A 57671-nucleotide genomic window follows, 5' to 3' on the forward strand; every position below is an offset into this window, starting at 1 on the left:
CCTGCTTTTTACTAAAATATCAAAAAAATTCCTGAAAAAACAAATAACGGAAATCTAAACCTGAAAAATTGTAGATCGCAAACTTTGAGACACAAAAAAAGACTGCCCCTTTTGAGACAGCCTCTTTTTTTTATTTATTTTTCCCGGATGGCTTAGATGAAATCAATATATTAACAAATCATAAAAACTTTCTCAACACAAGAAATATTACTACTTTTACTTAGTTTTTACATGAAAAGGGTTTTAGCTTTATTGTTTTTAATGATCTCTTTCTTTGGTTTTACCCAATCAAGGATTAAGGTCATTGACGAAACCGACCAGAAGCCGATATCCAACGCCAAAATTTCGTGTGAGGGAAAGGTTTTAGGCTTTACGGATACGCAGGGCACCCTGGAATTTAAATCCTCATGCAGTACTCTGGAGATCCAGGCGGAAAAATACCAGAAAGAAATAGTATCTGTTGAAGCAGATATGCAAGTTTCTTTGCTGAAAAAAACCTCAAAAACAACTGATATTGAAGAGGTGGTCATCGAAGACCGAAGTGATCCCCGGGCTATTGAGATCTTAAAGAAAGTAAACAGGCTCTTCAAAGACAATTCACCTAAAAGTTTAGATTCCTATACTTTTAAATCCTACGAAAAAATATCCCTGGACATTGATCAGGACAGTATTAATCAGTTTAATCAGTTCTTTAATGACACTCAGTTTTTCAAGAAAAAGAGGGAAAAAGATTCATTAAATAACATCTCCGCCAAACAGATTTTTTCAAAAAGCAAACTCTTTCTGTGGGAAAGGGCCCAGGAGTTTTTATATTCCAAACAATATGGCGAAAAGATCAATATTCTGGACAACAGGATTTCCGGCCTTAAGCAGCCTATCTACGAAATGATCGCTATCCAGCAGAGCAACCGGGATAAAATTCCCAACCAGATCAAGCAGGAAAACAGAGGACTTTACCGTTTTTTTCTTTCGGATACCATTGAAGTGAACGGAAGAAAAACTTTCGTGATCCGTTTCCGTGAGGTAAATTATAAAAAACCCGATAAAAGGAGAAAATACAATGGCGCGATCTATATAGACACCGAGACCTACGGTATCCAGAAGATCGAGAACTTCAGCAAGAACAAGAATGACGGTATCATTACGAGTACCTGGATTTTCTATAATAACAAATGGTTCCTGGCACAGGAAAAGGTAAAACTCAGAATGAGCAGGGTGGCCATGGAAGAGGAAAACAAAGAAAAAACGGAAGAACATCCTGAAAAGAAAGACAGGACCAGCTTCGGAACGTACGCTTTTCTCACTTCCACTTATTTTGACTTCAGATCGCCTATTGAAGAAAACCGGAATGATTTTAAGGGTTATACATTTTCGGTGAAAAATGCAGACGGACACCTTCTGGATCAGTACAGAACCGATCCTCTCACAGAAAGGGAAAGCAATACATATACTACTATAGACAGCTTGGGCAAAAAGTATAATATCGACAGCAAAGCAAAAATCCTGACGGGACTTATCAATGGGCAGATCCGGATGGGAATTGTAGATTTTGCAGTAGATGAAATTGTGAATTATAACTTATATGAAGGTTTCAGATTAGGCTTAAAAGCAAAGCTTAACGAAACTTTTAATCCTTATTTTTCACCGGACTATTATTTCGCCTATGGTTTTAAAGATGATAAATGGAAATATGGGATTGGTCTTGATATTAAGACCTCTCTGGATAAAAATTCATTTTTCAGAGCTGAATATTATAATGACGTAACGGCATCGGGAGAATTCTACAGACGACTGTGGAATTTCAAGATGAGAACAATGAATTACGGAAATAACATCAACAATGATAAATACTATCATTACAGAGGTGCTTCCCTATCCTATCTGAACGATGTTACAAACGGACTGACTTTGGTCTTTGCAGCCAAAAGAAATATTGAAGAAGCTAAATTTGATTATGAGTTTAGGGGAAAAGGCGGCGAATTTGATAATTTCAATACGCTATTTACCTTAAAATATTCCCCAAATTCTACGAATATCATGACCCCCCAGGGAAAATCCATCATCGATCAGAAATATCCCGAGCTGTATTTCAACTATGAGCAGAGTTACAAAGTTTTGGGCGGGGATTTCAATTATACCCGTTTTGATGCCCTTTTTGTACACAATTTCAAGACGATGCTCGGAACCACCGGATTCAGGCTGTATGGAGGAATTGTACTGGGAGAAGCACCTATCTGGAAGCATTTTACCATGAACGGACTGGCTTCACCGAGAAAAGATTTTAATTTTAACTTTACATCTTACCTTGGTTTTGCAACGCTGGAGGGCGGAAAGTATTACAATGATAAATTCGTTGCCTATTATTTCACCCACAAGCTTCCTTTGTATTTCAAAAGTTTCGGACAGAATATTTCGAGCTTTGATTTTGTATTAAGAGGAACAATCGGAGATATGAAGCATCCGGAATATCATGAGTTTAAATTCAGGAAACTGGATCACCTTTACCAGGAAGTGGGCCTTGAATGGAATAATTTCCTGTCAAGTTATTTTAATTTAGGACTGTTCTACAGAGTTGGCTACTACACCACTCCCAATTTCAAACAGAATTTTGCCATTCAGTTCAAGCTGAAACTATTAGAATTTTAAACCATATTTATAAATACATAAAAACGAAACATGCAGCGAATAGAAATAAAAGCGGAACAGTTTTTTGAATTATTAAAAATAAAAGGTACTTCAATGTGGGAGATTTTCTCACAGATGATCGATGGCAATGAAAAGGAAATTATATTTCTTGACCATGAAGATAAAGTCCTTTTTAATTATATCCTTCCTGTTGAACAGGAAAAACTGGAGGAAGACAGAAAAGAATTTTCAAAACAATTCTCAGATAAATTGGCTAACTTCAATTAAAAATTTTAGATGAATAAAAACTACGTATTCTCTATATTGAGTATGCTCCTGTTCAGTTTTGCGGATGCTCAGAATTATAAGAAACCATTGGTCTCTGCCCTCAAAGAAACCGATTTAAGGAAAGATATGTATGAACTGGCTGCAGATCAGTTCTGGGGACGTGAAGCTGGAACTTTAGATGAATTAAAAGTTTCGATGTGGCTTGCCGACAAAGCAAAAGAAGCGGGAATGAAACCCGCCGGTGACAATGGTACATTCTTCCAGTTTTTTGACATGTACAGACATCAGGTGACCCCTCAAAGCAGTTTAAGAATCGGAGAAAACAACCTTAAACTGTGGAAAGATTTCCTTGTTGCAGAACCTGTAAATACAGTGATTGATGCTGATATCGTGTATGTCGGAAGTGCAGAACCTGAGGAACTTTCCAAACTGAATATCAAAGGAAAGGTTCTTGCCGTTAATGCTTCCGACAAAAACATTGACAAGGAAATGACTCTTTTCGTAAGAAGATATCCAGGATTTGTAAGGGCTAAATATTATAAGAACGCCTATGAACTGGGAGCAAAAGCAGTTATCTTCATTACCGATGATATTTCTGAAAAAAGCTGGGTGGAAGTTCTTCCTCAAATGACAAGAGGAACCTATGGTGTGGAAGGCCTGAGAGAGAAAATAACAGATAATATTCCTGTTTTATGGCTCAAAAGAGAAAATGCAGGCTGGGTAAAAAACAATCCTAAAGTAGCTCTGAATCTCATCACAGAAACCTACAAATATCCGTCAGTAAATATCATCGGAAAAATTGAAGGAACAGATCCTAAGCTTAAGGAAGAATATGTTTTGCTGAGTGGCCATCAGGATCATGACGGAATCAGACATCCTGTAAAAAATGACACGATCTATAATGGTGCCGACGATAATGCCAGTACTTGCGTCGCAATGCTTGCCATGGCCAGAGCTTATAGAAAACAACCCGCGAAAAGAAGTATACTGTTTGTTTTTCATGGAGCTGAAGAAAGAGGATTATTAGGTTCAAGATGGCACGCCGCCCATCCAGTCGTTCCAAAAGAAAAGATCGCAGCTGTTCTGAACGGCGATATGATCGGCAGAAATGACAATAACGAAGCCGCTCTTCTGGGTGGAAATGACCCGCATAAAAATTCTGAAGAATTGGTGAAAATGGCTGGGGATGCCAATAATGAAAGTACAAAATTCAAATACCTGAAAGACTGGGATTCTCCGAATCACGCAGAGTATTTTTACTTCAGAAGTGATCATTTACCGTATGCAAAAATCGGGATTCCGGCGATATTTTTCACCAGTGTACTGCATGATCAGTACCACACCCCTCAGGATGAATCTGAAAATATCAATTACAAAAAGCTTTATAAAATGACGGAATGGATGTACAGAACATCCTGGAAAGTAGCCAATGAGGCTGAACGCCCGAAAGTTATTTCTAATTTTACGCTTGAGAGATAATAAAAGTATCGGCGGCCCGAATGGGCCGCCGATACTTTTATTTTTGCGGTCATTGCGAGGAGCGCAGCGACGAAGCAATCTCTTTACTCTTTATTTTATCTATCAATGAGATTGCTTCACCTACGGTTCGCAATGACAGACATCATTTTAAATAACCTGAGTTCGGGATAAGAAATACCTTAAAACAATTGTATTTTTATCGTAAAGGCAAACAAAGTAGATTTTTTGACATGTTAATAAGAAAAACAAGGGCATTTCATTTAGCAAAGTAAGACCAATATATTTCCCTGTATTGCTTACCAATAAGTGAAACGGCTCTGTCTATCTTAAAAAATCAAATGAATGCTTTTTAAAGCTTTGTTTATCCTTGCGTTTAATTTTATCCTTATCCCGAATTCAGGTTAAATAAGCAAATTCATTAAAGACGGATCATTATTCAGATAATTGACAAAAAAGTCATACTTCTTCATGTTATTGAGCAGCGGAGTAAAATCTTCACTATTCTTCAATCCAATTCCTAAAACAGCAATGCCTTTCTCCTTTGAATTTTTTTGTGTGTATTCAAAAAAAGTGATATCATCATTCGGTCCTAAAACATTCATCACAAAGGTTTTCAGGGCTCCCGGACGCTGTGCAAATCTTACCAGGAAATAATGCTTTAATCCTGCATGAAGAAGAGCTTTTTCTTTAATCTCTTCCATGCGGGTAATATCATTATTGCTTCCACTAATGATACAGATTACATTCTTTCCTCTGATCTGATCTTTATATTTTTCGAGTGCCGCCACAGAAAGAGCCCCGGCAGGTTCCACTACTACGGCATCTTTATTGTAGAGGGAAAGAATGGTTTCGCAAACCATACCTTCATCCACTAAAGCCATATCGTGCAGCACATCTTTACAAAGTTCGAAATTAAGGTTACCCACTCTCTGTACGGCAGCTCCATCCACAAAACGGCTGATCTTTTCAAGAAGTACAGGTTCTCCTTTTTCCAGTGCTTTTTTCATACTGGCCGCTGCAGAAGGTTCTACCCCAATAATTTTCGTATGTGGTGACAGTTCCCTGAATACAGAACACACACCTGCAGCCAGGCCACCACCTCCAACCGGAAGAAAAAGATAATCAACAGGATCATCTGACTGCTCAAGAATCTCCAGCGCTGCCGTAGCCTGGCCATCAATAATATCCTGATCATCAAAAGGATGGATAAATATTCCCTGATTCTCTTTACAGAACTTCACTGCGGCATCTTTAGCTTCATCGAAAGTATCCCCGTAAAGCACAATATCTATATCATTCCCTCCAAACATCCTCACTTGTTCCAGCTTCTGTCCCGGTGTGGGCAAAGGCATGAAAATAGTTCCTTTCACCTTCATCGTACTGCACGCAAAAGCGACTCCCTGAGCATGGTTTCCGGCACTCGCACAAACCACACCTCGGGCAAGATTTTCAGCAGACATCACGGCCATTTTATTGTAAGCTCCCCTGATTTTATAAGATCTCACACGCTGCAGATCTTCTCTTTTAAAGCTTATCTTCGCCTCATAAATGTTAGAGAGGTTATTATTAATCGCCAAAGGTGTTCTTACCACTACATTTCTGAGTCTTTTTGCTGCTTTATAGACATTGTCCAAAACAGAAGGATAGGTTTCTTCCATTGTTTTTTATGATTAATTGTTCTCTGGTCTGAGACTTCGGACGGTCTTGCCTGCTCTCCACATTTCGCTTTCTCTAAGCTCAGTCAGTTCTACTTCCAGTTTTTCCCTGTAATCGTGTTTGCTGTTGCTGTCGATGGAACGCTGGGCTTCATCTCCTTTGGCAACACTTTCATACAATTCTTCAAATAAAGGAGAAGTGGCATCTCTGAAACGTTTCCACCAGTCCAGTGCTCCTCTTTGTGCTGTGGTACTGCAGTTCGCATACATCCAGTCCATACCGTTTTCTGCAACCAACGGCATTAATGACTGGGTCAGTTCTTCCACTGTTTCATTAAATGCTTCGGAAGGGCTGTGCCCGTTTTTCCTCAATACATCATATTGTGCAGCAAATATTCCCTGTACGGCACCCATCAATGTTCCCCTTTCTCCTGCAAGGTCACTGAATACTTCTTTTTTAAAATCTGTTTCAAATAAATAACCGCTTCCGATGGCTATTCCCAACGCAGTCACTCTTTCTCTTGCTTTTCCGGTGGCATCCTGATATACGGCAAAACTGCTGTTCAGTCCGCGATCCTGGAGAAACATTCTCCTCAATGATGTTCCGGATCCTTTGGGTGCAACAAGAAATACATCAACCTCAGCAGGCGGAATAATTCCTGTTCTTTCATTAAAAGTGATTCCGAAACCATGTGAAAAATACAGTGCTTTTCCAGGGGTAAGATGTTGTTTAACTTTCGGCCAGTATTCGATCTGGGCTGCATCACTTAAGAGATAGCAAATAATCGTTCCTTTCTGCAGAGCTTCTTCTATTTCAAATAATGTTTCCCCGGGTACAAAACCGTCTGCCACTGCCTTATCCCAGGATTTTGAGTTTTTCCTCTGACCGACAATCACATTGATTCCGTTGTCTTTCTGGTTAAGTGCCTGTCCGGGTCCCTGTACGCCATAGCCAATTACAGCTACAATTTCATCTTTCAGTACTTCCTGGGCTTTCTGTAATGGGAACTCTTCTCTTGTTACTACATTTTCTTCTACTCCGCCAAAATTCAATTTTGCCATTTTTAAAATTTTATTTATTATTAATTATAATTTTTGATTGTATTAATCTTCAGCTCGCATGTAATACCGCTGTCAGATATGGGTTTTTGTGATAATGCACTTCCAGTACATCTACCTGTTTTTCCATTTGTTGGGTGATCTTCTGTACCGCTTCTTCCGTTTCTCTAATAACGATCACAAACTTTTTCACTTTTTTGATTTCACAAGGTCCTGCATTAAAATTCACAATAGAAATTCTTCTCCTTGAAAAAATAGCATTGATCCTGCCTATCAGCCCCAGATAATCTTCCGTATAGGCTGTTATGGTATATTCTCTGTTTTCTGATTTCATCTTTTTCTATTTTATATTGTTATGTCTTATTGTTGGTCAGTACAATCTCTGAAACGCTTTTCCCCTGAGGGATCATCGGGAAAACATTGTGCTCTTTCCCCGTCATTACTTCCAACAGGAAAGCTCCTTTATGATGAAGCATTTCACTTAACCCCGCTTCCAGTTCTTCCCTCTGAATTACTTTTCTTCCCGATATATGATATCCTTTAGCCACCTGCACAAAATCCGGGCTCTGAATATCTACCGAGGAATATCTTTCTTCGTGGAACAGTTCCTGCCACTGCCTTACCATTCCGAGATAGCAGTTATTAAGAATCAGAATCTTGATGTCGGGCTGATACTGCATCAGTGTTCCCAATTCCTGAATATTCATTTGCGCGCCTCCATCACCCATCACCGCAATAACGGGACGGTTCGTTCCTCCATAAGCCGCACCAATTGCAGCAGGAAGGCAGAATCCCATGGTTCCCAATCCTCCGCTGGTAATATTACTTCTGGAATGCTTAAAAGCTGAATATCTGCAGGTAGCCATCTGGTGCTGTCCTACATCGGTTACAATTACAGCTCCACCTTGAGTCATTTCGTTCAGTTGACGGATCACTTCTCCCATCGTAATTTCTCCTTCTGAAGGATAAAGTTCATGGCTTATCAGCTTACGATGTTCAATTTCATAGCAATCTTTAAATTTTTGGTGCCATTCTGTATGCTCCCCTGATTCTATCAACTGTGTGAGAAGCGGTAGGGTTTCTTTGCAGTTTCCAAGAACAGGAATCTCAACTTTTACATTTTTATTGATCTCTGCTTTGTCAATGTCCAAATGGATGATTTTAGCCTGCTTCGCATACTGGTCCAGTCTTCCGGTCACGCGGTCATCAAAGCGCATTCCCACGGCAATCAGGACATCACATTCGTTGGTAAGGATATTGGGACCGTAGTTTCCATGCATTCCTACCATGCCTACCGCCTGTGGATGATCCGTTGGAATTGCACTCATTCCTAAAACTGTCCATGCCACCGGAATCCCTGATTTCTCAGCAAACTGTAAAAACTCCTCCTCTGCTTTTCCCAGCATAATTCCCTGTCCGGCAATAATGAATGGTTTTTCTGCATGATTAATCAGAAAGACAGCTTTTTCAATATTATCCCTATTGGGAACAGGGTTCGGTCTGTAGCTTCTCAAAGAATCACAAGGTGTATAGCCTCTATTGAAAACCTTTTGCAGCTGGGCATTTTTCGTGACATCAATTAATACAGGGCCGGGCCTTCCCGATCTTGCGATGTAGAATGCTTTGGCCAATACTTCAGAAAGTTCATCGGCATCGGTTACCTGGTAATTCCACTTGGTAACGGGGCTGGTGACGTTCATGACATCTATTTCCTGAAAAGCATCGGTTCCCAAAAGGTGTTCAAAAACCTGTCCCGTGATGCATACAATAGGCGTATTATCCAGGAGTGCATCGGCCAATCCTGTTACAAGATTGGTTGCTCCCGGGCCACTTGTTGCTAATACCACTCCCACTTCTCCTGATACTCTGGCAAGACCCTGCGCTGCATGGACTGCTCCCTGTTCGTGACGGACCAAGATATGTTCCAGCTGATCTTTATAGTCGTAAAGGGCATCATAGATAGGAATAATGGCACCACCCGGATATCCGAATATGGTTTTTACTCCTTCCTGAAGAAATGCTTCAAGGATGATCCGGCTGCCGCTGATTTCTGTTTCTGTGGATACATTTAGGTTCTTCATTGTATTTTTATTGAGTGATTTCATCTGTTACACAGCCTTCTGCGGCTGATGACACGGTGAGTGCATATTTGTACAGCAATCCTTTTTTTACTTTAAGTTCAGGTTTTTGCCATCCTTTCTTTCGCTGCTCGATTTCCTGTTCGGAAACTTTGAGCTGTATGGTATTGTTGACTGCGTCAATTTCAATAAGGTCATTGTCCTCTACAAAAGCAATGAGACCGCCTTCATAGGCTTCTGGTGTGATGTGCCCTACTACAAAGCCATGGGTTCCGCCACTGAATCTTCCATCAGTAATTAAAGCTACACTTCCCCCAAGACCTGCACCGATCAGAGCGCTGGTAGGTTTCAGCATTTCCGGCATTCCCGGTGCTCCTTTGGGCCCTTCATGGCGGATTACAATGACGTCTCCGTGCTGAACTCTTCCGTTTTCAATTCCTTTAATCAGATCTTTTTCGCCATCGAATACTCTTGCTTTTCCTGAAAATTTTTCACCTTCTTTTCCGGTGATCTTGGCCACACTCCCTTTTTCAGCGAGGTTTCCATACAGTATTCTCAGGTGTCCTGTTTCTTTGATCGGGTTTGATAAGGGTCTGATGATTTTCTGTTTTGAAAAATCAAGGCTCGGGACATTCTCAAGATTTTCAGCAATGGTTTTTCCGGTAACCGTTAAACAGTCACCATGCAGTAAACCTTCTTCCAGTAAATATTTCATGACGGCAGGTGTTCCGCCATGGTTATGAAGATCCTGCATCAGATATTTTCCGCTGGGCTTAAGATCTGCCAATACCGGTGTGATGTCACTCATTTTCTGGAAATCATCCTGAGTTACGGAAACACCAACACTTTTTGCCATTGCTATAAAATGCAGAACGGCATTGGTACTGCCTCCAAGAATGATGATCAGACGAAGTGCATTTTCAAAAGCCTTACGGGTCATAATATCTGAAGGTTTGATATCTTTTTCCAGTAATATTTTAATATATTTTCCTGCTTCAAGGCATTCCTTCTGTTTTTCGGGGCTCAGTGCAGGATTGGAAGATGAATACGGAAGACTCATCCCTAATGCTTCTATGGCTGAAGACATGGTATTGGCCGTATACATTCCGCCACATGCTCCTGCTCCGGGGCAGGAATTTTTAATCACTCCGTTGAAATCTTCTTCTGAAATTTCCCCGGCAATTTTTTTACCCAAAGCTTCAAAGGCCGAAACGATATTAAGCGGTTCCTCCTTATAGCACCCCGGAGCTATTGTTCCTCCGTACACCATGATGGATGGTCTGTCCAGTCTTCCCATGGCGATAATAGTTCCCGGCATATTCTTGTCACATCCCGGTAATGCAATGATTCCGTCATAATACTGTGCCCCGCAGATGGCTTCGATACTGTCTGCTATCACGTCACGGCTTACCAGTGAATACCGCATCCCGTCTGTGCCGTTACTCATCCCGTCGCTTACCCCTATGGTATTGAATATCAATCCTGCAAGACCATGATTCCAGGTTCCTTTTTTTACTACTTTCGCAAGATCATTGAGATGCATATTGCAGGTATTTCCGTCATATCCCATACTGGCAATACCAATCTGAGCCTTGTACATATCTTCTTCTGTAAAGCCTATTCCATAAAGCATTGCTTTTGCGGCGGGCTGTTCGCTGTTTTGTGTGAATGTTTTTGAATATTTATTTAACATATTTTTCTGCATTTGCTGTTTTTATCATTTCTCAGCGTGATATCAAAAATTTTGATTTTTTCGGAATTTAAATGGAGCTTTAACTTAATTTTGACCCAAAACTACAGCTTGTAATATCTTTTTCATTTTCACTTTTATAAAAATTACAATATTCAACTGTTTAAAAAGCAGAAATAAGTAACTGGTTATCAAATATTTAAATTCTTAAAATTTACAATGACAGAAGTCTTACCAGTTTCAGATAGGCCTGCTGTATCTTCGCACTTGCTGTATCTCCCCAGTTTTTGGTGAAGGGGACGTCATCCAAAGAATCCAACGCTACAATTTCAGCTGCCGTACCACAAAAGAAAGCGGCATCCGCACCTTTCATATCTTCAGGTTTGAAAAAAGTTTCTCTAACGGGAATATTCAATTCACTGCATATTTCAAACACCGTCTGTCTTGTGATACCCGGCAAGATGCTTCCTTTTGCGGGCGTAAATAATGTTCCATCTTTTTCGTAGAATATATTAGCGCCTGAACTTTCAGCGACATTTCCGTGTTCATCGAGTAACAGGGCTTCGTCATAACCTTTGTCTTTGGCGTCCTGGCAGGCAAGAATAGAATTGACGTAATGCCCACCCACTTTGGCTTCCACTTTAAAAGCATTAGGATTCGGGCGTTGAAATCCTGAGGTCATGATTTTCATTTTGTCTGCGAGATAGCCGTTACTCCATTCCCAGGCAAGCAGAGAGAGGTAGGATTTTTTACCTTTTGAAAGAGACATATTGGGCGAACAGGTTACCAATGGACGGATATAAGCATCTTTAAATCCGTTGCGTTCTAAAAGCTCATAGGTGAGATCTGTCAACTGACTGACTGAATAGTTAAACGGGATATACATCAGCTCTGCTGATCTTTTCAATCTTTCGTAATGCTCTTCTGCTTTAAAGATTCTGGTTCCGTGATCGGTATTGTAAGATTTTATCCCTTCAAAAACGGAGTAACCGTAATGAAGTGACTGTCCGTAGAGATCCATTCCAGCCTCTCCGGCCTTAAGGAAGTTTCCATCAAAATACACGATCGTTTTGTCGTTGTAATACATTGTATAAGATTTAAAAATTAACAAATGGGTATAAAAAAAGCCCTCTCACGATGTGAGAGGGCTTAAATATGTACGGTCATACTCTATCCTTCTCACCAATGCAAGGGAATAATAATGACGATAATAATTACTGTTAATAACTGATACATAATTCGTGAAATAAAAAAAGCCGCTTCAATATGAAACGGCTTATATATAATTTAAATTAAAATATTTTTACAATGCCGCTTCTTTACTGTTGTTAATGACAACAATAATGTTAGAAATGACAATAATATTTTTCTGATTCGTAAAATTCATACTGCAAATGTAATAATTTTTAAATACTGAGCAAGCTTTTTTAACATTTTTTATTTTTTTTACAAAATTGTCTGATCGTTATTGCGGTTTCCGCTACATCATGTACTCTGAGAATTTTAGCTCCCTGCCCCAACATCTTCATATGAAGTTTCTGTGTTTCTTCATTGATATCCAAGGGAGATTTCCCAAGTGGTTTATAGATAAAAGATTTTCTGGAAACACCTATCAGTAAAGGGAATCTTCCGAAACCTAAATACTCCGTTTCGCTGATCATTTTCATCTGATCCTCTACTGTTTTCCCAAAACCAAAACCGGGGTCGAGGATGATATCTTTTACTCCTTTTTCAAGAAGTTCATTGGTCTTTTCAGCAAAATAACGGTTGACACCCAGTGTAATATCTTCAAATTTAACTTTGTCATGCATCGTCTCATAAGATGGATTCACATGCATCAGAATGTAAGGAAGCTTCGTTTCACCGGCAATATCAAACATTTTATCATCATATTGTCCGCCGGAAATATCGTTGATCATGTCAATTCCTTCATTAAATCCGAACTTTACGGTTTCAGCATAGAACGTATCCAGTGATATCAGTACTTCGGGAAATTCTTTTTTGATCATGGAAATCATACTTCCAATTCTGGTTATTTCCTCTTTACTGCTCAAAAATTCAGCATTCGGGCGTGTGGACTGCGGCCCGATGTCAATGATCTCCGCTCCGTCTTTCAAAAGGTTTTCTGCATGCCCCAGCGCTGATTTCTCAGTGTTAAATTTCCCGCCGTCTGAAAATGAATCCGGTGTAAGGTTAAGGATGCCCATTATTTTTGGGACACTTAGCTCTACCAATCTTCCATTGCAATTGATGGAATGGAAAGGTTTGAGGGCGGGAGGGTTTGAGAGTTTGGGAGTTTGGGAGAACATGCTTTTGTTTATGATTGATAAATGATGATTGATAGATAATGATATTCTGCAAAATTAAGACTTATTGTGGAATGTTGCTAGGTATCATTTGTCAGTTGTTGGTTTGGTATTCGTTAATAAAGCTTGGTAGAAACAGGTATTTTTCAGACAGATATTAAACTTAGAATCTCTTCCTTTTAAAATTTTCCAAACAAAAACCAGCAACTAAAAACCCTTCCACACTAAAACGCTCAAACATTTTCACTTTGAAACCTGCATCCCACAACTCTAAAAACCCTCCCGCCCTCAAACTCTCCAACTCAGAATTCCAAACTCTGACAAAAATCAATTCCCGATTCCCGCTACCTAAAACCGAATTCGTATATTTGGGAGATTAAGAGAATTTATGTCAAAAACATCAGTACAGTTCGGGAAAGTTATCAGTCAGTGCCGTGACCTTTTCAGTAAAAAATTACAGGATTACGGAGCCGCGTGGAGGGTTTTGAGACCCAGCTCCATTACGGATCAGATTTACATCAAGGTAAACAGAATCCGTACGCTTCAGATGACGGATAAAAAAATGGTGGATGAAAGCGAGGAGGATGAATTCGTGGCAATTGTGAACTATTCTATCATCGGACTTATTCAGCTTGAAAAAGGGTTTTCGAATGATTTTAATGAAAATAAGGAGGAAATCTTGAATCTTTACGACAAATATGCGAATGATGCCCAGGCTTTAATGGAAAAAAAGAACCATGACTACGGTGAAGCATGGAGAGATATGAGAATTTCTTCTATCACTGACCTTATTTATCAGAAAGTACTGAGAACGAAACAGATTGAGGATAACCAGGGGAAAACCATTGTTTCTGAAGGGCTGGATGCGAATTATTTCGATATGCTCAATTATGCTGTTTTCTGCCTGATCAAGTTCTCTGAAAAAGAAAATATTTCCGAAACCCCAAAATAAAATACTATGATCAAAGGTTTATTACGCTTTATTATTGCTGTTATCTTCATTCTTTCAGGCTTTGTAAAGGCTGTGGATCTGGTGGGATTTTCTTTCAAAATGGAAGAATATTTTGCACCACCGGTTTTCAATATGCCGTTTCTGGAAAAATTTGCGCTTCTGTTCTCGATCATTGTGGTTGTCCTGGAGCTTTTCCTAGGATTTATGCTGCTGCTGAAACTGAAGCTTAAATTTACTCTTTCAGCGTTAATTGCCCTTTGTATCTTTTTTGGGTTCCTTACTTTTTATTCCGCCTATTTCAATGTGGTGACAGACTGCGGATGTTTTGGAGATGCAATAAAGTTTACCCCTTGGCAGAGCTTTATTAAGGATATTGTGCTTCTTGCCGGCCTTATTATCCTGTTCATACTTTACAGAAAGGAAATCAGTAAAAAAGATCCTTACGACAACAGTACGAAAGAATCTTCAGGTAAGTTCAAATATATTCTTTTAGGCCTTTTTTCTGTGATTATGATGTACATTATGGCTCAGGGAATCATACATGAGCCGCTGATCGATTTCCGGGATTATAAAACCGGTACCGACATGAAGGCCGAAAAGGAAAAGATCAATAAAAACCCTTCTGAATATAAGACTTTTTACTCTCTTAAAAACCAGAAGACAGGAGAAGTCTTAAAGGTTAATCAGGATGATTATATTAAAGAAACAAAATACTGGGCAGAAGGTTCTCCATGGAAAATTGAGGAAGGGAAAAATGAATCTGTTCTGACCAAAGAGGGTTATAAATCAGAGATCGTAAAGTTCAAAATTGAAGATCCTACAGGAGTAGACCTGACGGATGAGATCATCAATGCACCAAAAGCCGTGCTTGTTTTTTCTTATCACCCAAAAGAGGTTTCCGCTGAACTTATCCAGAAAGTTGAAGCCAAAGTAAATGCCCAAAAAGGAGCTGTAATCTACGGTATTTCTACAGAACCCAATACTTTCAAAACCATTAAAAATGCCATGATGGACGGAACTGCCATCAAAACTATTGCCAGAAGCAATCCGTTTGTATTGATACTTGAGAAAGGAAAAATTGTGGATAAGCAACCTGCAAAAGACTATACAAAATAAGTGATGGAAAAGAATTTCAGATATATTAATGAAAATTACATTACTGAAAATAATGTATGCGCTATAACCGGCATCACCAAAGATGAGCTTAATATACTTATTCAAAAACATTTAGTCCCGGACGCTTCTTATGTTATTACTCACAATATAAAAATTACTTCATCTTTGAATGATGAATTCCAAAGTGAGATCACCGAAAAATATTTCAGTAAAAATTGTATTCAACTGATTCAGGAACATCAAAATCTGGAGAATTCTCTACAATATAAAGCTGAATTTAAAGAGAAATTCATTCGTGACTTAATGGAACATCCCGATAGAAATTTTGCTTATTATCATGTTTCGGAAAATGATATTGAAGATCAGCAAAAGATAAATGAAATTTTTGAGGAGGAATGGGATGCTTACTGTAAAGGTATTTATGGAATCTGTACCCATCATTCAACTGAAGAAGAAATTGTAAAAAAGGAAATTATTGTAAAGAAATTAATACAATTCAATTCCCTATTTTCTCAAAAGACACTTAGTAATAATGAAAAAGAGGAGCTCATGAAATTAAATGAAGAATTTAATGAAGTAGCTTCAAAATTTGCGCCCTATCAAAGGGAAACAAGCAGCAGAGGAAAATATCTCGATAAAATTTTAGAAAAAAATAATTTAAATCATTTAATAAAGAATTACTAAATATGCAAAAATCAAATAAATCCATCGCCGGTTATCATCTTTTAATGATTCTTTCTTCTGTGGACGGAGAATTTGCTCCTGAGGAAGGAATGCTTGTTCAGCAGTATATGGCAGACGAATTTCCGTTCAGAATGAATCTTGACAATGAACTGGAAACCCTGGCTCTTCTAAAACCTGAAGAATGGAAAGATCATTTTGAATTTCATGCAAGATGCTTCCATGATGATTCTACAGAGGAAGAGCGTGTAAAATTTGCAAAATTTGCTAAAACACTGATCAAAGCAGACAATAAAGTAACAGACGAAGAACATACTTTCTATAAGCTTTTGAAAAACCTCTGGAATTTAGCATAGAAACACACCAATAAGCAAAATATACTATGAAAAAATTCTATCTGGGAATATTAATTATGAGCGCATCTACGATACAATCTCAAAAGTTTCCTGCCCTTAAAGCTCCTATGGCAGAAAAGCAGGAACATATCCGGGAAATCCACGGTGATAAAGTGAATGATCCTTATTACTGGATGATCGACTATTTCAAAAAAGGAAAAGATTCTACAAAAGTCGTTGATTATCTGAAGGCCGAAAACACCTATTGGGAAGGCATGATGAAAGATACGGAACCTTTCAGGGAAAATCTGTTCCAGGAGATGAAGGCCCGTATTAAGGAGAAAGATGAATCTGTTCCTGTTTTTGAAAACGGATATTATTACTATACCCGTACGGAAGCCGGAAAACAATATTTCAAATACTGCAGGAAAAAAGGCAGCCTTACTGCTCCGGAAGAGGTTCTTCTGGATGTGGATAAACTGGCCGAAGGACATGCTTATTATGCTGCATCAGGCTTCAACATAAGCCCGGATAATACAAAGCTGGTTTATGGTGTGGATGATGTTTCCAGAAGACAATACACTTTATTTTTAAAAGATCTGAAGACCGGTAAAACAACTGATCTTGGCATTAAGAATACAGAAGGCTCCGCAGAATGGGGCAATGACAATAAAACCATTTTCTATACAGAGAAAAACCCGGTTACTCTCTTATCTGAAAAAATCAAGAGACATACGCTGGGAACAGATCCGGCTAAAGATGTAACGGTTTATGAGGAAAAAGACCACTCCAATTATATCTCGGTATACAAGTCTAAAAATCATAAATTTCTTCTGATTTATTCGGGTGCTACCACTTCTTCTGAAACAAGATATCTGGATGCTGATCAACCGAACGGAACATTCCAGGTATTCCAGCCAAGAATGAAGAACGTTTTGTATACGATCACCCCTCTGGAAGACAAATTCCTGATCAGAACGAATAAGGATGCCCTTAATTTTAAAATAGCGGAAACTCCTTTGGATAAAACGGGTGTTGAGAACTGGAAAGATTTTATTCCGCACAGAAACGATGTTCTCATGCAGTCTGTGAGTGCATTTAAAAATTATCTGATTTTCAGTGAAAGACAGAACGGACTTACGCAGCTTGTAATTTACGACAGAAAGACCGGTAAAAAGGAGGCTCTGACATTTGATGAGCCTGCTTACACCATTTCCTCACTGGAAAACCCTGAATACAATACGGACCAATTCCGTTTCGGATATACTTCCATGATTACGCCTGTTTCACAATTTGAGCAGGATTTGAAGACAGGGAAAAGAATACTGTTGAAACAGCAGGAAGTTCTTGGCGGTTATGCTAAAGATGAGTATACTACTGAAAGGCTTTTCGCAACGGCAAAAGACGGGACAAAGATCCCAATTTCTATTGTTTATAAAAAAGGATTCAAAAAGGATGGAAACAGTCCGTTACTTCTTTATGCATATGGATCTTACGGAAGCTCTATGGATGCAGCTTTCAGCAGTACGAGGCTGAGTCTTCTGAACAGAGGTTTTGCTTTTGCGATTGCACACATCCGTGGCGGCCAGGAAATGGGAAGACAATGGTATGAAGACGGAAAAATGATGAAAAAGAAAAATACTTTCACCGATTTCATTGATGCGGGAGAATATCTTGTTAAAGAAAAATACACTTCACCAAAACATCTTTATGCTCAGGGTGGCAGTGCCGGAGGCCTTTTGATGGGTGCCGTAGTGAATATGAACCCCAATTTATGGAATGGCGTAATTTCACAGGTTCCGTTCGTAGATGTTGTCAATACCATGCTTGATGAAAGTATTCCATTGACTACCAACGAATATGACGAATGGGGAAACCCGAACAATAAGGAGGCTTATTTCTATATGAAATCTTATTCACCTTATGAAAATATTGAAAAGAAAAATTATCCCAACATTTTGGTAACCACAGGACTTCATGATTCCCAGGTACAGTATTTTGAGCCTGCAAAATGGGTGTCCAAGCTTAGAGATATGAAAACTGACAAAAACGTATTATTATTAAAAACTGACATGGATTATGGCCATGGCGGTGCTTCTGGCAGATTTGACTACCTGAAGGATATCTCGCTGGTGTATGCTTTTATGTTTAAATTAGAGGGAATTACTAAATAATTAAGTATCATGCAGGTTTATGAATTCTGTTTTGTGAATTCACAGGTATCCGTTCATAAATCTGCGCGAAATAAAAATAAATAAACAATAATTACATAATTATATAGACTATGAGAAGAAAAATAGTTGCAGGAAACTGGAAAATGAACAAGAATGTCATTGACGCACAGCAGTTGATGATTCAATTACTGAGCTATAAAAACAACAATACCACCAACTGCGAAGTATGGATTGCACCGCCTTCTTTATATTTAATGATGGCCAAAGATATCTTCGAAAAAGATGAAATCGGTGTTTTCTCTCAGGATATGAGCGAGCATGAAAGCGGTGCTTATACAGGAGAACTTTCTGCAGACATGCTGGAATCTATCGATGTAACCGGTTCATTGATCGGACACTCTGAAAGAAGACAGTACCACGGTGAAACGGATTCTCACTGCAACAGAAAGATCAAATTAGCACTTGACAAAGGCCTGATTCCTGTTTACTGTAATGGTGAAACGCTTGAACAGAGAAAAGCGGGACAGCATTTCGAGGTGGTGAAAAACCAGACTGAAGTTGCTCTTTTCACGCTTTCTGCTGAAGAGATCAAAAAAGTAGTGATCGCTTACGAGCCGGTTTGGGCTATCGGAACAGGGGAAACAGCTTCTCCGGAGCAGGCTCAGGAAATCCACGCACATATCAGAAGCATCATCGCTGCAAAATACGGACAGGAGGTTGCTGACGAAGTTTCTATCCTTTACGGAGGTTCTGTGAAACCGGATAATGCCAAAGAGATTTTCTCTCAGCCTGATATCGATGGTGGATTAATAGGAGGTGCAGCTTTAAAACTGGAGGATTTCTCTAAAATTATTGAAGGGTTTAATTCATAAATTGGGCTAAAGCTATAGAATTATAATTTTGATTAAATGGGCTAAAGCCCATTCCAATTGAATACAAACCATATACAATCAAAAGCGGCGGCATCTTCGATGCCGCCGCTTTCTTAAAAAAAATCTAATTATTGAATATCGACTACATACATTGTTCCTTTGTCTACTTTCCCGGTTTTAGGAAGGATTTTGGCTTTAGGATTTCCGTTTCCGTCATCTAAGATTCCGAAATCATCATCATTGAAGACAGCCAGCTTATTATTTCCTAAATAAACGATTCCTTCAAATTTATCATGTTCATATCCTAATTTTGCCACCAGATCCACGGCCAAAACCTTAGAAACCGGTTTTAATCCGGCATTTGTAATTTCGTCCCAGGTAGACTGCTCTAAAGTTTTATTATTGATTTTCATGCCATCAACGGCTGTAATATCAGCTCCATTCACATCTGAAGCGCCTGCAATATTGATCCTGTATACTTTTTTGATGCCACCCTGCGATCCAAAATTCCCGTCTCTTTCGATTACCAGGAATTCTGTGCTGCTGATGGCTGTGATATCACATACCGAGTCCGAAGCACCGCCATTTTGTTTATACAGATACTGCTTCGTTTGTCCCGTTGCAATATCGAAGGTTACAATTCTTGTTAACGTTGTATTGGTGGCCAAAGCTTTTGTGGGTACATACATCGTAGACTGTATCGTTCCTACGAGCATTTTTCCATCCGGAGTGATGCATAAGCCTTCCATTCCTCTGTTGGCCCTTCTTTTGGCTAAAACAGCAGGAAGCTTACGTGGTCCTGTATTTACCCCTATCGGGCTTATTCTTTCCAGTTCTATCCCATCCGCATTATAGTGAACGATGTGCGGGCCGTATTCATCAGAAACCCAGAATGTTCCGTCCGCTGCTGCTACAATACTTTCACTGTCGAGACCGTAATTATCGGTTCCTAAAACGTTGCCTGATGAATCATAAGCTGTTTCTCCAGTACTTCCCATTCCTGCGGGGTTTGGTAAGCCTGTAATCGGCTGGCCGGATGGATTTTTCAGTTTAATATATTTAATGACCTCGATATTTCCTTCTGCATTAATTTTAAAATGCATGATGGTAGGCGTAAAATTCGGGGCCGGAAATTTTTTCCCGTTCAGATAATCTGTGTTAGGGCCACGGTCTGTGATCACATAAAATTCTCCTTTTCTGGTAGGATGTGCTGCTGCACCGGAACCAAATCCTCCGTTAATGACATCTACACCATTCACCGTTGCTAATTTGGAGAAAGGAAATTCCTGGGGTAGTTTAGTATAGTTGATATCCTGGTTATTCATCTTGTTGTCATCATCTTTACATGAGGCAAGCGCTGTGAATACTATCGCCGGTAACAGCAGTTTTTTCATAATTACTTTTATGCCGCGAAAGTATACATTGATTGTAAACTGATCTTGAATTTAATAATAATTGTATTTTAACAATAAGATTTTGAGGTGTGTTCATGGTTCATATTTTTAAACCACCCCGTCAAAAATTCTTTGAATTTTTGCCACCCCTCCAAGGGAGGGGAATTTTGATCCGACGAATTGTTGTCAGTATGAAAATCAAAGATTTTCAAAAAACTTAAGTGATCTTCTTTCTTCAAAGCTTCTAAACTCAAAAAAACTAAAGTGTTAAACTTTTGTCCCTTTTGTGGTCAATAAAAATAAAAAAACGCACCGACTTGGTGCGTTTTCAATATTCCTAAAAAGGAAATTATTTTTTCTCTGTAGATCTCTGTAAAACCTCGTCTACCATTCCGTAGCCTTTTGCTTCTTCAGAAGTCATCCAGTAATCTCTGTCAGAAGATTTCTCTACCCATTCGTAAGTTTGTCCTGAGTGGTGACCGATAATTTCGTAAAGCTCCTGCTTCAACTTCAACATTTCTCTTAAGTTGATTTCCATATCTGAAGCTACCCCCTGAGCACCTCCTGAAGGCTGGTGAATCATTACTCTTGAATGCTTAAGCGCAGAACGCTTTCCTTTTTCTCCTGCCACAAGTAATACCGCTCCCATTGAAGCTGCCATACCTGTACAGATTGTTGCTACATCCGGCTTGATGATCTGCATGGTGTCATAGATTCCTAAACCAGCATATACACTTCCTCCCGGAGAGTTGATGTAGATCTGGATATCTTTCGATGGATCTGCACTTTCCAGGAATAAAAGCTGCGCCGTTACGATGTTGGCAACCTGATCGTCAATTCCGGTTCCCAGGAAGATGATTCTGTCCATCATCAGACGTGAAAATACGTCCATCTGTGCAACGTTTAATCTTCTTTCTTCCATGATATACGGCGTAAGATTCGTTGGACCATACATTCCCATATACTGATCGGTAACCAGACCGTTATTTCCTAAATGTTTTACAGAGAAATCTCTGAAGTCTTTTTTAATGTCCATATTTCTATTATGTATTATTAAATATTTTTTTCAAGGTTTAAATTACAACTTTTATTCCTAAAATTTTATAGGACTTTTTGTCACAGAATACCATCTGATCATCAGTAATATGTCTGTAGATTATCGTTTCCTATCGACGTAGATCCCCTTGATCGGTGAATATTCAATAATATTGCTCAATCTTATGGAGGCCTGTTTCAGCAGGGTGATCTTTTTAATCAGCTCATAATATTTTGTCTCATCAGTGCCCCTGTATTCATCCAGCTGCTTTGCTGTTTCTTTAATCAGATAATCAATATACCTGTATTTGTGCAGCAGAACGTCACCTTGCACCTGTTCTGCTATTTTGTCGCCATAATTGGGAGGATAAATATTTCTGGAACCCCAGTTCTCCAATTCATCAGGAGGCATCAGAGCATCCACTACTTTAGTGGTGATCTCTTCATCCATGAATGTCACAAAAAAGTTTCCGCTTCTCAACTCATCTTTCTGAATACCTTCCCTTACCTGTTCAATAATGATTTCATTGCCTTTTACTAAAAAACGGTACTGCTCTTCTTCAAAATGCATCAGGATTTCTTCAATGACAGTAATTTGATATTCCTCGTTTTTTTCATTGGTCCTTTTCAAAACGATATCCCCAAACATCAGCATATGATCGACAAGTTTGCTTTCCATAAACAGAACATCGTACAGATAAGGATCTTCCTTCTCCTCATCAAGAGGTACAATCTCCAGTTTTGGCTGAACTTTCTCTTTCTGTTGCTGAACATGCTGATGCTGATTCTGTGTGATCTGTTTCTGTACATCAAGTTCATTGAAAAGACTCTGTTCCGAAAGTCCGAATTTATTGGAAACCTCTTTAAGATAAACTTCCCTTTTTAAAGCATTCTGAACGAAACCTACGGATTTTACAATATCCCGGATCGCTTCAGCTTTTTTAATAGGGTCATTTCCAACTTCCCTTAAAAGAATTTCAGCTTTAAAATCAATAAAATCCTTCGCTTCATTTTCAATGAATTTTTCAACGTATTCCTGCGGATGTTTTCTGGAAAAAGAATCCGGGTCATCGCCATCAGGAAACAGCAGGACACGGATATTCATGCCTTCGGTAAGAAGCATATCAATACTTCTGAAACTTGCTTTAATCCCGGCATTGTCTCCGTCAAAAAGAATGGTTACATTTTCTGTAAGCCTTTTGATAAGCTTAATTTGCTCCGTTGTCAGAGATGTTCCGGAACTTGCCACTACATTCTCAATTCCCGCCATATGAAGGGCTATCACGTCCATATAACCTTCCACAAGAAGACAGATATTCTTTCTGGAAATAGCCTGTTTACTCTGGTTGAGCCCATAAAGTACATTGGATTTATGGTAAATTTCCGTTTCCGGAGAATTCAGATACTTGGCTGTCTTGACATTATTTTTAAGGATTCTGGCTCCGAAACCTAAAACCCTTCCCGAAAAACTGTGAATCGGGAAAATAACTCTTTCCCGGAAGCGGTCGATCCCGGAAGGTGTATTTTCAGGAAATATGGAAAGTCCGGATTTTTCAAGGATTTCTTTTGTATAGCCTTTTTCCTCTGCATAAACTGTAAAAGCATTCTTCTTTTCCGGTGAATATCCCAGCTGGAATTTCTTTATGATATCGTCCTTCAGCTCACGTTCCCTGAAGTAAGCTAAACCAATACTTTTTCCTTCTTCTGAATCCCAAAGAATATCCTGATAATAAGAGTTGGCAACCTCATGTATTTTATACAGCTGATCTTTTTCCGTCTGTGCGTGTTTTGCTTCCTCAGAAAATTCCCGCTGATCTTCTTCAATCTCGATTCCGTATTTTTTGGCGGCATGACGAAGGGCTTCAGGATACGTAAAGTTTTCGATCTCCATCAGAAAAGAAATAGCCGTTCCTCCTTTTCCCGTGGAGAAATCTTTCCAGATCTGCTTACTTGGAGAAACAACAAAACTGGGAGACTTTTCCTCATGAAAAGGACTGAGTCCTTTGAAATTAGACCCTGCTCTTTTCAGCTGAACGTACTCTCCCACTATTTCTTCAACACGGATTGTAGAGAATATTTTATCAATGGTCTGTTTGGAAATCATAGTGCAAAAATAAGTAAATTATACAGATATCGGATATTGGAAATTAGATACAAATTGCTAATTATATCTAATTTTTAATTTATAAATCACTTTCATTGAGTATTTTTGAAAACGGTTTTAAAATCTTGAGCGATCAAAAGAAAGAACAGCCTATTTTTATGATCGATATCTAAAAACTTAAAGAAATAATGAACTATACGATACAAAACATCGAAGACTGGCAGGAAATTGTCGATAAACTTATTCCTGACTTAAAGCATAATATCCTTCTTTTAAAAGGAAACCTTGGTGCGGGTAAAACAACATTTACGCAGTTTCTTCTTAAAAAACTGGGAAGCACTGATGAAGTCAATTCTCCCACTTACTCTATTGTCAACGAATACAATACACCGGAAGGAAAGATTTATCATTTTGATCTTTACCGTTTAAAAAACATTGAAGAAGTGTACGACATCGGCATCGAAGAATATCTGGACAATGCTTTTCTATGCATCATAGAATGGCCGGAAGTATATGAAGAAGAGCTCTACGGGCTTAACTATCACACAATGAGCATCGTGAATACCGGAGATAAAAGAGAAGTTTCATTCGAGTAAATATTATGTATCTTTGCTTATAATTCATAGTAATAACAACCTGTAAGACCTAATTTATTTAAAGAATGAGTACTACAAATATTTTTACTCCTTTCACTGAAGAAGAATTGATGCCGAAGGAAGAAAAGTTGGAGGTTATTAAGAAAGGAAAACAGTTCAGTATTGGAATTCCTAAGGAAACCTGTCTTAACGAAAGGAGGGCTTGTATTACTCCGGATGCAGTACAGGTATTGGTAGAACACGGCCACGAGCTTATTATAGAAGCAGGCGCCGGAGAAGGTTCTTTTTTTACAGATCTTCAGTATTCCGAATCCGGAGCAAAGATCACCAATGATCCCAAAGAGGCTTTCGGACAGGATCTTATCTTAAAGGTTAATCCGCCTACAGAAGAAGAAATAGACTATATGAAACCTAACACCTATCTGGTTTCAGCCCTTCAGATCAATCTGAGAGACAAAGATTACTTCTTAAAACTTGCAGAAAGAAAGATTAATGCTATTGCTTTTGAATTTATCGTAGATGAATATAAGCAGCTTGCTCTGGTAAGACTGATCGGTGAAATTGCAGGGACAGTCTCTGTTTTATATGCGTCAGAACTTCTTGCTTTATCAAACGGCTTAATGCTGGGCGGCATCACAGGAGTAAGACCTGCTGAAGTTGTTATTTTAGGAGCCGGCATCGTAGGCGAATTTGCTACAAAAGCGGCCATAGGCCTTGGAGCCAGTGTGAGGGTTTTTGATAATTCACTTTCAAAATTGAGAAGACTCCACACCTTAGTAGACAGTCGTGTTCCGACTTCCATTATTGATCCGAAAGAATTAAGCAAAGCCTTAAGACGTGCAGATGTGGTGATCGGTGCCCTTCCAAGATTAAATATGACCCCGATCGTTACTGAAGAAATGGTTGCGAAAATGAAAAAAGGCAGCGTCATCATAGATATTACGATAGATAACGGCAAAGTGATTGAAACTTCAGAGCTTACGACCATGGATAATCCGTATGTGATCAAACACGGCGTGATCCACTGCGGACTTCCGAATCTGACATCCAGAATGCCCAGAACAACCACAAAAGCAATCTCCAATTTCTTCCTTTCCTATATCCTGAATTATGATGAAGAAGGCGGCTTCGAAAACATGCTGATCCGCAAGAATGAAATGAAGCAGAGCTTATATATGTACAAAGGAAGACATACCAAAAAAGTGATCTGCGACCGTTTCGGACTTACCTACCATGATATCAATCTTTTAATTTTCTAATGAAAAAAGCTAAATTCTTTTTAATAGGCCTTATCCCGGGGCTGATTCTTGTATTTTTTATTCTGAACAAAAAAGGGGCGAGCTGCAGCGGATATCTTCCCAACAGCCGCGTAATTGCAGAAACCCTTTCTAAAGAATTCAGATATTCCGAAGACGTTAAAAACGGAATGAATACTTATAAAATTAATGAAAAGTTTATAAAAGACAGTATCATTACCAAAGGAAAAGTAGATTTCGACAGAAGCCACGCACAGAAAAAACCTTGTCCTGATTATGTTCTGACCTATCCTGAGAAGAATCCTTCTTACGAAATCACATATGAAAAATGTGAAGAAACTGTAACGCTGAATTCTTTGAAGAAGTTGAGAAACTTACCCCAAAAGAATAATTAAGAATTTGACAACGTCAAATAATAAGCAGCACGCTTTATAAAACATCTTTGATATTTTTCTTAATGAACCTTAATAGCTTAAATGTTCTTAATGGTTAAATTAAACTGATTTTTAGATATTAGCGTCAAATACTATTTTTTATGGAAGGCAATTACTACATGATCCACGATTATCTGATATTCATTGGAGTTTTTGCTATTTTCTTCCTGCTTACGGTCAGTATCTACCTTTTCAGTCAAAACAGCAGGATTAAACAGAAAAATATCAGGCTTTCTGAAGCCAACAGGATTATTGAACAGAAACTGAATGAAGTTCAGCTGGAACATATCGGCACGAAGCTGAATCCTCATCTGTTTAAGAATATTCTTAATTCCGTGCAGTCGCATGCCTACCAAACTTACATGTCTCTGGATAAACTTGCGAATGTTCTGGATTATATCCTGTACGAAAGCAACAATAAATTTGTCAGCCCGAAAGAAGAATTAAATTTCGCCTTAAGCCTTATTGAGATCAATAAAATAAAGATCAACCCACTTTTTGATTTCAGGATCAAATCAAAGATCAATAAGTCTGATGCGGTATACGAAGAAATGGTATTTGCCCCGCTGATCTCCGTTGATCTTATTGAAAATGCCTTTAAACATACTGATTTTCTGGCTCAGGATTCTTTTATCTCTATCCACCTGGAGCTTGAAAACAGAATTTTCACCATGAAAGTAAGCAACAAAGCTTCCTTAAAGAATATTCTTGAAAAGGAAAACAGCGGTTTCGGAAGCCAGTCTCTGGATCAGAGGCTTAAAATGATCTACGGCAATAACTATCAGCTGGAAAAAAGTTCAAAAAACGGTATATTCACTGCAGAATTACAAATCAATTTAGGAGATTTCTATGATAAAATGCGTTATTCTCGATGATGAATTACTGGCGATCAGCTATTTAAAGCTTCTCTGCGAACAGATCGAAAATGTAGAAGTGGTAAAGGCATTTAATGATCCCAAAGTTTTCCTGAATGAAATAAACGAAATAGACTGCAATCTCTGTATCCTTGATATTGAAATGCCCGGAATGACAGGACTCCAGGTAGCAGAACGCATTTCCGGTTCCAAAAAGATCATCTTTACAACCGCCTATAAAGAATATGCAGCAGAAGCTTTTGACCTGAATGTGGTAGATTATGTCAGAAAACCCATCAAAAAAGAAAGACTGCTCCAGGCCTTCGAAAAAGCAAAAGAGCTGACCGCTATTCCTCATAAAAAACATATGATCGAATGGAACACGAATATCGGCCGTACGGTGATTTTTACCGAACAGATCGCTTATATTAAAACATCAGAAATCGACAGCCGCGACAAAGATATTATCCTGAATGACGGAACTACAATTGTTCTTAAAAACCTTAATTTTAAAAACCTTCTGGAAATGCTTCCTTCAAAAGATTTCGCACAGGTCAACAAAAAGGAGGTTATCGCCCTGTCTTCTATCAAAATACTTTCTGCCAGTGAAATAATTACCACAATCCAGCCGGAAGGAGACCATTTCCTTAAACTTCAGATTGGAGAAGCCTATAAACAGGCATTAATGGAGCTGTTTGGAAAGTAAATCTTACATTTAAGACTTCATTGCAGATGCAGCAGCTTCTTACAGCGTATCCTCTTAACTTTACACCTTTTTTTGTTGTTGATTAGTCTGGCAGCCAGAGAAAACAGTTCCGGGTCCGGCTGTTCTTTCGTAGATTTTATTACATTTTTTAGAATGTTGGTTACATTTTAAAAAGAACCGTTTTTAACATCAATATATTCTCATCAACTTTGCATTAAATATTAGGAATCATGAATTGGGGAAAATACAGAAATTTAATTTTTTACATCGCAACCATAGCTTTTTTTTCCTGCCTGATGTACTTGTTTATTATAGAAGGACAGACGCTGGAGATCAAAGAGAATATAGTCACAAAAACCAACACGGGCTCTACCTGGGAAAATTTCCAGGAATCTTTTAAAACCAATCTTCATCACCCGCTGGCTCTTCTTCTGGCGCAGATCGTCACTATTATTCTTGTCGCAAGGCTTTTCGGGTGGATCTGTATGAAAATCAGGCAGCCCACGGTAATTGGAGAAATGATTGCGGGAATTGTTTTAGGCCCCTCATTGCTGGGGATGTATTTTCCTGAGTTTTCAGCATTCCTTTTTCCAAAAGAATCTTTAGGTAATTTACAGTTTCTGAGCCAGATAGGCCTTATTCTGTTTATGTATATCGTAGGAATGGAGTTGGATCTCAGTGTGTTGAGAAAGAAAGCACATGATGCAGTGGTGATCAGCCATGCGAGTATCATTATTCCTTTTGCGCTGGGTATAGGGCTTTCTTATTTTGTGTATCAGGAGTTTGCCCCGGAAGGTATTCAGTTTACATCATTTGCGTTATTCATTGCTATTTCAATGAGTATCACTGCATTTCCTGTACTCGCCAGGATTGTTCAGGAGAGAAATCTTCAGAAAACCAAACTGGGAACGATTGTTATTACCTGTGCTGCGGCAGATGATATTACAGCATGGTGCATTCTTGCAGCCGTTATTGCCATTGTTAAGGCAGGCTCTTTCACCAGTTCCATCTATGTGATCATTATGGCAGTCGCTTATGTCTTTTTAATGATCAAGATTGTAAGGCCATTCCTGAAAAGGATCGGCGATCTTCAGGCAGGCAAAAACACCATCAGCAAACCGATGGTCGCTATTTTCTTCCTGACGCTTATTCTTTCTGCATACGCTACTGAAGTGATCGGTATCCATGCCTTATTCGGCGCTTTTATGGCTGGTGCTATTATGCCGGAAAATGCAAAATTTCGCACCCTTTTTATTGATAAGGTAGAAGATGTGGCCTTAGTCCTTCTTCTTCCTCTGTTTTTCGTATTTACAGGACTCCGTACTCAGATCGGGCTTCTGAATGACAGTCATCTATGGATAACGGCAGGATTTATCATCTTAACGGCAGTAATAGGAAAATTTGCAGGAAGCGCACTTACAGCAAGGTTCGTAGGGATCAACTGGAAAGAAAGTTTAACGATCGGTGCTCTGATGAATACCAGAGGATTAATGGAGCTTATTGTCCTGAACATCGGATATGACCTGGGAGTATTAAGTCCGGAGATCTTTGCCATGTTGGTTATCATGGCTTTATTCACCACTTTTATGACAGGACCGGCTTTAGACTTTATTAATTTTATTTTTAAATCTAAAAAAAGTTCTGATGAAGATACTTCCGGCAATAACGATTCAAAATACAGGGTACTGCTGTCTTTTGATAAGCCTGAATCCGGAAGCACACTGCTGAAGCTTGCCCACGATTTCACCAACAAAATGAACGGCAACAAAAGCATTACAGCCATGAATATTGCTCCGGTAGATGAAATGCATGCTTATGATATTAGTGAATATGAAGAGGCACAGTTTAAAAATGTTATTGAAACTTCTCACGACCTGAAGCTTGAAGTCACTACCCTTTTCAAAGCCTCTACCGATATTGAAAGCGATCTTGCAGGCATTTCAAATAAAGGAAATTACGACCTGCTTCTGATTATGCTCGGCAAATCCATGTACGAAGGAAGTTTACTGGGAAGGTTACTAGGATTCACAACGAAGATCATCAACCCTGAAAAGCTTCTGAATACAGTAAAGGGCAAAGGAAACATTTTCAATAATTCTCCTTTTGACGATTTTACCCTTCAGATCCTTGATAAGACCAATATTCCGGTAGGAGTTCTGGTTGAGAAAGAGTTCAAATCCGCAGACAAAGTATTTATCCCCATGTTTAATCTCAGCGATTTTTATCTGCTTGAATATGCCAAAAGACTGATCAACAATAACAATTCCCAGATCATCATTCTGGATGCTGCCGGACAAATCCGTAACAATATTGAGGTGAAAGAACTGATCAGAAGCATTGAACAGGTAGCCCCTAATCATATCACTTTATATAACGAGAAAAAAATAGAAAAAGAATTCCTGAGCTCCCAGGATCTGATGCTGGTCAGCAGCAAAAGCTGGAAAAACCTGATCGACACTAAGAGTCTTTGGCTGTCTGATATTCCATCGACGTTGATTATCTCTAACCCTTGAAATTAATGTAACAATGTAGCAGTCTAACAATGTAACAATAGGATTAAATGATTGATAAACTGGTACATTGTTATATTGTTATATTATTTTCTTGCATGGCTTGGAGTTATTCAATAAGTTTGTTTTTCGTTAATTCACAATCTATTTCACTTTAAGAAAAGTTCCATCTAAAGTTGCATTCAGTCCAAACTCACAATCACGCGACTGATCAGACGGAACCGGTGTAATTGATAAAAATCCATTATAAAATGTAGCGAGGAATGAACATGATTTATTGATTTCAATAGTAAACTGATTATTTTTAATCATCACTTCTCCCGACGCATCTGCAATATTTCTGCCCGGAGCCCTGGTCACAGAACCAATGTCATAGGAATACATCTGACCTTTTGTCTTTTTAATCGTAATACTTCCCTGATACCCGTCTTCTCCATATTGATAGGTATATGTTCCTTCAAAATGATCAGGTGGAACGGGTGAAAATATTGCCGGCTTCGGATTCACTTTAGTTTGGACATCAAGCACCATGGGATAAACCGCATCAGATTTTGTGGAAGACCAGGCTCCCTCTAATTTTCCATTTTTTAGTACAGCGTCAATAATTCCGCTGATATTCCCGTCGTTTTCAAATTCCTCCAGATGATAATGATTTCCGGAATCCAGCATTCCTATTATTTTAATGGGTTTCTTTTCTTTAGTTTTTACATATCTGATATTCCCTAAAACAACATTCTTTGAAACACTGACGGCCAGTTCAACAGGAATTTTTTGGTCAAGAAGACCGCTAAAACTATAATTTGCATCAGCATTTTTTTGCTGAGCGTGACAGATGCCTGCGGCAAAGCATATTGTGAATGTTATTTTTTTCAGATAGTTCATAGTATTAGATTTTAATGATAAAATGGATACGATTCGGTGAAGTCATTTTTTTACCAAAAGCTTCTTCATACAAAAGTACAAAAAGACGGCTATTACACTTCTCTTCTAACAGAAAAAGCCAGTTAAAAAAGATAAAGAAGTCAAAAAAGCAGAACAGCTGTTGCCCAATCTTCCCGATAACCACTTTAAGCCTGGAACAGCAGAATAAGAACGTCAAAGGAGTAATTATCCACAGTGCGGATTAACCATGATAAAAAACTCGAAAAATAATTAAACCAAAAATATTATGAGTTTAAAAAATATTTTATACCTTCGCTCTGTGAATTTCAATAACGGAACATATTATTATAGAATTTTTAACTCAGATCTGGGCTAGGATTCTTATGAACATAACTTAAAAACCTCGTCCTGGACGGGGTTTTTTATTTTAAAAAAATTAAAAAAGATGAAAATAAGTATTATTGGTACAGGATTAATCGGGGGCTCAATGGCTTTAAAATTAAAAGAAAGAGGCATTACAGATTTTATTTACGGAATCGACAATAATCAGCAGCATATCACAGAAGCATTGAATCTTAATATTATCGATGCCGGCACGGATCTCGAATATGGAGTTAAAAATGCAGACTTCATCATCATTGCCGTTCCTGTAGATTCAGCCAGAAAGCTGCTTCCGGACGTTCTGGACCTTATATCGGACAAACAGACTGTCATGGATGCCGGATCAACCAAAGCCGGAATTGTAAATGCCGTAAAAGACCATCCGAAACGTTCCAGATTTGTAGCATTTCACCCCATGTGGGGTACAGAAAACAGCGGTCCCGGATCTGCTGTCTCCGACAGTTTTTCAGGAAAAGCCGGAGTGATCTGCAATAAAGAGGAATCTGCTCCTGACGCACTTCAGCTGGTTGAAAAAGTGGCGGAAAACCTTGATATGCACCTGATCTATATGAATGCGGAAGCCCACGACATTCATACTGCGTATATTTCACATATTTCACATATTACTTCTTATGCGCTGGCCAATACCGTTCTGGAGAAAGAACGTGAAGAAGAGACCATCTTCCAGCTTGCCAGCTCCGGTTTTTCCAGTACGGTGCGTCTCGCAAAATCCCATCCTGAAATGTGGGTGCCTATCTTTAAGCAAAACAAGGAAAATGTTCTGGATGTGCTGAATGAACACATCACCCAGCTCCGAAAATTTAAGGCCGCCCTAGAAAAAGAAAATTATGAGTACCTTGAAGAGCTGATCAGCAATGCCAACAGGATCAGAGGTATTTTAAGATAAAAGCCGTTTTACTTATTGGCAAGTAATACAGAAAATCTACTTTGTTTGCCTTTGCAATAAAAATATAATTTAAAAAATCCTTAGATTATTTCTAAGGATTTTTATATGTATGTAAAACAGTATGATTTCTTTTTAACATTCAGGAACGTTGACCGCAATGGCAAGTCCGCCTTCTGAGGTCTCCTTAAAACGGTCACTCATCGATAAAGCAGTTTCCCACATAGTCTGAATCACCTCATCCAGTGTTACTTTGGCTTTTGCAGGGTCACTTTCCAGGGCAATATTAGCCGCTGTGATCGCTTTCATGGCACCCATTGTATTTCTTTCGATGCATGGGATCTGCACAAGTCCTTTGATCGGGTCGCAGGTCAGTCCAAGGTGATGTTCCATGGCTATTTCAGCCGCCATCAATACCTGTCCGATACTTCCGCCTAAAATCTCTGTAAGTCCGGCCGCCGCCATTGCTGATGAAACCCCGATCTCAGCCTGGCATCCGCCCATTGCAGCAGAAATTGTAGCATTTTTCTTAAACAGGGTTCCTATCTCTCCGGCTACAAGTAAAAACCTTACGATATCATCCTCACTGATAGATTCGGTGAATGCCTGTGAATACATTAAAACTGCCGGAATAACGCCACTGGCTCCATTGGTAGGTGCTGTAATGATTCTTCCGAAGCTGGCATTTTCTTCATTCACAGCCAAAGCAAAACACGCAATCCATTTATTGATATTCGTGAAGTTCTCTTCTGCGTCGACCACCATCTTAAACCATTCATCGATATTTTTATAGATCTTATCTCCTAAAAGCTTTCTGTTGATCCCCGCAGCTCTTCTGGTCACATTTAAGCCCCCGGGGAGGATACCTTCTTTATTGACTCCTTTGTAGATACATTCTTTAATATTTTTCCAGATGTTCAGGGCCTCCTGTCTGGTTTCTTCCTGAGATCTCCAGCTTTCTTCATTAATCAGGATCAGATCTGAAAACCTTTTAAATCCTAATTTTTCACAGTATTTTACAATATCCGAACCGTGATGGCAAGGATATAATGTCCGGACACAGTGTTTTTCTATGGAATTCTTTTCCTGACTTGCAATAAAGCCACCTCCTACAGAATAAAAATCCTGAACAAGCTCGGTTCCGTCTTCAAAAACAGCTTTAAAGATCATTCCGTTAGGGTGAAAATCAAGCGACTTTTCCATATTCAGGATCAGGTGATGCCCGTATACAAAAGGAATTTCTTTTTCACCGCCCAGATTCAGGATCTGTGTATTTTTTATCTGATCGACTTTCTCATCGATCTTTGTGGTGTCTATTGTTTTGAAATCTTCGCCATTCAGCCCAAGCATTCCGGCAATATCCGTTCCGTGCCCAATTCCGGTTTTAGCTAAAGAACCAAAAAATTCAAGGAAAACTTCTTTCACCTCTGCAATTGATCTTTCCCTTTTTATAATTCTGATAAATGCAGATGCTGCATTCCAGGGGCCCATCGTATGCGAACTGGATGGTCCTATTCCTACTTTAATAATCTCAAAAACCGATATTGATTCCATAGATAATTCTTCATTTTCCTCTTAAAACAAAGATACGCGATAAATCCCAATAAAAGCGTCCTTAGATCTTAGAATTAAACTGAGTTCAGATTAAGAAAATTACTATTATGCAGATGGAAGAGGAAGTTTAGAAACTACTGTTATCCTTGTCAAGGTTTAAAATCTTGGCAAGGATATTTAAAATCATGGAATGCCTTTATAATGGGTATTTTTGTAAATTAGCAGTTATAATAAGGGTATCTTCAACTCATTATATCAATTTCTCTCCTTGTAATCACTTCGAATGGAAACATTAATTAAGAACATTTTACAGCACGTCAGATTAAGTCCGGAAGAAATTGTCATTTTTAAAAATTTCTGGACGGAAAAAACGTTGAAAAAAGGCGAATTTCTTTTAAGAAACGGAGAGACCTGCCGCTATGACAGTTACATTGTTTCAGGTGTTTTAAAGGCCTTTTGTATCAATTCAGAAAATGGAAATGAAGAGATCCTTTTTTTAGCTATTGACGATTGGTGGGCAACCGATATCTCCAGCTTTTCTAAACAAAAAGCTTCCATTTACAATATACAGGCCGTAGAAAAAACAAACCTTTTACAGATCAGTCATCAGTCTTTTCAAAAAATGCTGCAGGAAATTCCATCTCTGGAAAGATACTTCAGAATTATTTTAGAAAGCTATCTGGGAACTCTTGAAAAGAGGATTGTATTTAACAACATGTACAAAGCTGAACAGAAGTATTATGATTTTCTCGACACTTATCCTGATATTGTATCCAGAGTTCCACAATATTTAATTGCATCCTATTTAGGCATATCAGCGGAATTTATAAGCAGAATCCGGAAAAAAAATAAATCCTCTTGAACTAGATCAATTTTTCAGAAATGAATAATCAGGAATTTTGCTGTTATAAAATTCATCATAATGAAAGTATTGATTATTAATGCAAGTGTAAGAAATGAAAGATCTTACAGCCGGAAATTAACCCAGCTTTTTGTTGAAAACTGGAAAACCAAATATCCCTCAGATGTATTTACGTACAGAGAAACGGGTATTGACAGTATTCCCAATATTAACGAATCCTGGATTGCGGGAGCGTTTAAAAAACCGTCAGACAGGACAGAAGAAAACCAAAAGGCATTACAGGTAAGCAATGAGCTGGTACAAGAACTCAAAGAACATGATATCTATGTTATCGGAACTCCAATGTATAACTGGGCTATTCCGAGTGGGCTAAAAGCTTATATAGATCAGGTGATGCGGATCAATGAAACCTGGAAATTCAGGTCAGGGGTACCGGACGGAGATTATGTAGGTTTGCTCGAAAACAAAAAAGCATTCCTATTATCTGCCAGGGGCGATACAGGATACGGAGAAAATGAAAAAAACGGACACATCAATTTTCAAACCACCTATCTGAAACACATTTTTGGAATCATGGGAGTGCAGGATGTTACCATTTTTTCATTAGATAATGAAGAGTTTGGGGGTGAAGTGTTTGAAGAATCAAAAAACAAAATCTTCAACGCCATCCAATCCATTGAATAAAACCGGAAAAATCCTCTGAATATTGGCAATTAGGGCACTCGGTTTTACTTCCTGTGCCCTGCTTTTCTTTAGCAATTATCACTTGAAACTTTCTTCATGCTGGGAAATATCGAGCCCAACGGATTCTGCTGCTTCGGAAACCCTGAGGGTAATTATGGAATCTGTAATTTTATACAAGAGCAGTGAGCCAAAGAATGTAAAAGCTGAAACAAGCACCAGAGCAGCCATATGATGGGCGAAAACTTTAATACCTCCATGCAGGAGGCTGGCATTTTCACCATGGGCAAAAACAGCGGTCAGGATCATTCCCATAATTCCCCCTACTCCATGACAGGCAAAGACATCGAGGGTATCATCTATTTTTTTCAAAGCTTTCCAGTTTACCATAAGGTTAGAAACAATAGCCGCTGCAAATCCTATAAAAAGACTTTCCGGAATACTGACAAAACCACAGCCCGGAGTAATGGCTACCAGCCCTACTACAGCGCCAATGCAGGCACCTAACGCAGAAACACTTCTCCCATTGATCCGGTCAAAAAATATCCAGGTCATCATAGCAGAAGCAGAAGCAATGGTGGTGGTCCCGAAAGCCATGGCGGCAGAAGCATTGGCACTCAGAGCGGATCCGGCATTAAAGCCAAACCATCCGAACCACAGCATTCCTGTTCCAAGAAGGACATAAGGAATATTGGAGGGCTCATGATGCGGATTTTTCCTGTTTCCAAGGACCATAGCTCCAGCTAAGGCTGCAAAACCGGCACTCATATGGACTACAGTTCCGCCTGCAAAGTCTTTTACTCCAAAAAATTTATTCAGAAGCCCTTCCGGATGCCATACCATATGGCAAAGCGGTGTATAGATAAAAATGCTGAAAAGCACCATAAACAAAAGATAAGAGATAAAACGTACACGCTCAGCGAAAGAACCTGTGATCAGTGCAGGGGTAATAACGGCAAATTTCATCTGAAAAAGGGCAAAAAGGACGAAAGGAATGGTGGAAGCCATCATTTTGTGAGGTAAGACTCCTACACGGCTGAAGAATGGATAACTTAAAGGGTTTCCAATGATTCCGTAATGTACACCATTGATGTTGAAGCCTAATGAATCCCCAAACGATAAGGAAAACCCGACAACCACCCATAAAATAGAAATAACACCGAGCGCAATAAAGCTCTGCAGCATGGTGGAGATCACATTTTTCCTTCCTACCATACCTCCGTAAAAAAATGAAAGTCCGGGAGTCATCAACAGTACAAGTCCCGCTGCGGCAAGAATCCATGCTACATCTGCCCCTACGATCTTATCTTCACCGAGAAATTCTCCGGTGTTGGGAAAATCAACGATCGGGCTCCAAAATAATCCTCCGAATGCCACCAAAGTAATAATCGAGAATGAAACAATCCATTTTAAACCAATTTTCATAAAATTTACATTTAACCCCATCAAAATTAAATATAAATTTTATAAAAAAACACTTTTTAAACAAATAACCCTAAAAATTAATACATCAATTTTAAAATATATACTATTTAAATAAAAACTTCCTTTAATATTTGGGACACTTCTTTATATTTTGTGGCAGGGAAAAGATGGGTTCCGCCTTTGATCACGTAATCCGGTTTTGAATATTTAATAGGAAAAACAATGTCTTTATCTCCCAATATCTGAATAACCTCCGGAGTTTCTTCAAATTTCCACTCGGAAACTTTTTCAACAGACCATTTAAGGTAATAAGGATCTCTGACTCTGAAGTATTGAAGAATTTTAGGATTCTTAGGATCAAAAAGTTTTCTGACCACAGAATATACATTGGCAGCCTTGTCATTAAACATGCCAACAGGAAGTATTCTTGGAATTTTTGTGATCTCCCCGGTTCTGATAAATTTAGATTTTTCTTTATCTGATTTAATGCTTCCCATAATGACTACTTTTTGGGCAGGCTTCAGCTTATTGATTTCCTGGACCATAATGCCGCCAAAAGAATACCCCAGCAGGCAGAAGGGTTCGGAATCATCTACTTTTTCCGCCATTCTTGCGACATAGGAATGAAAGGGCTCGTTTTTTTCAGGAATGAGCCAGTCTATAAAAATCAACTCACAGTTCTCGGGAAATTCAAGTCTTTCCAATACTTTAAAATCGGCTCCGAGACCGCTTACTACATAAATTTTCATAGTACTAATTTATGAAAAACATGGTAAAAAGCAGAGATTAAATTTTAGCTGTGCATTAATTTAGCCATTAAGATTATTGAAGGCTTTTAGAATATTAAAAAGAACTTCATTTATTGACAATACATGAAAAATCATTTCGGCCTCTTACTTGGTACACGTGAAGAAGTTGAATATTTTTTAACGCAAAGTTTCTGATTCATTGCTTTATTAGGAGAGGCAAAGGATCGGGGCTGCGCCACTGAATAAGCGGTCGGATTGCAACCGAATTAATGAATAACGAATCTTGACACCCAGCTTATGTCACAAAAAATGGACAGTTTATAAAAACCGCCCATCTTAATATTTGAAAGTATATTTTACTTATTTCTTTTTCTTTACAGGAACCCTGTTCTCGTTATCCAGTTTTTCCGTAGAAACTCGGAACTGGATATCCATTTCGTTCTTGATGAAATAATCTTTCAGTGAAGACTGGTAGAATACTTTAAAATCTCTTCTGTTCAGAGAGAACTTAGCCGATTCTACAACTACTGTAAACTGGGTTACATATACATTGGCAGGGAAAGTAATTGTTTTTCTTACCCCTTTGATGGTAACATCACCGTATACCGTTGAATTGTACTCACTGTTTGCTAAAGGAATGATTTTAGTCAAGTGAAATTTCGCGATCGGGAATTTTTTAACTTCAAAGAAATTGGTGCTTTTCAGGTCATTGGTAAGCTTGATCTGATCTTCATCGGAAACATCTCCCGCCATTATGCTTCTCATATCTATAATAAACTCTCCGTCTACAAGGACCGTTTTATCAAAATTGAATTTCCCGCTTTTCAGCTTTACCGTCCCTGAATGCGAAGAAGCTTCAGTTTTTACAACTTTATATCCCCACCACCTGATCTCTGATGAAGTCACTTTTGAAACCTTATCAAATTTCTTCTGTGCAGAAACAAATGATATGCTCACACACATCATAGCAAACAATAGTAATCTTTTCATTCTTTTTTATTTACAATTCAACAAAAATAAAAAAAAGTGTAGAACTTCTACACTTTTAATAATCTTTTTTTGATTAAATTATTTAGCAGTCACCTTTACAAGCATTTCGATGTCATCTTTCACAAAAACATCCTGCATAGTAGATTTGTAGGTCACATCAAATTTCTGTCTGTCGAAAGAGAATTTTTCAGAAACCAGGCTTACCACTCCTTTGCTGTAAGCAATTTTGGCAGGGAAAGTAATGGTGTTTGTTTTTCCTTTAACGGTAAGGTTTCCTGTTACTAATGAATTGTAGATCTTATCGCTGTTTTTCTTTACAGAAGTGATTTTAAAAGAAGCAGTAGGGAATTTTTCAACTTCAAAGAAGTCACCGTTCTTAAGGTGTCCGTTTAATTTCTGCTGATATTCGCCCGTAAGGTCAGTTGCGTTGATAGACGTCATATCTAATACAAAGCTTCCACCTACCAGATTATTTCCTTTCATGACCATGTCTCCTGATTTTACTTTTACAGTACCATCATGAGAACTCGCCTCAGATTTTGCTACTTTGTATCCCCACCAGTGAACATCAGATGCTACCACTTTTTTTGACTGTCCGAATGTAAGACCACCAGCTAAAACCGCTAATAAGAATATTTTTTTCATTTGAATAAAGTTATTTACTTGTTTAATGATGCAAATGTAGCCAACTTATCCGATAGATTTCATTGATGTATATCAATAAATTTAATTATTTTCATGAATAATATCATCCATAAAAAAACTCCGAAAATTTCGGAGTTTTGTATGTTAATTCTGATAGTAAGCGGTGTACAGTGCAGCGCCTTTTAATGCGGTGTGATTCTGTTTGATCAGATAGAGCGGGGTGCTTTTCAGCAATCCTTCCATCTTATCGCTTATCTTGAACTTGTCATAGAATTTTCCTTTGTCAATATATTCTCTGATCGCCTGCGGAATATCTCCTGAGATCAGCAGTCCTCCGGTAGCCTTAAGCTTCAGGACAAGGTTATTGGCTTCTCTTGCAAGGAATTCCAGAAAGGTATCTAAAGCAATTTTACAGATCAGCACATCATCTTCTACTGCAGCTTTGTAAATTTCCTCCACAAAGTTTCCTCCGTTAAGGCGTTCTGCAAGCCATTCCGGTTCCGGATGTCTTTTTACGTCTCTTAAGAATCTGTAAATATTGAAAAGACCGGTTTTAGAAAGTACATTTTCCCAGCTTACAATACCATAGATATTATTTAAGAACTGATAAAATTCTACCTCAACATTTGTTCTTGGTGAGAATTCCGAGTGCCCACCTTCTGTTGCAAAAGGTCTCAGGTATTTTCCGTCAAAGAAATATCCGGCCTCACCCAGTCCGTTTCCGGGAGCAAGGATCGCTACATTTCCTTTTTCAAGATGTCCGCTGGTATAAATAGGATCCAGATCGCTGTCCTCAAGAAGCCCCATTCCATAGGCTGATGCTTCAAGGTCATTCAGCATATCTGCTTTCTCAAATCCAAAGTCTCTGGTATATTCTTCAATATCCAGGTCCCAGCCCAATCGTGCAGGGCTGCTTTTGCCATCAATTACAGGTCCCGGCACAGCCATTGCCAGACGCTTCACATTGTCCAGCTGATTGTCCTGTATGAATTTTCTCAGGATGTCAGAAAATGAAGTATAGTCTTTAGTACTATATTCATTCTGAATCTTTATCTCAAGACCTCCGTTACTGGAAACAAAATAGCCTAAGATTGTTATATCTTCACGGAGACTTGCTCCAATGATAGTGACATTATCATTATTACTGTTCTCTACTCCTGGTAAATAAAGCGGAAATTTTGGATTCAAAATCATAACCTCAAATTTTATCAAATATAATAATAGTTTTCGTAAATCCTGCAGGGAAGGAAAAAACCTTTTCATTTTCATAAAAAGGTTTGGCTAATAATTGTTTATATATAAGTTTAACTACTTTCCTAATGGAATATTGTATCCGAACCCTACTCCGATATTCCCCACATTATAGTCCTGTCCTGCAATATCTCCTTTATCTCCTACAAAAACTTTCTGATACTGTACGAAGAAATTCCAGTCTCTGTTGTGGTATCCGATCTCCGGCTTGATGTAGAATCCTCCGTCCGGTCTGTCAGCAGAACTGTTGGAAGCAACTTTGTCATCTCCTACAAGGAAACCATATCCTAAGTCTGTTCCAAAATAGAAACCGGTCTGTTTAGGATAAATTCTTATTAAAGCTCCTACAGGAACTACTCCTACATCATTGTTATCATAACCGTTATTGCTTTTTCCGAAATAATGAGTATATCCTGTGGCAATACCTAATCCAAATCCGGGAGTGATCAAATTCTGATAAGATACATCTACACCTGCCGCTGCAGAAAGATTATCCGCAGGTACTGCTAAACCAACATTTGCACCTACTTTGATCATATTATTCATCTGTGAGTTCTGTGCGCTTGCGATACCTGCTGTTAAGATTCCAGCCAGTACTATTGCTTGTTTTAACATTTTCATAACTCTAATTTTTAATTTTACTATTCCAATAAGCTGTAAAAATCGTGCCAAGGAAGGTATTTTTTTTGGTTTTAACACTCATTTCCATCACAAACAAATGATTATCAATATGTTAATTTATATTAAAATTCAAATGATTGTTTAAATTAAATCTTAAAAAGAAATAATATTAAGAATTCTTAAACGTTATTATTTTAACCTTTTCTGTTCTATTTTATCAAAAAATTAAATGCTTCCACATGGCCGATTCATTATTACACAATAAACATCTTCTCTGGCGTGCCGGATTCGGAACCGGAATTAACCAGATCGGTGATCTGAAGAACAAGACTATAAAGATACTGGCTGATGATTTATTTAAAGAAGAGAACTTTACAGAAATTAATTACGATACACCCGACACTTTTATCCAGGAGGATATGATGTCCGGCAAAACCCCGGCAGAACAAAAGAAAGAAATGCAGCGCATCAGCAGGCAGCAAAATAATGAACTGAACCTGAACTTTCTGGACAGAATGGTGAACAGCAAAGAGCAGATGAGGGAAAAGATGGCTTTTTTCTGGCATGGACATTTTGCAACAAGAATCAATAATTCAAAATTTAACAAACAGCTCCTCAATACGGTCAGGGAGAATGCATTGGGCAATTTTAAAGATCTTCTCTTTGAAGTGAGCCAGTCGCCGGCCATGCTGAACTTCCTCAATAATCAGCAGAACAAAAAGGGCCATCCGAATGAAAACTTTGCCCGCGAAGTGATGGAGCTATTTACCATGGGAAGGGGAAATTATACTGAAAAAGACATCAGGGAAGCTGCAAGAGCATTTACCGGATGGGGCTATGATAAAGAAGGCTACTTTAAGGAAAGAAAAAATTTGCATGATGAAGAAACCAAAACTTTCCTTGGAAAAACCGGAAATTTCACCGGAACCGACATTTTAAATATCATCCTTGAACAAAAAGCTACAGCGAAATTTATCACCACAAAAATATATAAGTTCTTCGTTAATGAAAATGTAGACAGCTCTATTGTGGATCAGTTGAGCACTGGCTTTTACAATTCAGGGTATGATATCAAAAAACTTATGGCTGAAATCTTTTCAAGCTCATGGTTCTATGCCGAAAAGAATATCGGGAACAGAATAAAATCTCCTATTGAATTAATGGCCGGAATGATGCGGATGCTTCCTATGAATATTCAGAGCCCGGAAAATCTCATTGTTTATCAGAAATTGCTGGGGCAAATGCTGCTCTACCCACCTAATGTTGCCGGATGGCCCAGCGGAAGATCATGGATAGACAGTTCTACCCTGATGCTGAGATTGCAGATTCCACAAATATGGTCCGGATTGCGCCCTCTGGAATACAGCCCCCGACAGGATGATGACATCGACATGGGTATGAAGTCCCGTGAAACCGCCATGAACAAATCATTTAAGAATCCCAACATTACCATAGACTGGAGCAGGCTGGAAAAAGTATTTGCAGATAAGAAATGTGAAGATTATCTCATCCAGAAAGCCAAAACACTGGATATGGATTCTGTTAAGAATTTTTCGGACAAAAGTATAAAGATGAATATCATCAACCTGATGTCTACCCCGGAATACCAGTTGTGTTAGGTGGCAGATGTTAGGTTGCAGGTAACAGGTAAAAGTTGCCACTGCCTGGATCTGCAGCTTATTAACTTCAACCTGCTATCTGCCCCCTTTAACCTAAAAACAAAATTATGTTAATCAAAAGAAGAGAATTCCTCAAAATAAGTTCATTAGCAACCGCATCGCTTATGATGCCCAATTTTCTGAAAGCAATGACACTGGATGAAGCCTTGGAGCCTAATCAGAAGATTCTTGTCGTACTGCAGTTTACAGGCGGAAATGATGGACTGAATACCATTATTCCTACAAAAAACGACATTTATTTTAAAGAAAGAAACAGTATTGCCATCAAAGATTCCTTAGCGCTTAATGATGAAACGGGAATCAATCCGGCACTTTCCTACTTTAAAGAACTTTTTGATAACGGTGAACTTTCGGTGATGAATAACGTAGGATACCCGGATCCTGATAAATCGCACTTCAGAAGTATGGATATCTGGCATTCTGCCAGTCGCAGCGATGAATTCCTGGAAACAGGCTGGCTGGGCCGTTTTCTGGATGAAGAATGCTACCGCTGTGAACATCCCACACAGGCTCTGGAAGTTGATGATATGCTGAGCCTGGCACTGAAAGGGGAACATAATAAGGCATTTGCCTTTAAAGATCCTAAAAGACTTTATCAGACGAGCCAGGAGAAGTATTTCAAATCCCTGTATGACCACCATCATGATGACGAAACCGTTTCCTATCTATACCAGACTCTTGGCTCTACCATTAATAACGCTGATTATATTTTTGAAAAAAGTAAGTCAAAAAAAACAGATCAGACGTATCCGAATTCACAGCTTGGGAAGGATTTTAAAACGGTAGCTTCGCTGATCAAATCTGATATTAATACCCGGGTCTATTATCTTTCCGTGGGAAGTTTTGATACCCATGTTAATCAGAATGACAGGCAGAAAAAGCTCTTCAGTGACATCAATGAAGCTGTAAAATCATTTGTAGCCGATCTGAAAAGCAACGGAATTTTCAATGATGTTCTCCTGATGACTTTCTCGGAATTCGGACGCCGGGTGGCTCAGAATGCCAGCAACGGAACGGATCACGGAACAGCCAATCAGATGTTTTTTATCAGCGGAGGCCTTAAGAAAAAGGGACTTCTGAATGCGCTTCCTGATCTGCAAAAACTGAATGAAGGAGATCTGATCTATACGGAAGATTTCAGAAAAGTCTATGCTACAATTCTGAAAAACTGGCTTAAAGCGGATTCTTCCAAAGTATTGGGCTGGAAAAACGGAGTTTATGATTTTATTTGATTGAATTCAAAATAAAACTGCCATTCTGATTGTATACATCAAAATGGCAGTGGATAAGTCTCTCACAGATTTGCATATGCAGGAGATATGTATGTTTAATCTAGTTATTTAAAAATCTTTGTAAAGCTATCTTTTTCGAGGCTGTCCAGTGAAAAATCAAAATCAGCCTCTTCTTTTTCAGGAATCACTTCCGCTCCCAGTTCTGCAACCAGATCATTAAACGACAACGGCTCGTACCACTGCTGATATAATGCATCCGTGGCCATCACTGAGATCTTTGAGCTCCCTGAAACATGGGCATGTCCGGCTCCAAAATTCAGCAGTACAAAACACTGTTTTTCCCCTTTTGGCAGCAGCATTCCAAGGACGGTCTGCCTCTGAACGGAATTACATTTCACTTCTGCAAAAAGATGATCAGGGTTCATCATATATGCTCTCGAAATATAATCTCCTTTTCCGATCACAATCTTATATCCGCAGTCCGGGCTTCCGGAATATACATTATTCATAATCAGAGTCGGAACATTCAGACCTTTGGCAGCATACAGATATTCCACAGCACCGTTGGGTGCGGATGTCATATCTCCGGAATACATCAGGTTCCCGTTATCCTGGTTATAGGCAGCATTCCATCCTGTTTTTCCGCCAATATTCAAGGCTGAAAGATCAAGGTCATTTGCTCCCCAGTTATCTTCCCAATAGATTCCGACCGCCAGCTTTTCCCCAAGGAATCTTGTTCCGGCAGGCATATTTCCTACAAACATTTTTTCCGAGGTGGGCAGTCCAAACTCTACATCTTCAGGAAAATAGAATTTCTTTCCGGAAAGACCGAATCTTGATTTTAAATAATTCAAAATAAAATCATAGTTCTTTTCACTTACTGTTCCCTGTTTTCCGGCTTTCACCCAGGATTTTCCGTTCCTGATTCTATACACAAACGTATCCTGTCCGTACATCCTTACATAACAGGCTGACAAAGCTTTGAACAGAGCAAAAGGAGTGGCATTATCCAGCCAGTGCAGATCACTTTTTTCCAGCAGCGTATGAGTAGCTTCATTCAATGGGTTTGCAACCAATGGCTGATGATGAATTTTCGACAGTTTTGAGATCTTGTTGATTGTTTTTGAAGATCTTTTTTTATACGCTAAAAACAAGGGTTTGAATCTGTTGAAAATCTCGGCAAGCCTTTCCAGTCCATACTTTTCAAACAGATCAGACGGATCAAATTTACTTTCTTTAATAGCCTTAATTAATTCTTCGTTTTTGATCAGAAGTGTAGTATCCGTCGTTTTATAAATCACATATCTGAAAAATTCTACAGGATTAGCCGGGTAAACCTGGTACAGATCTGCTATTTTGACGATAGCTTCCTTATTTCTGATATTTTCAGTTCCTGTAAAAGTATAATTCAAGTCTTTTGTTAAAATGGAAAGAAGATCATTAATCGTTTCATCCTTCAGAGCTATTCCTGACTTCAGCAGTGACAGGCATTTTTCTGTCATTTCTTCTTCAGAATAGGCTTTAATCACTTTGAAGACCAGTTTTGCATTGGGAACGTTCAATATTTCATCAGGAATATAGATTTCATCCTGGAAATTACTTCCATAGGTAGAAATATAATGTTTTAGCTGTTCAATAAGCAGCTCGATTCTCGTACTTTCTTTTATTTTCTTCCAGGATTTATGAAAGGTTTTATTCAGATCATTCCCGTTTAATTTTTCCTTTGCATAATAAGAAATGATCTCATTTTTTGCCCACAGGGCATCAGGTTCAATGATAAAACCGTCATTAGAAATAAATGGCTCTGCATTCGATTCTTTAGCTAATACAGCATTGAATAATTTTAGTGTTTTCATTGTTTTAAGTTTTAAAAATAAGTGAGGAGTAGGTTCATTGAAAGTGAAGTGTATAGGAACTCCTTTTACCTATAGTTTATAAAAAGCGGGGAGTAATTTATCCAAAAAATATAGGAACTCCCTTTGCCTTCAATTTTTTAACATATGAAAATGACTGACGTGAATATAAGCATTTTCCTTTGTTTTGAGGAGCAGACAGGACTCGAACCTGTGACACACAATCTTGGCGATTTATAGGAACTTTATTTGCCTGCAGCGAAAAGTAATTTTGTTGCTCTACCATCTGAGCTACTGCCCCTGCCGTTATAAAAAAGTTTTCATTAACCCTACCGGCTTTTACACCCGTAAGGTTTAGTTATTAGTTTTCTCAACATCATAGGTTTTACCCTTAAGGTTATATATTAACAATCATGCTTTTCTAAACTTCTTTTTTTTCTTCCACGGGGCGTTTTTCCCTACATCACCTGCCATGATACATCCGTAAGGCATTACCTCATCCAGGACTTCACAAAGCCCGTATTCTTCAATCTGTGCTCTTACGTTTTTAGCACTTTTATAAGCACTTGGCAGTTCGGAAATATCAATTTCATTGGAGAAGAAACGGATATCCAGTCCTTTGGTCTCTTCATCGAAAATCTCTTCAACCGTTTTATGGGCCAGTGATCTTTTATGCTGTGTTCTGCTGAAATTTCTTCCGGCTCCGTGAGGGGCAAACCCCAGATTTCTCTCGTTAGTTTTTCCCTGAACAATCAAAACCGGTTCTGACATATTCAGCGGAATCAGTCTTGGCCCTGTGATATCCGGCATAAACTTATCGTCTAACGGAGTGGCTCCTTTGGCATGATAAAACAGATCACCATCTCTGAAAACGAAGTTATGTTCATTCCAGTATCTATCCTGCTTTTCTGTCCCCAGCTTATTTAAAACTGCATCATGAATATTGGTATGATTTTCCTTCGTCCATGTTCTGATCAGCTGAAGAGCTTCCCAATAGGCCTGCCCTTCTTCCGTATCGAAAGGAATCCATGCATTTTCTCTCAGTGTTTCAGGAGAAATATCCTGTCTGAAACGGTTGGCTACCTTCATTCCTTTATCGTAAAGAGCAGCACCCGGAGCTCTTGAACCGTGATGGGTAACCAGCATGGTATTTCCTGTATTTTTGGATTTTCCGACAAAAAGGAAATGGTTTCCGTCTCCCTGGGTTCCCATATGAGAACGGGCAATGCTGATCAGTTTCTCATCATTTAAGAAGTTGTTTTTTCTGAACGCATCCATCAGTTCCTGAGACATTGGCATCTGTTCACCTCTCGGTCTTCCTCCATACCCGAAATGTGTCACTGAATGGGCTGCATCCAAAACTTCCTTAGGATCGGCATCTCCAAAATCCGTCAGCATTACCGAACAGCAGATATCTGCGCTATGAAATCCCGGGTGGATCGCGTTTTTAGCCACAACCACTCCACCTACCGGAATCAGTCCTTCCGGTCCTGTAGGACAGGCATCAGGCATCAGGGCACCGGTGGTTAAAGTAGGTGTTTTCATCAGGACTTTCATCGTATTGATTACTTTTTCTACGTTATCGGCTTCACTTTCATGCTCAGCTCTGATGTTGATGGTAAAATCTTTCGCTGTATCGTGGAGCGGAATAATATCCGGCTGTCTGAACTGAACCAGATATTCGCTGATCTGAACTTCATCCAGATTATTTTCATTGATATGGGTAATGGCATGTTTAAACCATTTCGCTGGTCTAAATCCTAATTCAATTAAGTGATTTCCGTTAAATTCCATTTGTCTTTTCATTTTGATAGTGCAAAGTAATAACACAAGTGCGCAATATTTCTGCGCAGATAAAAATATTTTAATTATTTTTGTAAAAAAACGGAGAAAGCTTAATTGCTATTTGCCAATCAACAATAAAATTAGAAAAATATGTTACCGGAACAATTAAAAAACAGTCCTGAAACCATTCAGTTCAAAGAAGTTATTGCTTATATTGATGAAAATTACGATTTCACACCAGCTTCTTTTAAAAATGGAAATACCGTCAACGAAGCCGGCCAGAATAACGGTTCGTGCAAAGTTTTCAGTTTTGCAAAGCTTCAGGAATTGTCAAAAGAACAGACGCTTCCGCTTTTTGGAGAATTTTACAGGGAAGATGTCTCAAAAAATCCGGACGGAACGGATCACCAGAACATCAGAAACTTTATGCAATACGGGTGGGAAGGAATTTCCTTCGAAGGAGAAGCATTGAAAGAGAAATAATTTAAACAACCCGAGTTTGAGATAAGAAAATACCTGAAACAATTGTTTTTTAAGGCTTTGTTTATCCTTGCGTTTAGTTTAATCCTTATCACGAATTCAGGTTAAACAGGTCAATGGTGAATTTGCTTCGCAAGTGAATGGTGAATTATTAAAAATATTGACTTGCGAAGCAAAATTCACCTTTCGCTATTCGCTCCCCCTTTCATTCTATCACAAAAAACCACACAACCATGTCATCCAATAAAAATGCCCTCATCCGTTACAAAACATTAGATAAATGTCTTAAGAACAAATACCGAAAATATACGCTGGAAGATCTTATTGATGCGTGCTCTGATGCCCTGTTTGAGTTTGAAGGTAAGGAATCTTATGTAAGCAGGCGGACGGTTCAGCTGGACCTGCAGAATATGCGGAGTGAGAAATTCGGATATGAAGCCCCCATTGAAGTATACGACAGAAAATACTACCGCTACAGCGATCCTGAATACAGCATCCACAATATTTCCGTGAATGAAAGCGATTTGAAAGCAATGAATAACGCGGTTCAGATCCTGAAACAGTTTAAGGATTTCTCCATGTTTAAAGAGATGAACGGGGTCATTCAGAAACTGGAGGATTCCATTCATTCCACCGGACAGAAATCAATCATTCATCTGGATAAAAATGAACAGCTGAAAGGGCTTGAGCATATTGATATTCTCTATGAAAGCATCTCTAACAAAAGGGTGCTCAATATTCTCTACCGCAGCTTTACCGCCCGGGAATCCAGTCATTATGTGGTTCACCCGCAGCTTCTGAAGGAGTTTAATAACAGGTGGTTCCTGATCTGTCAGCATAAAGGTAAAATGTACAATTTAGCCCTGGACAGAATGGAAAAGATTGATGTGGAGGAAAACATCCAGTATATTGATAAAGACCTGGACGGTGATGAATATTTTAAAGATATTGTAGGGGTTACGGTTTCTGAAACGATGGCTCCCAGAAATGTTGTTTTCTTTGTAGATTCTTCCAATGCGCCTTATGTAAAAACAAAACCGCTTCATAAAAGTCAGGAGATTATAAGCGAAACGGAGGATGGCACATTATTTAAGATCTGTGTACAGATTAATTTTGAACTCGAAAGAGTGCTGCTGGGTTTTGGAGAATGTCTGATTGTTCATCAACCTAGAAAGCTGAGGTTAAAGCTTCAGGATAAATTTAGAGCTGGATGTAAAAACTATGAAAATTTAGAAGTTCCTGATGAGGGGTTGATTTAATTCTTTCTACATTTTTAACCACAAAAGGGACAAATTTTTTAAACACTTTAGTTATTTTTAAGTGACAGGATGTCTGAAAAGAAGATCACTTAATTTTCCTTGAAAATCTACGATTTTTATGATGATTAAATTCGTCGGATCAGAATTCCCTCTCCTTGGAGGGCGGCAAATCGAAGATTTGACAGGGTGGTAAAAAATCAGCCTAATGATATCCTCTACAACACCGATCAATCCTACCATTTTTAAAATGGCTCAGAAATTGTATTAATTTATACATTAAAAAAATCTTACTATGAAATCAAGAATATTTAAAGCATTGATTGCCATTATAGCACCTATTGCGATAGAATACATCGTAAAAAAGATATCTCAGAAACTGGATAAAAAACAAGCGGAGAAAGGAAAAGAAACAAAGCAGATTACTGCTTAAAAGTAGAAGTAGTTAGAATTTAATTTTATTGAAAAGAGGCTGTCATTAGTATGTACAGCCTCTTTTTTGTTGAATTGTTTCAAATTAAACTTTCACGGAAAATCTACGCAAAAATACTGCGCACTCCTACTTTTACTTTGCCTTAAAATTGAACATAATGACACCAAAAATACTAGAGAAAATAAAAGAAATAGAGGAAACACGCGGTGTAGAAGTCCTTTTGGCTGTGGAATCAGGAAGCAGAGCATGGGGTTTTGCTTCCCCGGACAGCGATTATGACATACGCTTTATCTACCGACATGAAAAAGACTGGTATCTTTCTCCCTGGGATAAAGACGAAACCATAGAGTTCATGACTGAGGATGATCTGGACGGTTCGGGATGGGACCTCCGGAAAACATTTCATTTGTTATTGAAGTCCAATGCAGCTTTGTTTTATTCTCCTATCGTTTACAAAAAGGACGATAAGTTTGTGGAACTGTTCAGGCCTCTGGCTGATGCCTGTTTTTCTCCAATAGCGGTCTCTTACCACTATCTGAGCATGAGTAAAAAATATCTGGAAGCCTGCAGAAGTGATGAAGTAAAACTGAAAAGCTATTTTTACTGTCTGAGAACTACACTGACCGGAAAATGGATCATAAAAAAAGGAACGGTTCCTCCGGTTTTATTCAGTGAGCTGTTAGTTTTGGTTGATGGTTATACCCGAAAAAAAATAGAAGATCTTATCGCTTTAAAAGCTACCAAAGGAGAATCTTATGAGCACCCGAATGATTGGGAACTTTTTGGGTTTTTGGAGAAGACCGTTTTAGAAAACGAAGAAAAATCGAAAAGCCTTAGAAGTGGGAGGACTGATAAAAGTGAAATGGAAAAGATTTTCAGACACATACTAAAATAAAAAAATGAAAATATTTAACTTTTTTAAAAAGAAGGTCACACCTACTCCAGAACGGAAAGTTAATACTGTACCCAAACTTTCAACTCATCCTTTTCTCAAAAGATGTGAATATTTGAGGGAAGAATATGGATTGATTATTCCGGATGTTTATAAGGACTTTTTTACAAGATACAGTATTGCTGAAACCAATTTCTATTACCGGGTTTTCTGGGAAGAAATGAATCATTATAATTATGAAATTATCTTTTATACAGAGAATTTTATAAGGTATGTCATTAAAAGATATTATGAAACATTTGGAAACCATGCAGATTCTGAATTGCTTCAGGAAATTCTTGAAGAAGGAGAGTGTGAATTTGTTCGTAAAGAGAATAAGTTCAGGGCTGAGCATATTGACCTTTCATTCCTTGATCTGTGCTATGAAGAGCGTGGCAGAAACCAGGACGATCTCATGATTGTACTTGATGTTTACGCTGATTGCGGAGGAGCGGAATATTTGATTCTGAGCAGCGACAAAAAGGGATATTCCGGCGGATGTTATCATGGAATGAGTGAAGATATAGAATATAATGGAAAAACAATAAAATACAGGACTTTAAATCATTACCGGTTGGTGAGTGATGAAATTTTAAAAACAATTTACAATCACTGAAGCCTGTAAAACATTATAATTTATGGTATACAATAAAAAATAATTTGCTAAACAATTTCATCATGACCATCAAAGACCTAAAATCCAACAACCTCATCCTCTTCGAAGCCATCTCCGGAAGCCGCTCTTTCGGGCTGGCCACTGAAAATTCCGACACAGATATCCGTGGCGTATATTATCTCCCAAAGGAAGAATTTTACGGACTGAATTATATACCGCAGATTTCTAACGAGACCAATGATATCACCTATTATGAAATCGGGAGATTTGTAGAGCTGTTACAGAAAAACAACCCTAATATTCTGAAAATGCTGGCAAGTCCGGAAGATTGTATTCTGCAAAAACATCCGCTAATGGATCTTCTCCGCCCGGAAGATTTTTTGTCTAAATTATGTAAAGATACTTTTGCCGGATATGCTGTTTCACAGATCAAAAAGGCTAAAGGACTGAATAAAAAAATCCTTAATCCCATAGAAAAAGAAAGAAAATCCGTTCTCGATTTTTGTTATATTCTTGAAGATCAGGGATCGGTTCCTCTTAAGAAATGGCTTTCAGAAAGCGGAAAGATGCAGGAAAAATGCGGACTGGTCAATATCGGGAATACCAAAGGAATGTACGCCGTGTTTTATGATGAATCCGAAACTTTAGGGTATAAGGGAATGGTCCAGCATGAAGAAGCCAACCAGGTGTCTGTATCCTCCGTTCCGAAGGACGAAAAACCAACAGCCTATCTCTTCTGTAATCTGGATGCCTATTCCACGCACTGCAAAGACTATAAAGAATACTGGAAATGGGTTTCCGAACGTAATGAAGACCGTTATAACGTCAACCAGGAACACGGACAGAATTATGACAGTAAAAACATGATGCACACCATCCGTTTATTGCAGTCCTGCGAGCATATATTCAAAACCAATTCGTTAAATATCCGCGTAGACAACAGAGAGGAATTACTCGATATCAAAGCCGGAAGCTGGTCCTATGAAGCGGTCATGCAAAAAGCAGAAGATCTGATAAAGTCTATAGAACTTCATCACGCAGCTTCTACCCTTCCCGAGTATCCGGACATAAAAAAGACGGAGAAAATCTTAATAGAGATACGCGAAAACTTATACGGTTAAATCTTAATATTCCTGACATTTAAAGTTATCAGGAATATTAAGATTATTTTTTCTTTGAAGCTTTGGCTGTCGAATTATAATCCAGGCATATTTTTATCCAGTATTCAAAGTCATCAGGCTTTTGAAAACCTGCAGGTTCCACATAGCAATAGCCTTTAAGCTGTTTCCCTTTCATGATCATCGGAAGAAAGCCGGTTCTTTCCGAAACTTCCTCTTCCAGATCAGGATGATAACGGCACATGAGATTATCATGGCTCACATTGATGCACATTTTACCATTGACCAAAAATGATAATCCACTGAACATTTTCTTTTCGTTGATCTCAAGATCCGGAAATTCTGAAAGCCGTTCACGGATTCTGTCCGCAAGTTCAATACTGTAAGCCATAAAAATAATTTTATATTTTAAATTTAACTAAAAAGTGGCTACTAAACATATTTTTTCTTTTGAGTTGTCGTCAAATCAAATCATACTATTAATAAGTTTTAACGCCAACATCAGCATTATCTGCCCGATCCGGGAAAAGCATAAACATTCAATTTTGTCACAAAAAAATCCCTCATTTCTGAGGGATTTCATTATAATATAAGATTTAATCTTAAGCTTCAGATGAAGGATTTTGATCTCCGGCAGGTGTTTCCCCTTCCGGTCTTGTATTCTCTTCTCTTCTTGCCGGTCTGTCAGGTCTGCCCTGTCCTTCCGGTCTTCTGTCACCTTGAGGTCTGTCTTGTCCTTCCGGTCTCGGTTTAGATTCAGGTCTTGCAGGTCTTGGTAAAAGAACTTTTCTTGAAAGTTTCATTTTTTTACGGTCATCATAACCCATGAACTTCACTTCTACTTCGTCACCTTCGTTGTAAGGAACTTTGTCCAGACGAGCCCATTCGATTTCAGAAATGTGAAGAAGTCCTTCAGTACCTTTCGCAATCGCTACGAAAGCTCCGAAATCCATTACTTTCACTACTTTTCCTTGGTACACTTCACCTACTACTGGTACAAATGTAATCTCGTTGATTCTGGCGATCGCTGCATTGATTTTTTCTCTGCTTACACCAGAAATCTCAATTCTTCCGATTTCTCCTACTTCTTCAATAGCAATAACAGTATCTGTATCTTTTTGAAGTTGTTGAATGATTTTTCCACCAGGCCCGATCACAGCACCAATGAAATCTTTAGAGATCTCAAGCATTACCATTTTCGGAGCGTGCGGTTTCACATCTTCTCTTGGAGCAGAAATAGTTTCATTTAATTTATCTAAGATATGAAGTCTTCCGTTTCTTGCCTGTAGAAGAGCTTTTTCCATGATATCCATAGAAAGACCCTGGATTTTGATATCCATCTGACAAGCGGTGATACCGTCTGCAGTTCCCGTTACTTTAAAGTCCATATCTCCCAGGTGATCTTCATCTCCTAAGATATCAGAAAGAACAGTGAATTTTCCGGTTTTAACGTCTGTTACCAATCCCATTGCAATACCAGAAACAGGTTTTGCAATCTGAATACCGGCATCCATCAATGCTAAAGTTCCGGCACAAACAGTTGCCATAGAAGATGAACCGTTTGATTCTAAAATATCAGAAACGATACGGATGGTGTAAGGATTCTCTTCAGGAATCATATTTGCCAAAGCTCTCTGAGCCAGGTTTCCATGTCCTACTTCTCTTCTTGAAGTTCCTCTTAAAGGTCTTGCTTCACCAGTTGAGAACGGCGGGAAGTTATAATGTAAGAAAAATCGTTCGTCATAATTTACCATTACGCTGTCTACCATGTTCGCATCTTTCACTGAACCTAACGTTACAGCTGTTAAAGACTGAGTTTCCCCTCTTGTAAAGATGGCAGAACCGTGAGCTCCCGGTAAATAATCAATTTCGCTCCAGATTGGACGAATAGTTTCAGGATCACGACCATCAAGACGGATTTTATCATTCAAAATCATCTGACGCATCGCTTCTTTCTCTACATCGTGGTAATATACTTTAGCGAAAGGGGTTACTCTTTCTAATTCTTCAGCATTATCTACATATTGAGCCAAAAACTCATCCAGAACAGCTTTGAATTTTTCACCTCTTTCTTCTTTTCCTGAAGGAGTTTTCGCTACTTCATATACTTTATCGTATGTTTCTTTCCACACTTTCTCACGGATGGCTTCATCGTGATTTTCGTGGCTGTATTCTCTTTTCGGTAAAGATTTACCTACCTTTTCAGCTAATCTTTCCTGAGCTTCAACCTGTTTTTTGATTTCTACGTGAGCAAACTGGATCGCTTCAAGCATTTCCTGCTCAGAGATTTCTTTCATCTCCCCTTCTACCATTACGATAGAATCTTTAGTTGCTCCCACCATGATATCAAGGTCAGCAATTTTAAGATCTTCAAATTTAGGGTTGATAGAAAGTTCACCGTTGATTCTTACGACTCTTACTTCAGACATTGGTCCGTTGAAAGGAATATCTGTAATAGCAATGGCTGCAGAAGCTGCAAGACCTGCTAAATCATCAGGAATTGACTGTCCGTCATAAGAAATTAATGAAATCATTACCTGAACTTCAGCATGGAAATCTTCAGGGAATAATGGTCTAAGAACTCTGTCTACCAAACGCATGGTCAGGATCTCCTGATCTGATGGTCTGGCTTCTCTTCTAAAAAAGTTTCCAGGAATTTTTCCTCCTGCGTAGAATTTTTCTCTGTAATCTACAGTTAAGGGTAGAAAATCTACTCCGTCTTTTGCTTCTTTGCTGGCTACAACAGTTGCTAAAAGCATTGTTCCGCCCATTTTTACGACTACAGAACCATCAGCCTGTTTTGCTAATTTTCCTGTTTCAATTGTGATTTCTCTGCCGTCTGCAAGAATAATCGTTTCTGTAATTGCTTGAGGTATACTCATAAATTGTTTGTGTTGCACTCCGTATTGAGTGCTTTAATTATTGATATTTCGTCTAAATTTTCGTCTGCAAATATACCATATAATAATGAGATATTAAATTTTCAGTCTCAGAAATACTACTCAGAATCGTAAGATTTCCCCTCCTTTTTTATCAAAGATGTAAAAATTACTGACGGCCTGTTTAACCTGTTCATTATTTCCGGATGATAAAAAATGTTTTTTTTAAAGTAAATTGATTATTAAATCCTGTTGTTTTCGTATTATTGTCTCAAAAAGTGCAAATAAGGCATCAGATACATTTTATCTAAAGAAAAGTCTTCTGAAAGTTGCAGAAAAACAGATCACTGCCTTATATTTGCCATGCTTCTCAAAATATGTATGCAGCAGACGAAACAACTGAAAAGAGCTTAACGGTTCTTTTTCAAATAAATAAATGTTTATGACCAATAAAGAAGTAAAAACACAGAGCAGGAATTACACTATTCCTTTAATTACAATTACTTTGCTCTTTTTTATGTGGGGATTCATTACCTGTATGAATGATATCCTGATCCCCTATCTGAAACAGCTTTTCAAACTCACCTTTTTCGAATCGATGCTGGTACAGTTCTGTTTTTTCGGAGCGTATTTTATTGGTTCACTGATTTATTTTCTGATCTCTATTTCAAAAGGAGATCCTATTAATAAAGCAGGCTACAAGAAGGGGATCATGTTTGGAATTTTTCTGGCTGCCTTTGGATGTGTCTTATTCTATCCGGCAGCAACTTTTTCTTATTATCCTTTATTTCTGGGGGCTTTGTTTATTCTGGGGCTGGGCTTTACTGTGCTTCAGATCACGGCCAACGCATACGTGTCATTACTCGGAAGCGAAGAATCGGCTTCCAGCCGGCTGAATATGACTCAGGCTTTCAACGCCTTCGGAACCACAATTGCGCCGGTGCTGGGAGGCCATCTTATCTTTGAATTTTTCTCAGCTCCCGACGGTTCTTTCAGTGCTGTGGCCACAAGAATTCCTTACCTGATCTTTGCAGGAATCCTGTTATTGGTTGCATTATTAATTTCGAGGGTACAACTGCCTTCTTTCCAGACCCAGGAAGAAGAGATCGTAAAAGGATGGGGTGCTCTTCAGTTCAGCCATCTGAAATTCGGAGTTTTTGCTATGTTCTGCTATGTAGGCGGAGAAGTGGCGGTGGGAAGCTTCATCATCAGCTTTCTGGAGCAGCCTCAAATCATGGGTTTTAATGAAATCATCAGCAAAAATTATCTTGCACTTTATTGGGGTGGCGCAATGATCGGACGTTTTCTCGGCGCTATTTCTTTGAACCAGTCGTTGAGCCAGGGTAAAAAGGCTGTATATATGCTGGGTGCGGCTGCAGCTGTTTTCTTAGTTATTTTCAGTATCGTAGACCTAAGCTTTGCACAGGTCAGCTTTTTCCTTGTATTTATTGTACTTAATTTTATTGCTTTCTTCATCGGTAAAGCAGCTCCGGCAAGAACATTATCTATTTTCGCAGCAGTAAATGTTGTCCTTCTTATTTCTGCGATGGTTAATCACGGTGAACTGGCGATGTACAGCATTCTGGGAATCGGGATCTTTAACTCTATTATGTTTTCCAATATTTATACTCTGGCCATTTCAGGTTTGGGTAAATATACCAGCCAGGGATCTTCTTTAGTGGTCATGGCTATATTGGGAGGGGCTATCGTTCCTATTTTCCAGGGATATCTTGCTGATCAGCTGGGAGTACAGCATTCATTTATCATTCCGCTATTCTGTTATCTGGTAATTCTTATCTTTGGAGCATACTGCAGTAAGTATTTAGGGCATGTGGAAAGCACTGAAGCAAAATCCGGACACTAGTAAACTATTTTTATACAAAATTTAACTTAATAATTAAAGTGAGATGTTTAAACGTCTCACTTTTGTTTTTAAATCTAATGTAGAGAGTAACTTTTATAGTGAGCAGCATACTTATCAGGCAATCAACACCTTTATTCTTATGAAAATTCAATTACAGCTGGAATATTTTGCCTTTTTATTACTGGGACTATTTGCTTTTAGCCAGACAGAGCTTTCCTGGTGGTGGTTTGCCGGATTATTCCTGGCTCCGGACATTTCCATGCTGGGGTATGTCTTCAATAATAAAGCAGGAGCATTTTTCTACAACTTATTTCATCACCTTGGATTGGCCGTCATCATATACCTTGCCGGAACTTTCCTTTCTCTTCCCTATCTTCAGATGGTGGGTGCCATAGTGTTTG

At 38.6% G+C, this 57671-nt stretch carries 49 protein-coding genes, 1 tRNA gene and 1 pseudogene (1 of these 51 running past the window's edge); 28 read left to right on the forward strand and 23 right to left on the reverse strand.

The window, feature by feature from the left end; translation table 11 throughout:
- The first annotated feature begins 231 nt into the window (after positions 1–231).
- Genes J4Q03_RS06850 through J4Q03_RS06860 form a run of 3 tightly spaced genes read left to right on the forward strand, consistent with a single transcriptional unit; the run spans position 232 to position 4392 of the window.
- Complete coding sequence (locus J4Q03_RS06850) at positions 232–2646, forward strand: hypothetical protein (protein WP_426047462.1); 2415 nt, start codon at positions 232–234, stop codon at positions 2644–2646.
- A 30-nt stretch (positions 2647–2676) separates the two neighbouring features.
- A complete protein-coding gene (locus J4Q03_RS06855) occupies positions 2677–2913 on the forward strand; it encodes a hypothetical protein (RefSeq protein WP_426047463.1) in 237 nt (78 codons plus the stop codon).
- Between the two features lie 9 nt (positions 2914–2922).
- Positions 2923–4392, forward strand: coding sequence for a M20/M25/M40 family metallo-hydrolase (locus J4Q03_RS06860; protein ID WP_426047464.1), 1470 nt, complete (start codon positions 2923–2925; stop codon positions 4390–4392).
- A 401-nt stretch (positions 4393–4793) separates the two neighbouring features.
- On the opposite strand, the gene ilvA is transcribed toward J4Q03_RS06860, so the two are convergent.
- The 7 genes from ilvA to folP form a co-directional block, all read right to left on the reverse strand.
- A complete protein-coding gene (gene ilvA / locus J4Q03_RS06865) occupies positions 4794–6050 on the reverse strand; it encodes a threonine ammonia-lyase IlvA (protein ID WP_426047465.1) in 1257 nt (418 codons plus the stop codon).
- 12 nt (positions 6051–6062) lie between these two features.
- Positions 6063–7109: a ketol-acid reductoisomerase gene (gene ilvC, locus J4Q03_RS06870; RefSeq protein ID WP_426047466.1), complete on the reverse strand. Its 1047-nt coding sequence runs from the start codon at positions 7107–7109 to the stop codon at positions 6063–6065.
- A 49-nt stretch (positions 7110–7158) separates the two neighbouring features.
- Positions 7159–7440 (reverse strand): hypothetical protein, encoded by a 282-nt coding sequence (locus tag J4Q03_RS06875; RefSeq protein WP_426047467.1) that lies wholly within the window; start codon positions 7438–7440, stop codon positions 7159–7161.
- A 19-nt stretch (positions 7441–7459) separates the two neighbouring features.
- The gene (gene ilvB / locus J4Q03_RS06880; protein WP_426047468.1) at positions 7460–9187 is read right to left on the reverse strand and encodes a biosynthetic-type acetolactate synthase large subunit; all 1728 of its coding nucleotides are present in this window, start codon (positions 9185–9187) and stop codon (positions 7460–7462) included.
- Between the two features lie 7 nt (positions 9188–9194).
- Positions 9195–10889, reverse strand: a complete 1695-nt coding sequence (ilvD, locus tag J4Q03_RS06885) for a dihydroxy-acid dehydratase (RefSeq protein WP_426047469.1) — start codon at positions 10887–10889, stop codon at positions 9195–9197.
- A gap of 199 nt (positions 10890–11088) precedes the next feature.
- Positions 11089–11961 (reverse strand): branched-chain-amino-acid transaminase, encoded by an 873-nt coding sequence (gene ilvE / locus J4Q03_RS06890; protein ID WP_426047470.1) that lies wholly within the window; start codon positions 11959–11961, stop codon positions 11089–11091.
- Positions 11962–12301: 340 nt separating this feature from the next.
- Complete coding sequence (folP, locus tag J4Q03_RS06895; RefSeq protein WP_426047471.1) at positions 12302–13081, reverse strand: dihydropteroate synthase; 780 nt, start codon at positions 13079–13081, stop codon at positions 12302–12304.
- A 487-nt stretch (positions 13082–13568) separates the two neighbouring features.
- Between folP and J4Q03_RS06900 the strand changes: the two genes are divergently transcribed.
- From J4Q03_RS06900 to tpiA, 6 genes are all read left to right on the forward strand, one after another.
- Positions 13569–14132, forward strand: coding sequence for a DUF1599 domain-containing protein (locus tag J4Q03_RS06900; RefSeq protein WP_426047472.1), 564 nt, complete (start codon positions 13569–13571; stop codon positions 14130–14132).
- 6 nt (positions 14133–14138) lie between these two features.
- Entirely contained in the window at positions 14139–15248 is a 1110-nt protein-coding gene (locus tag J4Q03_RS06905) for a BT_3928 family protein (protein ID WP_426047473.1), read from the forward strand.
- Positions 15249–15251: 3 nt separating this feature from the next.
- Positions 15252–15932, forward strand: a complete 681-nt coding sequence (locus J4Q03_RS06910; protein ID WP_426047474.1) for a DUF6058 family natural product biosynthesis protein — start codon at positions 15252–15254, stop codon at positions 15930–15932.
- A 2-nt stretch (positions 15933–15934) separates the two neighbouring features.
- Entirely contained in the window at positions 15935–16285 is a 351-nt protein-coding gene (locus tag J4Q03_RS06915; RefSeq protein ID WP_426047475.1) for a TerB family tellurite resistance protein, read from the forward strand.
- 26 nt (positions 16286–16311) lie between these two features.
- Positions 16312–18438 carry a S9 family peptidase gene (locus J4Q03_RS06920; protein ID WP_426047476.1) on the forward strand — a complete coding sequence of 709 codons (2127 nt, stop codon included), beginning with the start codon at positions 16312–16314 and terminating at the stop codon, positions 18436–18438.
- Positions 18439–18548: 110 nt separating this feature from the next.
- Positions 18549–19310 carry a triose-phosphate isomerase gene (gene tpiA, locus J4Q03_RS06925; RefSeq protein ID WP_111956156.1) on the forward strand — a complete coding sequence of 254 codons (762 nt, stop codon included), beginning with the start codon at positions 18549–18551 and terminating at the stop codon, positions 19308–19310.
- Between the two features lie 128 nt (positions 19311–19438).
- On the opposite strand, the gene J4Q03_RS06930 is transcribed toward tpiA, so the two are convergent.
- The 3 genes from J4Q03_RS06930 to dnaG form a co-directional block, all read right to left on the reverse strand.
- The gene (locus J4Q03_RS06930; protein ID WP_426047477.1) at positions 19439–20704 is read right to left on the reverse strand and encodes an esterase-like activity of phytase family protein; all 1266 of its coding nucleotides are present in this window, start codon (positions 20702–20704) and stop codon (positions 19439–19441) included.
- A gap of 349 nt (positions 20705–21053) precedes the next feature.
- Positions 21054–21740: an ATP-dependent Clp endopeptidase proteolytic subunit ClpP gene (clpP, locus tag J4Q03_RS06935; protein WP_034726592.1), complete on the reverse strand. Its 687-nt coding sequence runs from the start codon at positions 21738–21740 to the stop codon at positions 21054–21056.
- A 120-nt stretch (positions 21741–21860) separates the two neighbouring features.
- Positions 21861–23843, reverse strand: coding sequence for a DNA primase (gene dnaG / locus J4Q03_RS06940; RefSeq protein ID WP_426047478.1), 1983 nt, complete (start codon positions 23841–23843; stop codon positions 21861–21863).
- A 188-nt stretch (positions 23844–24031) separates the two neighbouring features.
- Between dnaG and tsaE the strand changes: the two genes are divergently transcribed.
- From tsaE to J4Q03_RS06970, 6 genes are all read left to right on the forward strand, one after another.
- Positions 24032–24439: a tRNA (adenosine(37)-N6)-threonylcarbamoyltransferase complex ATPase subunit type 1 TsaE gene (tsaE, locus tag J4Q03_RS06945; protein WP_426047479.1), complete on the forward strand. Its 408-nt coding sequence runs from the start codon at positions 24032–24034 to the stop codon at positions 24437–24439.
- Between the two features lie 65 nt (positions 24440–24504).
- The gene (locus J4Q03_RS06950) at positions 24505–25698 is read left to right on the forward strand and encodes an alanine dehydrogenase (RefSeq protein WP_426047480.1); all 1194 of its coding nucleotides are present in this window, start codon (positions 24505–24507) and stop codon (positions 25696–25698) included.
- On the forward strand, positions 25698–26090 hold the full coding sequence (locus J4Q03_RS06955; protein ID WP_426047481.1) for a hypothetical protein: 393 nt from the start codon (positions 25698–25700) through the stop codon (positions 26088–26090). Before J4Q03_RS06950 ends, J4Q03_RS06955 begins: the two co-directional genes overlap by 1 nt.
- 140 nt (positions 26091–26230) lie before the next feature.
- Positions 26231–27004, forward strand: coding sequence for a histidine kinase (locus J4Q03_RS06960; RefSeq protein ID WP_426047482.1), 774 nt, complete (start codon positions 26231–26233; stop codon positions 27002–27004).
- Positions 26979–27689, forward strand: a complete 711-nt coding sequence (locus tag J4Q03_RS06965; protein ID WP_426047483.1) for a LytR/AlgR family response regulator transcription factor — start codon at positions 26979–26981, stop codon at positions 27687–27689. The genes J4Q03_RS06960 and J4Q03_RS06965 overlap by 26 nt, the downstream gene beginning before the upstream one ends.
- A gap of 230 nt (positions 27690–27919) precedes the next feature.
- Positions 27920–30202 carry a cation:proton antiporter gene (locus J4Q03_RS06970; RefSeq protein ID WP_426047484.1) on the forward strand — a complete coding sequence of 761 codons (2283 nt, stop codon included), beginning with the start codon at positions 27920–27922 and terminating at the stop codon, positions 30200–30202.
- A gap of 141 nt (positions 30203–30343) precedes the next feature.
- Here the strand turns inward: J4Q03_RS06970 and J4Q03_RS06975 are convergent, their stop codons facing one another.
- Complete coding sequence (locus tag J4Q03_RS06975; protein WP_426047485.1) at positions 30344–31081, reverse strand: hypothetical protein; 738 nt, start codon at positions 31079–31081, stop codon at positions 30344–30346.
- Positions 31082–31475: 394 nt separating this feature from the next.
- On the opposite strand from J4Q03_RS06975, the pseudogene J4Q03_RS06980 reads away from it, so the two are divergent.
- Positions 31476–32369, forward strand: a pseudogene (locus J4Q03_RS06980) (prephenate dehydrogenase); the annotation flags it as partial.
- A gap of 132 nt (positions 32370–32501) precedes the next feature.
- On the opposite strand, the gene J4Q03_RS06985 reads toward J4Q03_RS06980, so the two are convergent.
- Positions 32502–33920: an L-serine ammonia-lyase gene (locus J4Q03_RS06985; protein ID WP_426047486.1), complete on the reverse strand. Its 1419-nt coding sequence runs from the start codon at positions 33918–33920 to the stop codon at positions 32502–32504.
- Between the two features lie 283 nt (positions 33921–34203).
- Here J4Q03_RS06985 and J4Q03_RS06990 point away from each other — a divergent pair, with 283 nt between their 5' ends.
- Both J4Q03_RS06990 and J4Q03_RS06995 read left to right on the forward strand, forming a co-directional pair.
- Positions 34204–34782, forward strand: a complete 579-nt coding sequence (locus J4Q03_RS06990) for a Crp/Fnr family transcriptional regulator (RefSeq protein WP_426047487.1) — start codon at positions 34204–34206, stop codon at positions 34780–34782.
- A 60-nt stretch (positions 34783–34842) separates the two neighbouring features.
- Positions 34843–35466: an FMN-dependent NADH-azoreductase gene (locus J4Q03_RS06995; protein WP_426047488.1), complete on the forward strand. Its 624-nt coding sequence runs from the start codon at positions 34843–34845 to the stop codon at positions 35464–35466.
- Between the two features lie 78 nt (positions 35467–35544).
- Here the strand turns inward: J4Q03_RS06995 and J4Q03_RS07000 are convergent, their stop codons facing one another.
- The 6 genes from J4Q03_RS07000 to J4Q03_RS07025 all read right to left on the reverse strand — a co-directional run bounded on the left by J4Q03_RS07000 (position 35545) and on the right by J4Q03_RS07025 (position 41144).
- Positions 35545–36888 (reverse strand): ammonium transporter, encoded by a 1344-nt coding sequence (locus tag J4Q03_RS07000; RefSeq protein WP_426047489.1) that lies wholly within the window; start codon positions 36886–36888, stop codon positions 35545–35547.
- Positions 36889–36995: 107 nt separating this feature from the next.
- Positions 36996–37637, reverse strand: a complete 642-nt coding sequence (locus tag J4Q03_RS07005; RefSeq protein ID WP_426047490.1) for an alpha/beta hydrolase — start codon at positions 37635–37637, stop codon at positions 36996–36998.
- A gap of 360 nt (positions 37638–37997) precedes the next feature.
- Positions 37998–38627, reverse strand: a complete 630-nt coding sequence (locus J4Q03_RS07010) for a YceI family protein (RefSeq protein ID WP_111956122.1) — start codon at positions 38625–38627, stop codon at positions 37998–38000.
- 78 nt (positions 38628–38705) lie between these two features.
- Positions 38706–39272: a YceI family protein gene (locus J4Q03_RS07015; RefSeq protein ID WP_426047491.1), complete on the reverse strand. Its 567-nt coding sequence runs from the start codon at positions 39270–39272 to the stop codon at positions 38706–38708.
- A gap of 144 nt (positions 39273–39416) precedes the next feature.
- On the reverse strand, positions 39417–40466 hold the full coding sequence (locus J4Q03_RS07020) for a glucokinase (protein ID WP_426047492.1): 1050 nt from the start codon (positions 40464–40466) through the stop codon (positions 39417–39419).
- A gap of 114 nt (positions 40467–40580) precedes the next feature.
- On the reverse strand, positions 40581–41144 hold the full coding sequence (locus tag J4Q03_RS07025; RefSeq protein WP_426047493.1) for a hypothetical protein: 564 nt from the start codon (positions 41142–41144) through the stop codon (positions 40581–40583).
- Positions 41145–41383: 239 nt separating this feature from the next.
- Here J4Q03_RS07025 and J4Q03_RS07030 point away from each other — a divergent pair, with 239 nt between their 5' ends.
- Both J4Q03_RS07030 and J4Q03_RS07035 read left to right on the forward strand, forming a co-directional pair.
- Positions 41384–42763 carry a DUF1800 domain-containing protein gene (locus J4Q03_RS07030; protein WP_426047494.1) on the forward strand — a complete coding sequence of 460 codons (1380 nt, stop codon included), beginning with the start codon at positions 41384–41386 and terminating at the stop codon, positions 42761–42763.
- A 107-nt stretch (positions 42764–42870) separates the two neighbouring features.
- Positions 42871–44055, forward strand: a complete 1185-nt coding sequence (locus tag J4Q03_RS07035; protein WP_426047495.1) for a DUF1501 domain-containing protein — start codon at positions 42871–42873, stop codon at positions 44053–44055.
- A gap of 104 nt (positions 44056–44159) precedes the next feature.
- Here J4Q03_RS07035 and J4Q03_RS07040 read toward each other — a convergent pair whose 3' ends face one another.
- The 3 genes from J4Q03_RS07040 to J4Q03_RS07050 form a co-directional block, all read right to left on the reverse strand.
- Positions 44160–45911 carry a hypothetical protein gene (locus tag J4Q03_RS07040; RefSeq protein WP_426047496.1) on the reverse strand — a complete coding sequence of 584 codons (1752 nt, stop codon included), beginning with the start codon at positions 45909–45911 and terminating at the stop codon, positions 44160–44162.
- A gap of 187 nt (positions 45912–46098) precedes the next feature.
- Positions 46099–46209, reverse strand: a tRNA-OTHER gene (locus J4Q03_RS07045).
- Positions 46210–46319: 110 nt separating this feature from the next.
- Positions 46320–47120 carry an RtcB family protein gene (locus J4Q03_RS07050; RefSeq protein ID WP_426047700.1) on the reverse strand — a complete coding sequence of 267 codons (801 nt, stop codon included), beginning with the start codon at positions 47118–47120 and terminating at the stop codon, positions 46320–46322.
- A 723-nt stretch (positions 47121–47843) separates the two neighbouring features.
- Here J4Q03_RS07050 and J4Q03_RS07055 point away from each other — a divergent pair.
- The 6 genes from J4Q03_RS07055 to J4Q03_RS07080 all read left to right on the forward strand — a co-directional run bounded on the left by J4Q03_RS07055 (position 47844) and on the right by J4Q03_RS07080 (position 52530).
- Complete coding sequence (locus tag J4Q03_RS07055; protein ID WP_426047497.1) at positions 47844–48176, forward strand: HopJ type III effector protein; 333 nt, start codon at positions 47844–47846, stop codon at positions 48174–48176.
- Positions 48177–48406: 230 nt separating this feature from the next.
- On the forward strand, positions 48407–49432 hold the full coding sequence (locus J4Q03_RS07060; protein WP_426047498.1) for a helix-turn-helix transcriptional regulator: 1026 nt from the start codon (positions 48407–48409) through the stop codon (positions 49430–49432).
- Between the two features lie 292 nt (positions 49433–49724).
- Positions 49725–49862 carry a hypothetical protein gene (locus J4Q03_RS07065; RefSeq protein ID WP_426047499.1) on the forward strand — a complete coding sequence of 46 codons (138 nt, stop codon included), beginning with the start codon at positions 49725–49727 and terminating at the stop codon, positions 49860–49862.
- 157 nt (positions 49863–50019) lie between these two features.
- Positions 50020–50757, forward strand: coding sequence for a nucleotidyltransferase domain-containing protein (locus J4Q03_RS07070; RefSeq protein ID WP_426047500.1), 738 nt, complete (start codon positions 50020–50022; stop codon positions 50755–50757).
- A 4-nt stretch (positions 50758–50761) separates the two neighbouring features.
- Positions 50762–51409 carry a hypothetical protein gene (locus J4Q03_RS07075; protein ID WP_426047501.1) on the forward strand — a complete coding sequence of 216 codons (648 nt, stop codon included), beginning with the start codon at positions 50762–50764 and terminating at the stop codon, positions 51407–51409.
- A gap of 62 nt (positions 51410–51471) precedes the next feature.
- Positions 51472–52530, forward strand: coding sequence for a nucleotidyltransferase domain-containing protein (locus J4Q03_RS07080; protein ID WP_426047502.1), 1059 nt, complete (start codon positions 51472–51474; stop codon positions 52528–52530).
- A gap of 43 nt (positions 52531–52573) precedes the next feature.
- Here J4Q03_RS07080 and J4Q03_RS07085 read toward each other — a convergent pair whose 3' ends face one another.
- Both J4Q03_RS07085 and J4Q03_RS07090 read right to left on the reverse strand, forming a co-directional pair.
- A complete protein-coding gene (locus tag J4Q03_RS07085; RefSeq protein WP_426047503.1) occupies positions 52574–52918 on the reverse strand; it encodes a TfoX/Sxy family protein in 345 nt (114 codons plus the stop codon).
- A 211-nt stretch (positions 52919–53129) separates the two neighbouring features.
- Entirely contained in the window at positions 53130–55409 is a 2280-nt protein-coding gene (locus J4Q03_RS07090; RefSeq protein WP_426047504.1) for a polyribonucleotide nucleotidyltransferase, read from the reverse strand.
- A gap of 439 nt (positions 55410–55848) precedes the next feature.
- On the opposite strand from J4Q03_RS07090, the gene J4Q03_RS07095 reads away from it, so the two are divergent.
- Both J4Q03_RS07095 and J4Q03_RS07100 read left to right on the forward strand, forming a co-directional pair.
- Positions 55849–57270, forward strand: coding sequence for a sugar MFS transporter (locus J4Q03_RS07095; RefSeq protein WP_426047505.1), 1422 nt, complete (start codon positions 55849–55851; stop codon positions 57268–57270).
- A gap of 139 nt (positions 57271–57409) precedes the next feature.
- On the forward strand, positions 57410–57671 hold the 5' portion of the coding sequence (locus J4Q03_RS07100; protein WP_426047506.1) for a DUF4260 domain-containing protein. It continues 107 nt past the right edge of the window; only the first 262 of its 369 coding nucleotides appear in the window; the start codon lies at positions 57410–57412; its stop codon lies beyond the right edge, outside the window.

Source organism: Chryseobacterium sp. NFX27 (genome assembly GCF_049887855.1).
In the GTDB taxonomy this organism is placed as follows: domain Bacteria; phylum Bacteroidota; class Bacteroidia; order Flavobacteriales; family Weeksellaceae; genus Chryseobacterium.

Bases quoted from the DNA above. Each gene is read 5' to 3' on its own strand.
- J4Q03_RS06920 (WP_426047476.1), top strand. From the start codon at position 16,312: ATGAAAAAATTCTATCTGGGAATATTAATTATGAGCGCATCTACGATA.
- ilvA (WP_426047465.1), bottom strand. From the start codon at position 6,050: ATGGAAGAAACCTATCCTTCTGTTTTGGACAATGTCTATAAAGCAGCA.
- J4Q03_RS07040 (WP_426047496.1), bottom strand. From the start codon at position 45,911: ATGAAAACACTAAAATTATTCAATGCTGTATTAGCTAAAGAATCGAAT.
- J4Q03_RS06955 (WP_426047481.1), top strand. From the start codon at position 25,698: ATGAAAAAAGCTAAATTCTTTTTAATAGGCCTTATCCCGGGGCTGATT.
- J4Q03_RS06975 (WP_426047485.1), bottom strand. From the start codon at position 31,081: ATGAACTATCTGAAAAAAATAACATTCACAATATGCTTTGCCGCAGGC.
- J4Q03_RS06860 (WP_426047464.1), top strand. From the start codon at position 2,923: ATGAATAAAAACTACGTATTCTCTATATTGAGTATGCTCCTGTTCAGT.
- J4Q03_RS06850 (WP_426047462.1), top strand. From the start codon at position 232: ATGAAAAGGGTTTTAGCTTTATTGTTTTTAATGATCTCTTTCTTTGGT.
- J4Q03_RS07095 (WP_426047505.1), top strand. From the start codon at position 55,849: ATGACCAATAAAGAAGTAAAAACACAGAGCAGGAATTACACTATTCCT.
- J4Q03_RS06855 (WP_426047463.1), top strand. From the start codon at position 2,677: ATGCAGCGAATAGAAATAAAAGCGGAACAGTTTTTTGAATTATTAAAA.
- J4Q03_RS06875 (WP_426047467.1), bottom strand. From the start codon at position 7,440: ATGAAATCAGAAAACAGAGAATATACCATAACAGCCTATACGGAAGAT.
- J4Q03_RS06930 (WP_426047477.1), bottom strand. From the start codon at position 20,704: ATGAAAAAACTGCTGTTACCGGCGATAGTATTCACAGCGCTTGCCTCA.
- folP (WP_426047471.1), bottom strand. From the start codon at position 13,081: ATGGGCATCCTTAACCTTACACCGGATTCATTTTCAGACGGCGGGAAA.
- dnaG (WP_426047478.1), bottom strand. From the start codon at position 23,843: ATGATTTCCAAACAGACCATTGATAAAATATTCTCTACAATCCGTGTT.
- J4Q03_RS07005 (WP_426047490.1), bottom strand. From the start codon at position 37,637: ATGAAAATTTATGTAGTAAGCGGTCTCGGAGCCGATTTTAAAGTATTG.
- J4Q03_RS07025 (WP_426047493.1), bottom strand. From the start codon at position 41,144: ATGAAAATGTTAAAACAAGCAATAGTACTGGCTGGAATCTTAACAGCA.
- J4Q03_RS06960 (WP_426047482.1), top strand. From the start codon at position 26,231: ATGGAAGGCAATTACTACATGATCCACGATTATCTGATATTCATTGGA.
- tsaE (WP_426047479.1), top strand. From the start codon at position 24,032: ATGAACTATACGATACAAAACATCGAAGACTGGCAGGAAATTGTCGAT.
- tpiA (WP_111956156.1), top strand. From the start codon at position 18,549: ATGAGAAGAAAAATAGTTGCAGGAAACTGGAAAATGAACAAGAATGTC.
- J4Q03_RS06965 (WP_426047483.1), top strand. From the start codon at position 26,979: ATGATAAAATGCGTTATTCTCGATGATGAATTACTGGCGATCAGCTAT.
- J4Q03_RS07080 (WP_426047502.1), top strand. From the start codon at position 51,472: ATGACCATCAAAGACCTAAAATCCAACAACCTCATCCTCTTCGAAGCC.
- J4Q03_RS07015 (WP_426047491.1), bottom strand. From the start codon at position 39,272: ATGAAAAAAATATTCTTATTAGCGGTTTTAGCTGGTGGTCTTACATTC.
- J4Q03_RS06995 (WP_426047488.1), top strand. From the start codon at position 34,843: ATGAAAGTATTGATTATTAATGCAAGTGTAAGAAATGAAAGATCTTAC.
- clpP (WP_034726592.1), bottom strand. From the start codon at position 21,740: ATGGACATTAAAAAAGACTTCAGAGATTTCTCTGTAAAACATTTAGGA.
- J4Q03_RS06985 (WP_426047486.1), bottom strand. From the start codon at position 33,920: ATGGAATCAATATCGGTTTTTGAGATTATTAAAGTAGGAATAGGACCA.
- J4Q03_RS06990 (WP_426047487.1), top strand. From the start codon at position 34,204: ATGGAAACATTAATTAAGAACATTTTACAGCACGTCAGATTAAGTCCG.
- J4Q03_RS07060 (WP_426047498.1), top strand. From the start codon at position 48,407: ATGTCATCCAATAAAAATGCCCTCATCCGTTACAAAACATTAGATAAA.
- J4Q03_RS07030 (WP_426047494.1), top strand. From the start codon at position 41,384: ATGGCCGATTCATTATTACACAATAAACATCTTCTCTGGCGTGCCGGA.
- J4Q03_RS07010 (WP_111956122.1), bottom strand. From the start codon at position 38,627: ATGAAAAGATTACTATTGTTTGCTATGATGTGTGTGAGCATATCATTT.
- J4Q03_RS06905 (WP_426047473.1), top strand. From the start codon at position 14,139: ATGATCAAAGGTTTATTACGCTTTATTATTGCTGTTATCTTCATTCTT.
- J4Q03_RS06900 (WP_426047472.1), top strand. From the start codon at position 13,569: ATGTCAAAAACATCAGTACAGTTCGGGAAAGTTATCAGTCAGTGCCGT.
- J4Q03_RS06970 (WP_426047484.1), top strand. From the start codon at position 27,920: ATGAATTGGGGAAAATACAGAAATTTAATTTTTTACATCGCAACCATA.
- J4Q03_RS07090 (WP_426047504.1), bottom strand. From the start codon at position 55,409: ATGAGTATACCTCAAGCAATTACAGAAACGATTATTCTTGCAGACGGC.
- J4Q03_RS07085 (WP_426047503.1), bottom strand. From the start codon at position 52,918: ATGGCTTACAGTATTGAACTTGCGGACAGAATCCGTGAACGGCTTTCA.
- J4Q03_RS07070 (WP_426047500.1), top strand. From the start codon at position 50,020: ATGACACCAAAAATACTAGAGAAAATAAAAGAAATAGAGGAAACACGC.
- J4Q03_RS06915 (WP_426047475.1), top strand. From the start codon at position 15,935: ATGCAAAAATCAAATAAATCCATCGCCGGTTATCATCTTTTAATGATT.
- J4Q03_RS07000 (WP_426047489.1), bottom strand. From the start codon at position 36,888: ATGAAAATTGGTTTAAAATGGATTGTTTCATTCTCGATTATTACTTTG.
- ilvD (WP_426047469.1), bottom strand. From the start codon at position 10,889: ATGCAGAAAAATATGTTAAATAAATATTCAAAAACATTCACACAAAAC.
- ilvC (WP_426047466.1), bottom strand. From the start codon at position 7,109: ATGGCAAAATTGAATTTTGGCGGAGTAGAAGAAAATGTAGTAACAAGA.
- J4Q03_RS06950 (WP_426047480.1), top strand. From the start codon at position 24,505: ATGAGTACTACAAATATTTTTACTCCTTTCACTGAAGAAGAATTGATG.
- ilvB (WP_426047468.1), bottom strand. From the start codon at position 9,187: ATGAAGAACCTAAATGTATCCACAGAAACAGAAATCAGCGGCAGCCGG.
- J4Q03_RS07055 (WP_426047497.1), top strand. From the start codon at position 47,844: ATGTTACCGGAACAATTAAAAAACAGTCCTGAAACCATTCAGTTCAAA.
- J4Q03_RS06910 (WP_426047474.1), top strand. From the start codon at position 15,252: ATGGAAAAGAATTTCAGATATATTAATGAAAATTACATTACTGAAAAT.
- J4Q03_RS07020 (WP_426047492.1), bottom strand. From the start codon at position 40,466: ATGATTTTGAATCCAAAATTTCCGCTTTATTTACCAGGAGTAGAGAAC.
- J4Q03_RS07075 (WP_426047501.1), top strand. From the start codon at position 50,762: ATGAAAATATTTAACTTTTTTAAAAAGAAGGTCACACCTACTCCAGAA.
- ilvE (WP_426047470.1), bottom strand. From the start codon at position 11,961: ATGTATTACAACGACAAAACGATCGTGTATTTTGATGGAAACTTCCTT.
- J4Q03_RS07050 (WP_426047700.1), bottom strand. From the start codon at position 47,120: ATGGGAACCCAGGGAGACGGAAACCATTTCCTTTTTGTCGGAAAATCC.
- J4Q03_RS07035 (WP_426047495.1), top strand. From the start codon at position 42,871: ATGTTAATCAAAAGAAGAGAATTCCTCAAAATAAGTTCATTAGCAACC.
- J4Q03_RS07065 (WP_426047499.1), top strand. From the start codon at position 49,725: ATGAAATCAAGAATATTTAAAGCATTGATTGCCATTATAGCACCTATT.